This window comes from Kitasatospora sp. NPDC001132, assembly GCF_053598415.1.
The window spans coordinates 57,672-113,327 of record NZ_JBSFKF010000024.1 but is presented as its reverse complement, the minus strand read 5'-3'; the positions used below and the strand labels follow the sequence as shown (position 1 = coordinate 113,327).

At 72.5% G+C, this 55,656-nt stretch carries 48 protein-coding genes (1 of these 48 cut by a window edge); 33 read left to right on the top strand and 15 right to left on the bottom strand.

All coding sequences use genetic code 11. The features are described 5' to 3' along the window. Positions 1-1,765: the 3' portion of an amino acid transporter gene (locus ACWDBE_RS27610; protein ID WP_449793370.1), read on the top strand. 47 nt of this gene lie to the left of the window's left edge; the window shows 1,765 of its 1,812 coding nt (coding positions 48-1,812); its start codon lies off the left edge, out of view; the stop codon is at positions 1,763-1,765. Positions 1,766-1,959: 194 nt separating this feature from the next. Here ACWDBE_RS27610 and ACWDBE_RS27605 read toward each other — a convergent pair whose 3' ends face one another. Continuing rightward, entirely contained in the window at positions 1,960-2,571 is a 612-nt protein-coding gene (locus ACWDBE_RS27605; RefSeq protein ID WP_449809398.1) for a transglycosylase family protein, read from the bottom strand. A gap of 220 nt (positions 2,572-2,791) precedes the next feature. On the opposite strand from ACWDBE_RS27605, the gene ACWDBE_RS27600 reads away from it, so the two are divergent. From ACWDBE_RS27600 to ACWDBE_RS27580, 5 genes are all read left to right on the top strand, one after another. Further along, entirely contained in the window at positions 2,792-3,298 is a 507-nt protein-coding gene (locus ACWDBE_RS27600; protein ID WP_449809397.1) for a hypothetical protein, read from the top strand. Positions 3,299-3,307: 9 nt separating this feature from the next. Further along, positions 3,308-4,873: a purple acid phosphatase family protein gene (locus tag ACWDBE_RS27595; RefSeq protein WP_449809396.1), complete on the top strand. Its 1,566-nt coding sequence runs from the start codon at positions 3,308-3,310 to the stop codon at positions 4,871-4,873. A gap of 101 nt (positions 4,874-4,974) precedes the next feature. After that, the gene (locus ACWDBE_RS27590; protein ID WP_449809395.1) at positions 4,975-5,622 is read left to right on the top strand and encodes a lysophospholipid acyltransferase family protein; all 648 of its coding nucleotides are present in this window, start codon (positions 4,975-4,977) and stop codon (positions 5,620-5,622) included. Between the two features lie 34 nt (positions 5,623-5,656). Next, a complete protein-coding gene (locus ACWDBE_RS27585) occupies positions 5,657-6,481 on the top strand; it encodes a DUF5753 domain-containing protein (protein WP_449809394.1) in 825 nt (274 codons plus the stop codon). 12 nt (positions 6,482-6,493) lie between these two features. Beyond that, positions 6,494-6,691 carry a DUF397 domain-containing protein gene (locus ACWDBE_RS27580; protein WP_449809393.1) on the top strand — a complete coding sequence of 66 codons (198 nt, stop codon included), beginning with the start codon at positions 6,494-6,496 and terminating at the stop codon, positions 6,689-6,691. A 15-nt stretch (positions 6,692-6,706) separates the two neighbouring features. Here the strand turns inward: ACWDBE_RS27580 and ACWDBE_RS27575 are convergent, their stop codons facing one another. Beyond that, the gene (locus ACWDBE_RS27575) at positions 6,707-7,309 is read right to left on the bottom strand and encodes a TetR/AcrR family transcriptional regulator (protein ID WP_449809392.1); all 603 of its coding nucleotides are present in this window, start codon (positions 7,307-7,309) and stop codon (positions 6,707-6,709) included. 58 nt (positions 7,310-7,367) lie between these two features. On the opposite strand from ACWDBE_RS27575, the gene ACWDBE_RS27570 reads away from it, so the two are divergent. Beyond that, entirely contained in the window at positions 7,368-8,270 is a 903-nt protein-coding gene (locus ACWDBE_RS27570; protein ID WP_449809391.1) for an alpha/beta fold hydrolase, read from the top strand. A 72-nt stretch (positions 8,271-8,342) separates the two neighbouring features. On the opposite strand, the gene ACWDBE_RS27565 is transcribed toward ACWDBE_RS27570, so the two are convergent. Together ACWDBE_RS27565 and ACWDBE_RS27560 are read right to left on the bottom strand one after the other, a co-directional pair. Beyond that, positions 8,343-8,753, bottom strand: coding sequence for a peptidase inhibitor family I36 protein (locus ACWDBE_RS27565; protein WP_449809390.1), 411 nt, complete (start codon positions 8,751-8,753; stop codon positions 8,343-8,345). Positions 8,754-8,933: 180 nt separating this feature from the next. Beyond that, positions 8,934-9,146, bottom strand: a complete 213-nt coding sequence (locus tag ACWDBE_RS27560) for a hypothetical protein (RefSeq protein ID WP_449809389.1) — start codon at positions 9,144-9,146, stop codon at positions 8,934-8,936. A 44-nt stretch (positions 9,147-9,190) separates the two neighbouring features. On the opposite strand from ACWDBE_RS27560, the gene ACWDBE_RS27555 reads away from it, so the two are divergent. The 4 genes from ACWDBE_RS27555 (at position 9,191) to ACWDBE_RS27540 (ending at position 14,602) form a co-directional block, all read left to right on the top strand. Next, positions 9,191-9,628 (top strand): hypothetical protein, encoded by a 438-nt coding sequence (locus tag ACWDBE_RS27555; RefSeq protein WP_449793359.1) that lies wholly within the window; start codon positions 9,191-9,193, stop codon positions 9,626-9,628. Further along, positions 9,628-10,050, top strand: a complete 423-nt coding sequence (locus ACWDBE_RS27550; protein WP_449793360.1) for a cupredoxin domain-containing protein — start codon at positions 9,628-9,630, stop codon at positions 10,048-10,050. The genes ACWDBE_RS27555 and ACWDBE_RS27550 overlap by 1 nt, the downstream gene beginning before the upstream one ends. A gap of 49 nt (positions 10,051-10,099) precedes the next feature. Then, the gene (locus ACWDBE_RS27545) at positions 10,100-13,879 is read left to right on the top strand and encodes an HD domain-containing protein (protein ID WP_449809388.1); all 3,780 of its coding nucleotides are present in this window, start codon (positions 10,100-10,102) and stop codon (positions 13,877-13,879) included. A 93-nt stretch (positions 13,880-13,972) separates the two neighbouring features. Further along, positions 13,973-14,602, top strand: a complete 630-nt coding sequence (locus ACWDBE_RS27540) for a hypothetical protein (RefSeq protein ID WP_449809387.1) — start codon at positions 13,973-13,975, stop codon at positions 14,600-14,602. Here the strand turns inward: ACWDBE_RS27540 and ACWDBE_RS27535 are convergent. Then, on the bottom strand, positions 14,590-15,054 hold the full coding sequence (locus ACWDBE_RS27535; protein ID WP_402412806.1) for a hypothetical protein: 465 nt from the start codon (positions 15,052-15,054) through the stop codon (positions 14,590-14,592). The genes ACWDBE_RS27540 and ACWDBE_RS27535 overlap by 13 nt on opposite strands. Before the next feature lie 432 nt (positions 15,055-15,486). Here ACWDBE_RS27535 and ACWDBE_RS27530 point away from each other — a divergent pair, with 432 nt between their 5' ends. Then, positions 15,487-16,662 carry an alpha/beta hydrolase gene (locus ACWDBE_RS27530; protein ID WP_449809386.1) on the top strand — a complete coding sequence of 392 codons (1,176 nt, stop codon included), beginning with the start codon at positions 15,487-15,489 and terminating at the stop codon, positions 16,660-16,662. Positions 16,663-16,916: 254 nt separating this feature from the next. Here ACWDBE_RS27530 and ACWDBE_RS27525 read toward each other — a convergent pair whose 3' ends face one another. Further along, positions 16,917-17,402 carry a universal stress protein gene (locus ACWDBE_RS27525; RefSeq protein ID WP_449793365.1) on the bottom strand — a complete coding sequence of 162 codons (486 nt, stop codon included), beginning with the start codon at positions 17,400-17,402 and terminating at the stop codon, positions 16,917-16,919. A gap of 216 nt (positions 17,403-17,618) precedes the next feature. Beyond that, a complete protein-coding gene (kdpB, locus tag ACWDBE_RS27520) occupies positions 17,619-19,814 on the bottom strand; it encodes a potassium-transporting ATPase subunit KdpB (protein WP_449793366.1) in 2,196 nt (731 codons plus the stop codon). A 301-nt stretch (positions 19,815-20,115) separates the two neighbouring features. Here kdpB and ACWDBE_RS27515 point away from each other — a divergent pair, with 301 nt between their 5' ends. The 4 genes from ACWDBE_RS27515 to ACWDBE_RS27500 all read left to right on the top strand — a co-directional run bounded on the left by ACWDBE_RS27515 (position 20,116) and on the right by ACWDBE_RS27500 (position 24,342). After that, entirely contained in the window at positions 20,116-20,301 is a 186-nt protein-coding gene (locus tag ACWDBE_RS27515) for a hypothetical protein (RefSeq protein WP_449809385.1), read from the top strand. A 40-nt stretch (positions 20,302-20,341) separates the two neighbouring features. Further along, entirely contained in the window at positions 20,342-21,694 is a 1,353-nt protein-coding gene (gene lysA, locus ACWDBE_RS27510) for a diaminopimelate decarboxylase (RefSeq protein ID WP_449809384.1), read from the top strand. Positions 21,695-21,858: 164 nt separating this feature from the next. Next, positions 21,859-23,421, top strand: coding sequence for a phosphatidylinositol-specific phospholipase C domain-containing protein (locus tag ACWDBE_RS27505; RefSeq protein WP_449809383.1), 1,563 nt, complete (start codon positions 21,859-21,861; stop codon positions 23,419-23,421). 129 nt (positions 23,422-23,550) lie between these two features. Further along, a complete protein-coding gene (locus tag ACWDBE_RS27500; protein ID WP_449792989.1) occupies positions 23,551-24,342 on the top strand; it encodes a DUF2785 domain-containing protein in 792 nt (263 codons plus the stop codon). Between the two features lie 46 nt (positions 24,343-24,388). On the opposite strand, the gene ACWDBE_RS27495 is transcribed toward ACWDBE_RS27500, so the two are convergent. Next, complete coding sequence (locus ACWDBE_RS27495) at positions 24,389-25,180, bottom strand: class I SAM-dependent methyltransferase (protein ID WP_449809382.1); 792 nt, start codon at positions 25,178-25,180, stop codon at positions 24,389-24,391. A gap of 88 nt (positions 25,181-25,268) precedes the next feature. Next, complete coding sequence (locus ACWDBE_RS27490; RefSeq protein ID WP_449809381.1) at positions 25,269-26,183, bottom strand: aromatic prenyltransferase; 915 nt, start codon at positions 26,181-26,183, stop codon at positions 25,269-25,271. 360 nt (positions 26,184-26,543) lie between these two features. On the opposite strand from ACWDBE_RS27490, the gene ACWDBE_RS27485 reads away from it, so the two are divergent. From ACWDBE_RS27485 to ACWDBE_RS27455, 7 genes are all read left to right on the top strand, one after another. Beyond that, complete coding sequence (locus ACWDBE_RS27485) at positions 26,544-27,278, top strand: hypothetical protein (RefSeq protein ID WP_449809380.1); 735 nt, start codon at positions 26,544-26,546, stop codon at positions 27,276-27,278. A 75-nt stretch (positions 27,279-27,353) separates the two neighbouring features. After that, on the top strand, positions 27,354-28,580 hold the full coding sequence (locus tag ACWDBE_RS27480; RefSeq protein ID WP_449809379.1) for a radical SAM protein: 1,227 nt from the start codon (positions 27,354-27,356) through the stop codon (positions 28,578-28,580). A 295-nt stretch (positions 28,581-28,875) separates the two neighbouring features. Beyond that, positions 28,876-30,222 carry an extracellular solute-binding protein gene (locus ACWDBE_RS27475; RefSeq protein ID WP_449809378.1) on the top strand — a complete coding sequence of 449 codons (1,347 nt, stop codon included), beginning with the start codon at positions 28,876-28,878 and terminating at the stop codon, positions 30,220-30,222. Beyond that, the gene (locus ACWDBE_RS27470) at positions 30,219-31,166 is read left to right on the top strand and encodes a carbohydrate ABC transporter permease (RefSeq protein ID WP_449792983.1); all 948 of its coding nucleotides are present in this window, start codon (positions 30,219-30,221) and stop codon (positions 31,164-31,166) included. Before ACWDBE_RS27475 ends, ACWDBE_RS27470 begins: the two co-directional genes overlap by 4 nt. Continuing rightward, entirely contained in the window at positions 31,163-32,008 is an 846-nt protein-coding gene (locus ACWDBE_RS27465) for a carbohydrate ABC transporter permease (RefSeq protein ID WP_449792982.1), read from the top strand. Before ACWDBE_RS27470 ends, ACWDBE_RS27465 begins: the two co-directional genes overlap by 4 nt. 2 nt (positions 32,009-32,010) lie before the next feature. After that, positions 32,011-33,756 carry a glycoside hydrolase family 36 protein gene (locus ACWDBE_RS27460; protein WP_449792981.1) on the top strand — a complete coding sequence of 582 codons (1,746 nt, stop codon included), beginning with the start codon at positions 32,011-32,013 and terminating at the stop codon, positions 33,754-33,756. A gap of 98 nt (positions 33,757-33,854) precedes the next feature. After that, positions 33,855-34,952: a LacI family DNA-binding transcriptional regulator gene (locus tag ACWDBE_RS27455; RefSeq protein ID WP_449792980.1), complete on the top strand. Its 1,098-nt coding sequence runs from the start codon at positions 33,855-33,857 to the stop codon at positions 34,950-34,952. Positions 34,953-35,042: 90 nt separating this feature from the next. Here the strand turns inward: ACWDBE_RS27455 and ACWDBE_RS27450 are convergent, their stop codons facing one another. Next, positions 35,043-35,870, bottom strand: coding sequence for a DeoR/GlpR family DNA-binding transcription regulator (locus tag ACWDBE_RS27450; RefSeq protein ID WP_449809377.1), 828 nt, complete (start codon positions 35,868-35,870; stop codon positions 35,043-35,045). Positions 35,871-36,021: 151 nt separating this feature from the next. Here ACWDBE_RS27450 and galT point away from each other — a divergent pair, with 151 nt between their 5' ends. Both galT and galK read left to right on the top strand, forming a co-directional pair. Next, the gene (gene galT / locus ACWDBE_RS27445; RefSeq protein WP_449792978.1) at positions 36,022-37,134 is read left to right on the top strand and encodes a galactose-1-phosphate uridylyltransferase; all 1,113 of its coding nucleotides are present in this window, start codon (positions 36,022-36,024) and stop codon (positions 37,132-37,134) included. Continuing rightward, a complete protein-coding gene (gene galK, locus ACWDBE_RS27440) occupies positions 37,131-38,258 on the top strand; it encodes a galactokinase (protein ID WP_449792977.1) in 1,128 nt (375 codons plus the stop codon). Before galT ends, galK begins: the two co-directional genes overlap by 4 nt. Positions 38,259-38,291: 33 nt before the next feature. Here galK and ACWDBE_RS27435 read toward each other — a convergent pair whose 3' ends face one another. Beyond that, positions 38,292-38,954 carry an NADPH-dependent F420 reductase gene (locus ACWDBE_RS27435; RefSeq protein ID WP_449792976.1) on the bottom strand — a complete coding sequence of 221 codons (663 nt, stop codon included), beginning with the start codon at positions 38,952-38,954 and terminating at the stop codon, positions 38,292-38,294. Between the two features lie 155 nt (positions 38,955-39,109). On the opposite strand from ACWDBE_RS27435, the gene ACWDBE_RS27430 reads away from it, so the two are divergent. Continuing rightward, on the top strand, positions 39,110-39,880 hold the full coding sequence (locus ACWDBE_RS27430) for an SDR family NAD(P)-dependent oxidoreductase (protein WP_449809376.1): 771 nt from the start codon (positions 39,110-39,112) through the stop codon (positions 39,878-39,880). Positions 39,881-39,954: 74 nt separating this feature from the next. Continuing rightward, positions 39,955-40,794 carry a helix-turn-helix domain-containing protein gene (locus ACWDBE_RS27425; RefSeq protein WP_449792974.1) on the top strand — a complete coding sequence of 280 codons (840 nt, stop codon included), beginning with the start codon at positions 39,955-39,957 and terminating at the stop codon, positions 40,792-40,794. On the opposite strand, the gene ACWDBE_RS27420 is transcribed toward ACWDBE_RS27425, so the two are convergent. Beyond that, the gene (locus ACWDBE_RS27420; RefSeq protein WP_449809375.1) at positions 40,722-42,839 is read right to left on the bottom strand and encodes a tetratricopeptide repeat protein; all 2,118 of its coding nucleotides are present in this window, start codon (positions 42,837-42,839) and stop codon (positions 40,722-40,724) included. The genes ACWDBE_RS27425 and ACWDBE_RS27420 overlap by 73 nt on opposite strands. Before the next feature lie 84 nt (positions 42,840-42,923). Between ACWDBE_RS27420 and ACWDBE_RS27415 the strand changes: the two genes are divergently transcribed. Then, entirely contained in the window at positions 42,924-44,225 is a 1,302-nt protein-coding gene (locus ACWDBE_RS27415; RefSeq protein WP_449809374.1) for a cytochrome P450, read from the top strand. A 9-nt stretch (positions 44,226-44,234) separates the two neighbouring features. Here ACWDBE_RS27415 and ACWDBE_RS27410 read toward each other — a convergent pair whose 3' ends face one another. After that, complete coding sequence (locus ACWDBE_RS27410) at positions 44,235-45,380, bottom strand: PP2C family protein-serine/threonine phosphatase (protein WP_449792971.1); 1,146 nt, start codon at positions 45,378-45,380, stop codon at positions 44,235-44,237. Between the two features lie 296 nt (positions 45,381-45,676). Between ACWDBE_RS27410 and ACWDBE_RS27405 the strand changes: the two genes are divergently transcribed. Continuing rightward, complete coding sequence (locus ACWDBE_RS27405) at positions 45,677-46,273, top strand: hypothetical protein (RefSeq protein WP_449792970.1); 597 nt, start codon at positions 45,677-45,679, stop codon at positions 46,271-46,273. A gap of 55 nt (positions 46,274-46,328) precedes the next feature. On the opposite strand, the gene ACWDBE_RS27400 is transcribed toward ACWDBE_RS27405, so the two are convergent. After that, positions 46,329-47,237, bottom strand: coding sequence for a cyclase family protein (locus ACWDBE_RS27400; RefSeq protein WP_449792969.1), 909 nt, complete (start codon positions 47,235-47,237; stop codon positions 46,329-46,331). Positions 47,238-47,407: 170 nt separating this feature from the next. Between ACWDBE_RS27400 and ACWDBE_RS27395 the strand changes: the two genes are divergently transcribed. The 4 genes from ACWDBE_RS27395 to ACWDBE_RS27380 all read left to right on the top strand — a co-directional run bounded on the left by ACWDBE_RS27395 (position 47,408) and on the right by ACWDBE_RS27380 (position 54,145). Beyond that, positions 47,408-50,296: a SpoIIE family protein phosphatase gene (locus tag ACWDBE_RS27395; RefSeq protein WP_449792968.1), complete on the top strand. Its 2,889-nt coding sequence runs from the start codon at positions 47,408-47,410 to the stop codon at positions 50,294-50,296. 80 nt (positions 50,297-50,376) lie between these two features. Next, positions 50,377-51,939: a sugar ABC transporter ATP-binding protein gene (locus ACWDBE_RS27390; RefSeq protein WP_449792967.1), complete on the top strand. Its 1,563-nt coding sequence runs from the start codon at positions 50,377-50,379 to the stop codon at positions 51,937-51,939. Further along, positions 51,936-53,000 carry an ABC transporter permease gene (locus ACWDBE_RS27385; RefSeq protein ID WP_449809373.1) on the top strand — a complete coding sequence of 355 codons (1,065 nt, stop codon included), beginning with the start codon at positions 51,936-51,938 and terminating at the stop codon, positions 52,998-53,000. The genes ACWDBE_RS27390 and ACWDBE_RS27385 overlap by 4 nt, the downstream gene beginning before the upstream one ends. Next, entirely contained in the window at positions 52,997-54,145 is a 1,149-nt protein-coding gene (locus ACWDBE_RS27380; protein WP_449792965.1) for a substrate-binding domain-containing protein, read from the top strand. The genes ACWDBE_RS27385 and ACWDBE_RS27380 overlap by 4 nt, the downstream gene beginning before the upstream one ends. A gap of 31 nt (positions 54,146-54,176) precedes the next feature. Here the strand turns inward: ACWDBE_RS27380 and ACWDBE_RS27375 are convergent, their stop codons facing one another. After that, the gene (locus ACWDBE_RS27375) at positions 54,177-55,277 is read right to left on the bottom strand and encodes a PP2C family protein-serine/threonine phosphatase (protein WP_449792964.1); all 1,101 of its coding nucleotides are present in this window, start codon (positions 55,275-55,277) and stop codon (positions 54,177-54,179) included. Positions 55,278-55,656 lie beyond the last annotated feature (379 nt).

Here is a 55,656-nt window from a genome sequence, read left to right as displayed (position 1 = left end):
GGGCATCGCCGCCCTCGCCGCGGGCGTGCTGTCGCCGATCGCCACCATCGTGCTGGTGGTGGTCACCCTGCTGGGCGCGCTGCCGGTCTACCGGCGGGTGGCCAAGGAGAGCCCGCGCGGCGAGGGCTCGATCGCGATGCTGGAGCGGCTGCTGTCGTTCTGGAAGGGCAAGCTGTTCGTCCTCGCGCTGCTCGGCTTCGCGGCCACGGACTTCCTGATCACCATCACGCTGTCCGCCGCCGACGCGAGCGCGCACCTGGTGGAGAACCCGCACCTGACGGGCTTCCTCGGCGGCAAGCAGGTGCTGATCACGCTGGTCCTGGTGGCCCTGCTCGGCGCGGTCTTCCTCAAGGGCTTCAGCGAGGCGATCGGCCTGGCGGTGTTCCTGGTCGGGACGTACCTGGTGCTGAACGTGGTCGTGGTAGCCGTCGGCCTCTGGAAGATCATCGAGGCGCCGCACGTGGTCACCGACTGGACGGACGCGCTGACCGCCCAGCACGGCAACCCGATCGTCATGGTCGGCGTCGCCCTGGTGACCTTCCCGAAGCTGGCGCTCGGCCTGTCCGGCTTCGAGACGGGCGTCGCCGTGATGCCGCACATCCAGGGGGACCCGACCGACACCGAGGCCGACCCGGCCGGCCGGATCCGCGGCACCCGCAAGCTGCTGACCACCGCCGCCGTGATCATGAGCTGCTTCCTGATCACCACCAGCTTCATCACCACGCTGCTCATCCCGGCCGACCAGTTCAAGGCCGGCGGTGACGCCAACGGCCGCGCCCTGGCGTACCTGGCGCACGAGTACCTGGGCGGCGCCTTCGGCAGCGTCTACGACCTCTCCACCATCGCGATCCTCTGGTTCGCCGGCGCCTCCGCGATGGCGGGCATGCTCAACCTGCTGCCCCGCTACCTGCCGCGCTACGGCATGGCCCCGCACTGGGCCCGCGCGGTGCGGCCGATGGTGATCGTGCTGACCCTGATCGGCTTCCTGGTCACCTGGATCTTCGATGCGGACGTGGACGCCCAGGGCGGCGCGTACGCGACCGGCGTGCTGGTGCTGATCAGCTCGGCCGCCATCGCGGTGACCATCGCCGCGTACCGCAAGCGCGAGCGCGGCTGGACCATCGCCTTCGCGGTCATCGCGGCGATCTTCCTCTACACCACCGTGCTGAACGTGCTGGAGCGGCCGGACGGTCTGAAGATCGGCGCCTGCTTCATCGCCGGGATCATCCTGGTCTCGCTGCTCTCCCGGCTGCGCCGCGCCTTCGAGCTGCGCGTCACCAGCGTGGCCATGGACGACGTGGCGGAACGTTTCATCAGGGACTACGCGCACCGACCGCTGCGCCTGATCGCCAACGAGCCGAGCCACCGCGACATCGCCGAGTACCGCGACAAGATCCGCCAGATCCGCGCCGACAACGACATCCCCGGCGAGGACGACCTGGTCTTCGTCGAGGTGACCGTCCGCGACGCCTCCGACTTCGAGGCCGAGCTGACCGTGCGCGGCGAGGTGCTGCACGGCCGCTACCGGGTGCTCACCCTGGAGAGCTCCAGCATCCCGAACGCGCTCGCCGCGCTGGCGCTGAACATCCGGGACCGCACCGGGCAGCAGCCGCACCTCTACTTCGAGTGGACCGAGGGCAGCCCCTTCGCCCAGTTCCTGCGGTTCTTCCTGTTCGGACAGGGCGAGGTCGCGCCGGTCACCCGCGAGGTGCTGCGCGAGGCCGAGCCGGACCGCTCGCGCCGCCCGCGCGTCCACGTCGGCTGACTCCGTCCGGAGGCCAGTCGCACGCCGGCCCGTCCGCTCCGAGTGAGCGGGCGGGCCGGCGGCGTACCCCGGGGGCAACAGGGCGCCGCCCGCGCCGGGGCGGGCGCGGGCGGCGGGTCGGTGGGGTCAGGTGGTCGGGGGTCGGGTGGTCGGTGGGGTCGGGTAGGGATCGACGGATTCAGGCGGGGGTGGGGTCAGGAAGGGAGGTAGAGAACCATGCCGGGCTGGATGAGGTCCGGGTCCTCGCCGATGGTGTCGCGGTTGAGTTCGAAGAGCGCGGGCCAGCCGCCGGGGACGCCCAGGTTCTCGGCGAGTTCGCCGAGGGTGTCGTACCGGCGGACGGTCCAGGTGCCCTCCTCCGACACGGTCGAGGTCCGGGCGGACGCCGGGGGTGGCTTGACGGCCTCGCGGCCCTGGCCGCGGGGGGCGCGGGGGGCGCGGGCGCCGCAGACGGGCCAGGGGGAGAGGCCGCGGCGGTCGGCGAGGTGCTGGGCGACGGCGATCTGCTGCTCGCGGGTGGCGAGGTCGGCACGCGGTGCGTAGGCGAGGCCGCCGTTCGCCCGCCACGTGGGCTGGTCGAACTGGAGGCCGCCGTAGTAGCCGTTGCCGGTGTTGATGCGCCAGTTGCCGTTGCTCTCGCAGGACGCCACGCGGTCCCAGTCGTACGAGCCGCCGCCCGACCTCCCGGGGTCGGACCCGGTGTCGCGGCCCGGTGGCGCGGCGTGGGCCGCTGGGGCGGCGAGGGCCACGGAGAGGGCGCAGAGCGCGGTCGGGACGATACGGCGTAGACGGGCGTTGGGAGGCATGCGCGGCTCACAGACTCGGGGACAAGGACCGGCACCGTCCGCGGACGGCGCACTCCCACCCATGCACGCCGGACGGGGTGTTCTGGCGCCGACACGTCCGACAGGTCACCCGCACGGCCGCCCGGGACCACCCCGGCGGCCCGCGGCCGATCGGCCGTCACCCTCGCGGTCCGTCACCGACCCACAACGGCCCGGACGTTCTCGAAGAAGGATGCGATCGATGACGATCGATCAGGGCGCCGCGCGGGCCGAGTCGGGCGTGATCGGCGGCTCGGGGCCGTACGCGCTGCTGGGCCGCGTCACCGAGCCGCGGGTCACCCACGCGGAGGTGCCGGAGGTCTTCGCGGGGAACGTCGACCGGCTGCGCGCGGTGCTGTCCAAGGCGCTGGAGAGCCTGCCCGCCGAGCGGGGCCGCGTCTGCTCGCACGCCCTGGACGGAAGTCACCGCCGGCCTGCCGGGCGTCCGCTGAGGACTCCCCGACGCGGCGTCCCCCGGCCGGCCGCGACCGGTCTGCCGGCCGGGGGACGGCTGTTCGGGTTCCGGCGGCGTTCAGGTTCCGACGGCATGGAGGTGGGCGGAGGCGGTGGTCAGGTTCAGCCCGGCCGCCTTGGCCGGCGCTGCCCGCGCGTTCCCTCGCGTTTTCGTCAACTGACCTACGGCGAAAGGAAGTCGAAAGAACATTCGGCGACGGCGGACCTCTTGTCAAAGGTTAGGGAAGTTTCCTAACTTGATGTCATGTCCGAGACCGAGACCCCACGGCACTCCCGGCGTGACCTCCTCCGAGTCGGCGCGGCGGGCGGTGCGGCCCTCGCGACCGGCGGCCTCCTGTTGCCCGGTACCGCCCTCGCCGACCCCCGCCCGACCGCCCTCGCCGCCCCGACCGTCCCCGCACCCCGCGGCGAGCGGATCGCCGGGTCCGCCCTGCGGCCCTTCGGCCGACACCTCGCCTTCGGGGCCGACCCCTCCCAGCAGGTCGTCGTCTCCTGGCAGGTGCCGGACGCGGTGACCGCCCCCTTCGTCCGGCTCGGCGTCCAGCCGGGCGACTACGGCGCCCCGATCGCCGCCGAGGTCCGCACCCTGGTCAGCAAGCTCTCCTGGCAGCACCCGGTCGAGGATCAGCCCCTGGTCAAGCCCACCACCGTCACCCAGTTCTACCTGCACGCGCGGCTGGACCAGCTGATCCCGGACACCACCTACTACTACGTCGTGGGCCACCAGGGCCACGACCCGGCCGGCCAGGGCGCCCGGCTCGGCGACATGGCGAGCTTCCGCACCGCGCCCGCTCCCGGCCGCGGCGCCGGGTTCACCTTCACCGCCTTCGGCGACCAGGGCATCGGGTATAATGCGGCCGCCACCGGCAACCTGATCGCCGGCCTCGACCCCGCCTTCCACCTCCACATGGGCGACCTCTCGTACGCCAACGCCGGTGGCAGCGGCAAGACCGGCGACGCGTACGACGCCCGGCTGTGGGACTCCTTCTTCGTGCAGAACGACCCCGTCGCCTCCCGGACCCCGTGGATGCCGGCGATCGGCAACCACGAGATGGAGCCGTGGTACGGGGCCGACGGCTACGGGGGCATGCGCGCTCGGTTCACGACTCCCGACAACGCCTGGAGCCAGTCCACGGGCATCTACTCCTGGCGGTACCAGAACGTCGGCCTGATCAGCCTCGACGGCAACGACGTCTGCTACAACACCCCGGCCAACCTCGACTACACCAAGGGCAAGCAGAAGAAGTGGCTGGAGAGCCGGCTCACCGCGCTCCGCGCCGACACCGGCATCGACTTCATCGTCGTCTACCTGCACCAGTGCACCTACTCCACCTGCCACGACAACGGAGCCGAACTCGGCGCGCAGCAGGACTGGGCCCCCTTGTTCGACAAGTACCAGGTGGACCTGGTGCTCAGCGGCCACAACCACGTCTACGAGCGGACCGACCCCATCCGGGCCGGCAAGGCCACCCGCAAGGTCGCCTCTGGCGACACCGTCGACCCGGTGAAGGACGGCACCACCTACGTGGTCGCGGGCGGCGGTGGCGGCGGGCTCTACTCCTTCCCGGCGGCCGACACCTACCTCGGGCACGAGACCGCCAACGACAAGTCCGTCCCGATGGTGGTCTCCGACCGCAGCGGCCACAACCAGACCGTCAAGGTCACCTGGTCCAGGGTCCGCTACACCGGCTACTGCCTGGTCGCGGTCGACGTGACCCCCGCCGTCGCGGGCAGGCCCGCCCGGATGGACGTGCGCTCCCTCATGGAGGACGGCACGGCGGTGGACCGGGTCACCGTGCAGCGGAGCTGACCGCAGACCCGGACCGGTTGAGTACTCCTACTCAGGCGGCCGGCGGTGCCACCCGGCGAGCATGGAGACATCACCTCGCCGAAGTCCACGAAGGAACCGCCATGCTCAGCCGGATCGCCGGCACCCTGGTGCCCGTCCTCGGCCGTCTGTCCGTCACCTCCGAGGTGCCGGGCCCGATCGCCCCGGGCAGCATCGTCGCCGCCAACCACAGCTCGCTCGCCGACCCGGGCGTCGTGCTGGCCGCCCTGCGCCGGCTGGGCACCGAACCGGTCGTGATGGCGACCGCCGGGCTGTGGCGGGTGCCGGTGCTCGGCGCGGTGCTGCGGGCCGGCGGGCACATCCCCGTCCACCGCGGGACGGCCCGGGCGGCCACCGCCCTCGACCCGGCCGCCGAGGCGCTCGCGGCCGGCCGGGTCGTGCTGATCTACGGTGAGGGCGGCCTGCCGCGGCGCCGGGACTCCGGCGACACGGCACCGGGCGCCTTCCGCACCGGCCTGGCCCGGCTCGCGGCGGCCGGCGGCGCCCCGGTCGTGCCGCTTGGTCAGTGCGGCGCCCGCCGCCTCAGCTCCGGCGGCACCGCCAAACAGCTCGCCGGATTCGCCACCGCCCCCCTGCGCCGCCCCGCCCTGCACGTCCACCTCGGCACCCCGGTCCACCTGCCCGCCGACATCCCCGACGCCACGGCCGCCGCCCACCGCGCCGTCACCGCCGCCTGGCACACCGCCCAGCAGCGGTGCGGCCGGCGCTGATCCCGGCTCCGGGGCGCCAACTACGCTGGCGGGCATGGACTGGCTCGATCGGGTGGCGCGGCTGAGGCGCTGGACGAACAACGGTGTGCGGGCGCCGCACAAGCCACTGCTGCTGCTCTACTCGCCCCGCCGACCGCCGCCGCGACATTCGCCCCCCCGGCCCCCGGTGAGCGCCGATCGAGTGCGGGCCCTGGCGCGTCTCTATGGCTGCGCGGACGAGGCCCTGATCGAGGCGCTGACCCGCATGACCGGCGGGCGCACGCGGGGCTGGTGGGAGGAGTACCGCGAGATCCTTCCGGCTGGAGCTCTTGACCTGGCGGAAGTCGAGCATCATGCGCGATCGATGCGGATCGCCTCGGTGGTTCACATCCCTGGTCTCCTCCAGACTCCTGAGCATGCTCGCGCGCTCTTCCGGGATGTAGTTCCACCCCTGTCGCCGCCCGAGGTGGAACACCTTGTTTCTCATCGCATCAAGCGACAAGCGGTGCTTTATGGCGAGCAGCCGATGCCGCTGTCGGCGATAGTTCATGAGACCGCCTTGCGCATGGGCTTCGGTGGTCCGGAGGTCGCCCGTGATCAGCTGGATTATCTGCTGACCATGAGCGAGCATCCTCACATCGACCTGCGGTTGATCCCGTTCGGTACCGGCAGCTACCCCAGCTCCGGCGCCGGAATCGTGTACGTCCATGCCGAGGTCGCACGGTTGGACACTGTCCAGGTCGATGGGGATCGATTCGAGTTCATTGACGCCGAGCCGCAGCTGATCAAGTATCGAGCCGTGTTGGATCGGCTGGAGGCGACCGCACTCAAGCCCGAGGCGTCCCGCGACGTCATCCGCTGTATCGCCCGAAGCATGTGAGACGGGGAGACCGTGATCGTTCAGGCCTGGCAGAAGTCCTCATTCAGTGGCGACACCGCCAACTGTGTCTACGTCGCAGCGGCACCCGACGGCCGCGTCCGGATCCGCGAGAGCGATGAGCCCGATGTCATCATCACCACATCGCCTGACGGGCTCCACGCCTTCCTGGGCGGCGTCAAGGCAGGAGAGTTCGACCATCTGACGGCCTAGGTGGCGTCCTGTGCCTTATCGGTGGAAGACGCGGCCCAGGTGGTAGTGCAGTGCGCCGACGGCCTCCTCCGCCGTGCGCTGGTCGAGCAGGACGCTGAGGCCGAGGCCGGCGGAGACGGCCAGCAGCACCACGGCCTCCTGGCGGGGGTTCAGGCCGGGGACGGCGTCCCCGGCCTGTCGGGCGGCGGTGAGCTGGGCGGCCAGGAAGGCCTCCATCTCGTTCGGCGCGGCCAGGAACGGCTGCCCGCCGAGCGCCGGATCGGTGACGGAGAGCACCGCGTACTCGGTGTAGATCAGGTGGAACGCCCTGCTCTCCTCGTCGGTCGGCACCGCCTCCAGCAGCACCGCCTCGATGATGCCGCGCGGGTCGCCGTCCGCCCCGCTCTCGCGTGCGCGGCGCTGGACGCGCTCGCCCATGCGGGTCGCCAGGCGGGTCATGGCGGCGAGCAGCAGCTGTTCCTTGGTGGCGAAGTAGTACTGGACCAGCCGCACCGAGACGCCGGCCTCGACCGCCACCGACCGCATGGTGACGGCGTGCAGTCCGCTGCTCGCCGCTGAGCGGAGCAGGGCGTCGATGATGTGCGCCCGCCGTTCCTCGTGATCCACCAGCTTCGGCATCGGGTTCCTTCCGGATGTTTTTGTGGTACAACCATACCATCAATAAGGGAGGGCGATCATGACCAGGACCACCGTCGGACACTTCGTCAGCGAGTCGGCCCGGGCGAAGTTCCTTGCGGCCTACGACCGGGCGATGGAACTCTGGCCGAGTCCGCGCCAGGAGCTGGACGTCGAGACCGCTTACGGCAGCGTCCACGTCCACCGCTACGGCGCGGCGACCGGCGACCCGATCGTGCTGCTGCACGGCCACGCCGGGCACCCGTCCAACTGGTACCCGCAGATCGCCGCCCTCGGCGAGGACCACCCCGTCTACGCGATCGACACCCTGGACGACCCCGGCCGCAGCGTCCAGCGCGCCGTCGCGGCCGGACCGCCGGAGAACGCGGCCTGGTTGGGGGAGGTGCTGGCCGGCCTCGGGCTGCAGCGGGTGCACCTGGTCGGGGCCTCGTACGGTGGCTGGCTGGCGCTCAACCAGGCCGTCCACGCCCCCGAGCGGCTGGCCTCCGTCGTGCCGCTCGACCCGGGCGGGATCGAGAAGGTACCCGCGCGCTTCTACGTCCACCTCGTCGCCGGGCTGCTCGGCCTGCTCGCCCCGCGCCCGCTGCGTCCGGCGGTCGGCCGGCTGCTGGCGAACCCCGCGCTGAGCGCGCCGCGTGAGATGACGGCGCCGCTGATGCTCGCGCTGCGGAGCTACAAGCCGAGCGGCCGCCCGCCGGTCCGGACGTTCACGGACGAGGAGTTGGCGTCGATCCGGCTGCCGGTACTCGTCCTGCTGGGCAGGCGCAGTGCGCTGCTGCGGCCGCGCCGGGTGGTGGAGCGGGTCACCCGGCTGATTCCCGGTGTGCGGGCGGAGATCCTGGAGCGGGCCGGCCACGGGCTCAACCTGGAGCAGCCCGAGACGGTGAACGAGCGGCTGCTGGGCTTCATCGGCGGGGTCGGGGGGGAGCGGCGGGCCACGTAGCCGGGCGGCGCGCCAGGACCCTGAAGGGCCCGCACTCGGTGAGGGCCCTTCAGGGTCGCCTGGCGGTGCTTGTCAGCTGTACAGGTAGGAGTCGTTGTTCGTCGCGCCGTTGAGCGATCCCGCGTATCCCGCCACGAAGTACTGGTAGCCCCCGGTGATCAGCCCGACGGACACCGTGTGGCCGGTGTTGTTGACGATCGACGCGGCGTTCCCGTACATGTTCTGGCCGTAGCCGGAGCCGTTCGCGTAGCGGGCGAAGGTGTAGTTCCCCAGGTAGAGGGACTGGTTCGGCGAGAAGTTGTCAAACGAACCCCAGCCGGCGCCAGGCGAGTTGTAGTACAGGCAGACGCTGCCGTTGGGGCACGCCTCCGCCCCGCCCGGGCCCGCCGCGTGGGCGCTCCCGGTGGCCATGGCCACCGTGCCGGCCGTCAACGCCGCCACCGCCGCGATCTTGGCCGCGCGTTGTCCGAACGTGATGCGCATTCCGTACTCCCGTCCCAGTCGACAGTGCAGGAAGGCCGGGCAGGCCGGGTCCCTTGCGGACCATCGCCCCCGAGGCCTGGAACAGGCTGGCACGCCCGTCCCGTCCGCGCCACGGTTTCGTGCCGTTCCGGTTGTGGACAGATGCGGAGGCGCCGGTCCCGGTCCCGGTCCTGCGGGCGCTCAGGCCGCCGAGGGCAGCGCGGTGGCCGCCCTCGCCTCGCCGTGGCGCCGCAGGACCAGGCGGGCGACGGCCGGGTGGGCTGCCAGCGGGGTGCTGGTCCGGCTCGCCGTGGTGGTGGCGGCGCGGCGGGCGGCGGGGGCTGGGCCGTTGGTATGACGGTCAGGACGGCCCGGCGCGCGGGTGGTTCTCCGGGCGGTTAGCGTCGGCCGCAACACGTCCTCGGACCCCGGAGGCTGCAGTGCAACGGTGGATCATCATGACGGTACTCACCTCGGCTCTCACCGGCGTCACCGGCCTCACCGGCGCCGCCGTGCCCGCCTGGGCCGACGACGACCCGGTCGCCACCACCGTCACCCTCGGTGAGGCCAGGATCGACCCCAAGGCCGCCGGCCGGGTCCGGGTGGGGATCGGGTACGTCTGTGCGAACGCGGAGGAAGCCCGCTCGCTCACCGTCTCGGTGGAACAGAAGGACCCGGAGGACACCACCGTCACCGCCTTCGGCTCCAGCCGGACGGCGGAAGCGGACATCGTCTGCGACGGGACGCCGCAGACCCGGGAGGTCATCGTCCAGTCCAAGACCTACAACTGGCTCCCGGACGTCGACGCCATCCTGACCGCCACCGTCTCCGACCTCGGCGCCACCCCGCCCGCCGCCGCCGACGCCAAGCGGGTCACGCTGGTCACCGCTGAGTGATGCGGTCCCGCGTCCGGGCCGTCGCCCTGGCGCTGCTGCTCGCGGCCGGTGCCGTCCTGACCGGCTGCGTCAGCGCGCTGGTGGGGCCGGCGCCGGAGGAGACCAGCAGCCCCGCCGTCGTGTCGCCGTCCGTGGCGAACTCTCCGGCCGCCTCGCCCAGCCCGTCTATTGCCGCCGGGACGGTGGCGGCGCGCGACTTCTCCTTCGAACCGGCCGACTTCACCGCCGGCCCCGGCGCGGTGGTCACCGTGACCAACACCGGCACCACCGCCCACACCCTCACCGCCCAGGACGGCACCTTCGGCACCGGCCCCATCGCCCCGGGCGCCACCGCCACGGTGACGGCGCCCAGCCAGCCGGGCGCGTACGCGTACCTGTGCTCCTTCCACCACTTCATGCGCGGCATTCTGACCGTGTCCTGAGGGGCGATTGCCCTACGCTCGTGCCCTGCACCTGGGGAGGGCGCGAAGGATGGGCGACAGCACGTCGAACACGATGAGTGGCACGGTGCACGGGCTGGCCGTGCAGGCCGAGACCGTCAATTTCCTAGGGGGCCTGCCCCAGGCGGTGCCGGACACCGCCGACGACTGGGTGAAGCTCGTCGCGGGCTCGCGTGTCTGGAAGCATGTCCGGGAAGGCTGGGGTGTCGAGCCCTATCAGCGTGTCGCGCTGGAGGCCGTCGGCGAGTTGGCTCGGTTGCGGGACGAGACGGGGCTCGCCGAGGACCCGTGGCAGGACCCCGGGATCGCGGAGCGCTTCGCGCAGCGGATCGACTGGCTGCTGGGTCGCTTGGACCTTTACCCGGCCGAGGCCGCGCTGCTGGCAGTGCTGCCGTTCCTCTACCGCGTCCGTTCACTGCGCCTGGCGGCGGCACGGGTCTCCGTCGGCCCGACCGATCTTGCTCCTGCATCCGAGCCCGACGCAGACCGCGCGGCGTACGAGCAGTTCATCGAGTCCCACGACCTACTGGTGGGCCGCACCCGGACGCGCCCCGCCTCCGCGGCGCCCCTCGGCTGGTGGCTCTTCCACCGCTGGCTCGACCAGCACGAGGACCTCGTCGACCCCGAGGGTGTGCAGGAGATCCTCGGTCGACTCCCGGCTCTTGCTGACCTCGGCGAGACCTTCGCACTCAAGCGGGTCTGCGCCCTGCTGCACGGCCTGCGCCGGGGACCCGACGTCGGCAACCGTGACTACCTGGCAAGCCTCAGCGTGGATGACCACCTGAGGGCCCCGGGCGAGCAGCAGGTCCGGGAGCAACGGTTGGCCCTGCTGCTGGCGTTGGCATACGGGACCGCCATCGAGATGACTGCTCTGCCCGAGATCGTGGCCGAACACCTCGGTATCCCGGACGAGGTCGACCTCACCGCCCTGCGCCGGACCTTGGACGAGGCTGCGTGGGGTGGCTCGTACGACCTGCCGGTACTGCGTGCCGAGTGCCGCCACGAGGCGGTGGTCGAGGGCCTGCACGAGTACACGGCCCGGGCCGACGAACTCCTCCACGCCGTCCGCCGCGTCCTCACCGATCACCCGCTCCCGACCCGCCTCACCTCGGACGAAGCCGTCCCCGCCACTGGTGCGTTCGCCGGCTGGGCGCGGTTCCGCATGGACGAACGCCGGGTGCGCAGTCTGCTGATGGGCGTAGAGCTGTATCGAGACCGGGACTTGGCCGTTCGCGAGCTTTACCAGAATGCCCTCGACGCCTGCCGGTACCGCCGCGCCCGGACGGAGTACCTGGACCGCACGAATCCCATTGCCACCTTCACGTATGAAGGGCGCATCGAGTTCCGCCAAGGCGTGGACGAGGACGGCCGCGCCTACCTGGAGTGCCAGGACAACGGCGTCGGCATGGGCGAGGAGGAGTTACGAGGAGTCTTCTCCAACGCCGGTGCCCGTTTCGCGGAGCAGTTGGACTACAAGCTCGAACGGGCAGAGTGGCGAAAGGTCGTCCCGCCCGTCGAGCTGTATCCCAACAGCCGCTTCGGCATCGGCGTGCTGAGTTACTTCATGCTCGCCGACGAGATCAAGGTATCGACCTGCCGCATGGACACCTCGGGCCGGTTGGGCCCGCAGCTGGATGTTTCCATCTACGGCCCGAGCCACCTCTTCCGCATTGCCGAGCGGTCGGAACAGGGCCACGCGCCGGGCACCACCGTACGGCTGTACCTGCGGGACGACATCGAGATGGCAGAGTCCTGGTCGTGCGTGGAAGTCCTCGAACGCCTTCTGGCCGTGGCGGAGTTCTCCACGTCGGCGGTGCACGGCAGCCGGGAGGCGGCCTGGGAGTCCGGAGTTCTGAAGGCACGGGAGATGCCTCGGGACGAACCCTTCGGCTTCAGCGCCTGGGGCCGGATGACGCCCTGGAATGATGCTCCGGAGGGCACGCAGGTGACGTGGTGTGAGTACGGTGGCGCCTTGTTGGTTGACGGCCTGCTGGCTGAGCCGGACGTCGTTCGCGGAGTCATCTCGGCGGGCGGGTTGTCAGGGGTCGTAGTGAACCTCAGCGGAGAGTTCTCGCCAGCGAAGCTGTCCGTGGATCGCCGCCGCGTCATCAGCGACCTGTCAGAGTCGGTCCGGGGGCTGTTGGAGGCGGCAGTAGCCGATTTCGTGAGCGGCGACTCGGCTGTGCTGAGTATGGAGTGGATCCATCGGGTGACGGAGGGAAACTATCACCTCGCCGATCTGGTGGGCACCGAAGTCATTCGGCAGGGCCGCCAATTCGAATACCACGGTATTGAGTACGAGACCCGCCGTACGGGCTGCTTCCTGGCTGATGACGGAATTATCAAGTGGCTTGAGGACCGGGATGATTTCAACCCCAGGCACGTGGTGGGAAGCCCGCCCGACCACGTCCTGCTGTGGCGGCTGATGGCGCATGGGATGGAGCGATTGATTCCGGAGCTAGCCGAATTCTTTCCTAGGTCTTCCGTGTCTCGAAGGGTGCGCCCCGCCATGCCCTCCGACATTGCCGTGTTTGCGCCGGATGGGCCGCGAGGGGGGTGGTCCCTGATGCATCCGGACGACAGCTGGATCTCAGCGCTTTCGCGAAAGCTTGGTGTGTCGGCTGAGAGCGCTCGCGCCAGGGCAAATGAGCTCGGCGTGCGCCCGAGGCGTAGCGTTCGCCTTCGGCAGGAGCACGATCGATCGCCAGCGACTGTCAACGACCTCCTGGTCATTGCCGATCTGAACGGCATTTCCGCATCGGAAGCAGCAGATGCATGGGTTCGTCTGGGCCGGGATGCCACTCACGAGGTCGTGGATCTGGCGATTGCCGTCGATACCAACCCGCTATTCCTCTGGGAGCGGTCGGGGGAGGGAACCTTCTGGAGTGGTCCGCAGCCAGGAGGTGCGATTGCGCCGGGGCATCTGGCCAAAGCCAGTCGGGTCTTCGGGATGCCAATCGACCGGGTCTGTGCAGCGATCGCGGACCACGGCCTGGAGGCAGACCCAACGGGCCTGCCATCGCCCGTCTCGGACGAGACTCTGGCATTGCTGAGTTGGGGACTCAATGGTTCCAGCCCATGGCTGAGCCGATCGGAGGAGGTGCCGGCACGTCATCTATTGTGTGCACTCCGAGACCTGGGGGTTTCTGTGGAGTGGGCCGCGGAGACGCTCGGAGCCATGGGATTTCGCATGCAGCGTTTTCCGGAGGACGCATGTGTCGCGGATCTGGAGTTGCTGCTGGTGGACGGGGAGCCGCTGCGGGATGCGGCGGATCTGACCTTCGAACAGCTTTTTGGCATGATGGGTTCACGGGAATCCTCGCTACGTGAAGTGATCGAACGGTTCAAGGTCTACGGCGTGGAGATCGCGATTGTTCTGCCGGAGAAGCTCGCCCGGTTGGACGAGGAGCTGTTCTTGCTCGATGGTGCGATGGACTGGGAGTACCTGCGAGTGGCGGATCCAGTCCCGTTTGCCCGGTTGATCATGGCGGCTCGCACACTCCAGCGCCAGCCTGAAGATCTTGCCCGCCACCTCCGGACTCGCGGAATCGTCTCGTCCAGTGGCGAGTTGCCGGCCGGACTCACCGTGGACCAAGCGGTTGTCCTCCTCAATCGAGGTAGGTCTCGATCGATCGGACTGCTGTTGGTCGAGCATCTCGACCTGGCCGAGCTCTTGAGGCTGTCGCTGAAGACAGGGCACTCGATGGTGCAGATCACCCAGTGGTACCGCGAGTGGGGCATCGCCGTCCCCGAACCCGCCCAGCTGATCCGCGACGCCCTCGCCCGGGTCCCCATGGCCGACCCCTCCTGAGCACCGAATCCACCCGTGAACAGGGCTGCTGCAACGCGCCTCCTTGTTCTACAGTTCTGTAGAACTACAACGGGGCGACGATCGGGGACGAGCATGGACAGGCCGCTTCGGCTGCCGCAGCAGGATCGGGCGGACTTCGAGACGGAGCTCGGGCGGGCGTTGGCCGCGCCGCAGGTGCGGGCCGCGCTGCGGGAGTCGGGGGAGGACGCCCGGGGTGTGGAGCGGCTGCGGCGGGCGGCGCGGGAGAACGCGGAGTTCGTGCTGGCCGCGGCGGCGCCGGAGTACGAGCGGTACGCGGCGTTGCGGGCGGACGCTGACGCGGTGGCGCGGGTGCCGGTGGAGGTGCCGGCGCGGGAGCGGGCGTCGGGGTGGTGGGGGGTGTTGGGGGTGGTCGTGCCGATCATCGCGGGGACGGCGGCGGTGATCTTCCTGCTGCTGGGCTCGGTGCTGGGGCTGGTCGAGGACCTGGGGGTGCTGGCGCAGGCGCTGGTGGAGGCCGGGTGGGTGTCGGCCGGGGTGGCCGCGGTGAGTCTGCTGGTCGGCGGCCTGGGGCTGCTGGGGGCGGCCCGGTCGAGGGGGGCCGGGGCCGGGGCCGTGGAGGCGTCGGACGGGCCGGGGGAGTTGCCGCTGGCGCGGGAGGCCTGGCGGTCGGCGTTGGCCGAGCGCGGGCTGGTGCCGTACCTGGTGGCGCAGGCGGGTGCGGCGCCGGGTCAGCGGCGCTGATCGAGTCTCGCCGAGCGGGCGGCGTCGACCAGGAGTTGGGCGGCGTCCGGGGGGATGGCCAGGCGGCGGGCGATCCAGGGGGCCGGGCGGCCGGCCCGGGCGAGCATCCAGGCGGAGTACAGGTGGCCGAGCTGGGGCGCGTTCTCGGCGAGCAGCAGTGGGCGGACGGCCTCCATCGGGAAGCCCTCGAGAGCGCGGGCGCTGTACTCGCGGCCGTTGGGGCCGGGCGGGGGCAGCGGGAGCGGGCGGCGGAGGTCGAGCCAGCGGCTGAGCAGCACCGCGCCGACCACCAGCAGGCCGGTGCCGGAGGCGCCGATCAGGATGCCGCCGATGACGGGGCGGTCCTCCTCCTCGGCCATGCCGAGGGCGATCTCCTCCAGGACGAGCAGGCTGAGCGCGGTGAGCAGCACCGCGGCTTCGGCGGGGCGCGGGTGGGTCCGGGACGTCGTCATGCGGAACCTCTTCCTCGGCAGGGTGGCCGGGGGTTTCGGGCGGGCGCGGCGATTCACCTTCCGTACAACGGCGGTGGGCGGCCCGGGGCACGCGTCAAGGCTCAGGCGGTGAAATCGCGGATCGGAATTGACGATTCGTCAAGAAGCCGATGTGGGAGGCCTGTTGGCCGGTCGGCCGGTTCTCGGAGGCTGGTGCCGCACCTCCTTCCGGTCGGGCGCGCCTGGGCGGCGCGTTCGTCGACGGGGCGAGGGGCCCGACTGCGGGTGGGCTTCGGGTCAGCATAGCCCGGGCATGCCAACTTCGACAGGATTGTCGAAGTTGCGGAGCCGGCGCTCGCGGCGGCGTGTCCGGGGGTGCCTGACCGGCTACTTTGAGTACGGAGCTCCGTTTCCACGACCGGGAGTCCACAGTGGTAGGGGAGGTCGGGACCGATGGGACTCACCAGCCACAAGCTGCTGGCTCTGACGGCGCTGCTCGCGGTGTTCACCGTGCTCGGCACGCTGTGGGTCTGGCCCCGGCTGGCCGTGCGGAGCTGGCCCGCGATGTTCCTGCGGCTCGGCACCATCGTCGTCACCCAACTGGTCCTGCTGGTGACGCTGGGGCTCGCCGTCAACGACTACTTCGTCTTCTACGACAGCTGGTCCGACCTGCTGGGACGCGAACACGGCGCGGGCGTGGTCCAGCAGGCGGGTGGAGGCTCCGGAGCCGGTGCCAGCCCCGGAGCCGGAGCCGGAGCCGGAGCCGGGGTCGGTGCGGCTGGAGTGCAGGTGCTCGGCTCCGCGGAGATCACCGGCGTGGGGACGGTCAGTCGCGATCCGGCTCAGATCGGGCGGATCGACCGGGTGCGGCTGCCGGGTGCGACCACCGGGCTGAGCACCGAGGGCTACGTCTACCTGCCGCCGCAGTACTTCCAACCCGGCGGCGCGGAACGGCACTTCCCGGCCGCGCTGGTGCTGACCGGCTTCCCGGGCGACGCCACCAACCTGGTGACCAGGCTCCGCTACCCGGCCGTCGAACTCGGCCTGCTGCGCAAGGGGGCGATGGAGCCGACCGTCCTGGTGCTGATGCGGCCCTCGCCGACCATGCCCCGGGACAGCGAGTGCGAGGACATCCCGAACGGGCCGCAGGCGCAGAGCTACTTCACCACCGACGTGCCCGCCGACCTGCGGGCCTCCTACCGGGTGCTGGACGGCACCGACAGTCTGGGGATCGTCGGCGACTCGACCGGCGGCTACTGCGCGGTCAAACTGGGCATGGAGCACCCGCAGACCTTCTCGGCGGCGGTCTCGCTCTCCGGCTACTTCAAGGCGGCGGAGGACGCCACGACGGGCGACCTCTTCGCCGGCAGTCCGCAGCGCCGCGCCGAGGCCGACCTCGGCTGGCGCCTGGCCCACCTGCCGATGCCGCCCCTCGCGGTGCTGCTCGCGGACAGCAAGGCGGACGGCAGCACCTACGCCGACGCCAGCGCCTTCGCGGCGGCGGCCCGCGCGCCGCTCGTGGTCGCCCAGGAGACGGTCGACACCGGCGGCCACAACTTCACCACCTGGGGGCGGCTGCTCCCGCCCGCCCTCACCTGGCTGAGCGCCCATCTGCGTGGCCCCGCGTAGCGCCCCGTCCGTCAGTGTGTCGGAGCCGGCCGGGCCGGCGCGGGGGTTTCACGGGTTCCGTGCCGCTGGGCGGCCGGCGCGGTGGACGTCCTGCTGGTGGCGGGGCTGATCCGGTCCGGCCTCGGCGCCGTTCAGGCGGTGGCCATCGGGATCGGGCTCCTGCTCGTGCCCTGGCTGCTCACCAGGGACGTCCGCCGCTGAGCGGCTCCTGCGGTCCGAACGGCCCGACCCCGGCCCCCGTCGCCGAGGCCCCGTCAGCGGGCCAGCAGCGGGAGCGGTGCGCCGGTGCGGGCCGGGAGTTCGAGGCGGGTGAGCAGGGCCGAGGGCGAGACCTCGACCACCCGGCAGCCGGCCCGGTGGCGGCAGTGGCGGGCGACCGAGCCGTGCCGCAGGCGGTCCAGGCGGCGACGGGTGGCGGCGCCGAGCACGAGCAGGTCCTCCGGGCCGGTGACGGCGCCGACCAGGGCGGGGCCGGGTTCGGCGTTGACCACCAGCGGGTGGATGACCAGGTCGGACGGGTAGCCGCCGTAGGCCTGCTCGAAGGCGACGTCGAGGCGCCGGCGGGCGGCGTGCTCCAACTCGGAGCGCGGGCGCAGGCCGTCACGCTCGGTGGTGGCCCAGGCGGCCACGGGCACCAACACCGCCCGGTGCCGGGCCGCCTCGCCGACGGCGTGGTAGAGGGCGGCCAGACTGCTCAGTGATCCGCTCAGGCCGACGATCACTCGGGTGGTCCCGGTCATGGCCGTTCGCCTCCGTCTCTCCGGCGGCTCTCTCCATCGGGCTCCGCCGGTTCGGCACTCCTTGCTTCGGATGACTCCAGTGAACCCCGGAACGGACCCGTCCGTACCGCTGCTGACACCTCCATGACGCGGGCCGCGCACATCCTGACGGACTCCTGACAGGGGCGGCGGGGATCTCCCGGGCGGCGCGCCCCGCCCGGGGCCCCGGCCGGTCCGTCAGCCCAGCCCCGGCACGAACCGGATCAGCAGGTCGATCGCCTTGATGCCGAGGAACGGCAGCACCAGCCCGCCCAGCCCGTACACCCGCAGGTTGCGCCGCAGCAGGTCGGTCGCCGAGGCCGGCTGGTAGCGCACGCCGCGCAGGGCGAGCGGGATCAGGGCGATGATGATCAGCGCGTTGAAGATGATCGCGGAGGCGATGGCCGAGGTGGGGCTGTGCAGTTCCATGATGTTGAGGTGGTGCAGCCCGGGATAGGCGTTCGCGAACATCGCGGGGATGATGGCGAAGAACTTGGCCACGTCGTTGGTGATCGAGAAGGTGGTCAATGCTCCTCGGGTGATGAGGAGTTGCTTGCCCACTCGGACGATCTCGATCAGCTTCGCCGGGTTGGAGTCGAGGTCGACCATGTTGCCGGCCTCCTTGGCGGCCGGGGTGCCGGAGTTCATCGCGACGCCGACGTCGGCCTGGGCGAGCGCGGGGGCGTCATTGGTGCCGTCACCGGTCATCGCGACCATGTTCCCGGCGGCCTGTTCGCGGCGCAGGTGGGCGAGCTTGTCCTCCGGGGTGGCCTCGGCGAGGACGTCGTCCACCCCGGCCTCGGCGGCGATGGCGCGCGCGGTCAGCGGGTTGTCCCCGGTGACCATGACCGTACGGATGCCCATCCGCCGCAGTTCGGCGAAGCGTTCGGCGATGCCCTCCTTCACCACGTCCTTGAGCTCGACCACGCCCAACGCCCGTGCGCCGTGCCGGTCGTGGACCGCGACCAGCAGTGGGGTGCCGCCGGACTCGGAGATCCGGTCCACCAGCGGCTTGGCCTCCATCGGAAGCCGCCCACCGGAGTTCACCACCCAGCGGGCGACGGCGCCGGCCGCCCCCTTGCGGATCAGGCAGGTGGTGCCGTCCGGCCAGGAGAGGTCGACGCCGCTCATCCGGCTCTGCGCGGTGAACGGCACGGGCTGCTGCTCGCCCAGTTCGCCCGGGGCCCTCGGTGGCAGCCAGTAGTGACGGACCGTCAGTTCGACGAGTGACCGCCCCTCCGGCGTCTCGTCCGCGACGGAGGCCAACTGGGCGGCCTCGGCGAGCTGTTCGGTGGTCGCGCCGGGCAGCGGGTGCAGGGCGACGGCCCGGCGGTTGCCGTGGGTGATGGTGCCGGTCTTGTCGAGCAGCAGCACGTCCACGTCTCCGGCGGCCTCCACCGCCCGGCCGGACAGCGCGACCACGTTGCGCTGCACCAGCCGGTCCATGCCGGCGATGCCGATCGCCGAGAGCAGTGCACCGATGGTGGTCGGAATGAGCGCGACCATCAACGCCACCAGCACGACGGTGGTTTGGGGTGCGTGGGCGTAGATCGCCATCGGCTGGAGCGAGACGACGGACAGCAGGAAGACGATGGTCAGCGAGGCCAGCAGGATGTTGAGCGCGACCTCGTTCGGCGTCTTCTGCCGGTTCGCCCCCTCGACCAGGGAGATCATCCGGTCGACGAAGCTCTGCCCGGGGCGGGAGGTGACCCGGATGACGAGGTGGTCGGAGAGCACCCTGGTGCCGCCGGTGACACCGGTGCGGTCGCCGCCGGACTCCCGGACCACCGGTGCGGACTCCCCGGTGATCGCGGATTCGTCCACGGTCGCGATGCCCTCGACCACCTCGCCGTCCTGCGGGATCACCTCGCCGGCCGGGACGAGGACGATGTCGTGCGGGAGCAGCTGCGCGGCGGGGATGACCTCGTGGCGGTGGTCGCGGGTGCCGACCCGCCAGTGCGGCAGCCGCCGCGCGGTGGTGGCGGACTGGACGCGGCGCAGGGAGTCGGCCTGCGCCTTGCCGCGGCTCTCCGCGACGGCCTCGGCGAGGTTGGCGAACAGCACGGTCAGCCAGAGCCAGAAGGAGATCACCCAGGAGAAGACGCTCGGGTGGAGGACGGCGCTGATGGTGGTGAGCGCGGAGCCGGTCTCGACCACCAGCATCACCGGGTTGCGCGTCATGGTGCGCGGGTGGAGCTTGCGGACGGCGGCGGGCAGCGCCTCGGCGAGCTGACGGCGGGTGATCAGCCGGCGCCGCCCGCCCGGCGAGGTGGGCCGGTGGCTCGGTGGCGGCGTGGGCGCGGAGGCCGGGGAGGGCTCCGGGCGGCGGAACCAGTTCTGATCGGGCGAGGTGCCCGGGGTGGTGTCCGGGGTGCTGAGGGCCGAACGGCGCATCGTCTTGGGGCCTTCCGGGCCGCCCGGTTGACAGGGCGGCGGGTTTCGGGGGAGCGGCGGGAACGCCGGACAGCCCACCATCCGTCCGGCGGGGAACATGCCGGTCTTGACACGGGCTTGGCGGCGGAGCGGCAGTCCTTGACAGCTCCCTGACACCCCCGCCGGACCGCTGTCAGGAAGGCGTCAAGGACTGCGACCCCGCCGTACGCCCTGCGTCAAGGACGGGTGCGGTCGGTGTGCGGAGGGGCTCCACTGGAGGGGTACGGCCGCACGGGCCGCCGCCACCCGAAGGGACCTCGCCATGACCACCGCCGCCACCGCCGCCACCGCCGTCATCGACGTCGACGGGCCGCTGGAGCGGACGGTCCGCCCGGTTCCGGTCGCCTGGCGCCGGGACCGCCCCGAGCCGCCGGAACCGGCCCCGGTGGTCGACCGCGCTCGCACCCGCCCGGCGCACTGCCGGTTCGCCGCGCACTACGAGGACTGACGCCCGCAGGACCACCCCGCCACCCACAGGAGCAGCCGCCATGACCCAGCTCGTCGCCCCGCCCGTCCCCTCCGCTCCCACCGCCCCCGCCGACGCGCTCGGCGGCCCCTGGCCGGCCTCGGCGCGGCCCGGCCGGGGAGCCGAGCTGCTGGTCGGCGGTGTGGGACTGGCCGAGGCCGCCGAGCGGTTCGGCACCCCGCTGTACGTGCTGGACGAGGCCGAGGTCCGGGGGCGGGCCCGGGCCTACCGGCGGGCGCTGCCGCACGCCGAGGTGCTGTACGCGGCCAAGGCCTTCCTGTGCAGCGCGATGGCCGACTGGGTGGAGCAGGAGGGGCTGGGGCTGGACGTCTGCTCGTCGGGAGAGCTGTGGCTGGCGGTCTCGGCCGGCTTCCCGGCCCAGCGGATCCTGCTGCACGGCAACGCCAAGTCCCCGGAGGAGCTGCGGCTGGCCCGTCGGCTGCGGGTCGGGCGGATCGTGATCGACGGCCCGGCGGAGATCGCGCGGCTGGCGGCGCTGGTGGCCGCCGACACACCGCAGAGGGTGCTGGTCCGGGTGATGCCCGGGATCTCCGCCGGGCACCACCAGGCGGTGCGGACGGGCGTCGGCGGGCAGAAGTTCGGCTTCCCGGTGGAGGGCGGTGACGCGGCGGACGCCATCGCCCGGGTGCTCGACCAGCCCGGGCTCGAACTGGCGGGGCTGCACTGCCACTTGGGTTCGCAGATCACCTCGGTGGAGCCCTACCTGCTCGCGGTGGACGCGCTGGTGCGGCTGCTCTCCGAGGTGCGGGAGCGGCACGACGTGGAGCTGGCGGAGCTGGACCTGGGTGGCGGCCACGGCATCCGCTACCTGCCCGGGGACGCCGAGCTGGACCTCGCCGAGTTCGCGGTGCGGGTGACCGACCGGCTGGCGGTGCGCTGCGCCGAGGCCGGGCTGGACGTGCCCCGGCTGCTCGTCGAACCCGGCCGCGCCGTCGCCGGACCGGCCGCGGTGGCGGTCTACCGGGTGCTGTCCGTCAAGCACACCGCCGACGGCCGCTGCTTCGTCGCGGTGGACGGCGGCATGAGCGACAACCCGCGCCCGGCCCTGTACGGATCGCCGTACACGGTGCGGCTGGTCGGCCGCCGCTCGGAGGCGGGGGAGGGGAGGGTGGACGTGGTCGGACGCCACTGCGAGGCCGGCGACGTGCTCGTCCGGGACGCCGCGCTGCCCGCCGACCTGCGCCCGGGCGACCTGCTGGCCATGCCGGCGGCCGGGGCCTACCAGCTCTCCATGGCCTCCGGCTACAACCTGGTCGGCCGCCCGGCCGTGGTCGCGGTGAGGGACGGCCGGGCCCGTCTCCTGATCCGCCGGGAGACGGTCGAGGACTTCCGTCTGCGCGAGGTCGGCCGCTGAGGGGGTGGGGCGGGCCTGCGTGAGAAGTCGGCCGGGCCGACTTCTCACGCACTTCCCTGCACGTCCACGCACTCTCACGGAGGCCCGAAACTCCGTTGAACCGGTGTGACCCGGAAGGCCGTTGACGAAGATGATCACCTTCTCCGCCGTCCGACAGGATTTCCATGCGTCAGCCTTCCCCTCCCGATGCCCGTACCAGGCCCCGGCGGCGACTTCGCCGGCTGACCCACCTGGTGACGGCATGCGTCGCCGCGAGCGCGGCCCTGCTCGCGCCCGCCTCCGCCGAGGCGAGCGGGACGAGCAACAGCGACGCGTACAACAACCTCGGGTCGACGTCCCGGGCGGACTGGATGCGGAACCTCGCCGGTGACACCTGGCTGGCGTCACTGTCCCTGCCCGGCACCCACGACACCCTCGCCATCCACGGGGGCGACCCCGTCCGGACCCAGCAGGACTTCGGCGACAGCGCCAACACCCTGAGCACGCAGCTGGATCGCGGGATCCGCGCCATCGACATCCGGGTCCGCGTCACCGAGAACAAGTACTTCACCGTCCACCACGGGTCGTTCTACCAGAACGCCAACTTCGACGACGTCCTGGGCAAGGCGAGGGACTTCCTCGGACAGCACCCGAGCGAGACGATCGTGATGCGGCTGAGGGCCGAGTGCCCGCTCGGTGGCAGCGGCGGCACGTTCGAGTGCGACGACGATCCGAAGACGGTCACCAACGACAGGCGCAGGGAGATCTTCGCGGACTACGTGTCCCGGTATCCCGGCCTGTTCTACGCCCCGTCGGTGGTCAACGGCACCAAGGCCTACGTTCCCCGGCTCTCGGACGTCCGGGGGAAGCTCGTGCTGGGCAGCTTCGACGGCCTCGACAGCGACAGCTACGGGATCGGGACCTTCAACGACCACCAGGAGGACCACTTCGACGTGCCCGACGCCCGCAGGAAGTGGGAGTACGTCAAGGCGAACATCGACCGGGCGGTCGGCGACGGCAGCGGCCACATGTTCGTGACGTACACGTCGGCGTCCAACGCCCCCCTCCTGAACCCGCACGCGTACGCGGGCGGACACGTGACCTACGTGGGCGGCAAGGCGCCCGTCAACCTTCCGGGCGTCAACTTCCAGTTGATGAACTACCTCAACAACGGCGGGGGCAAGGGCCGCCTCGGCGTCGTCATGATGGACTTCCCCGGCTGGGCGCTGGTGGAGAACATCATCGCCCGCAACCAGGACCACGTCGTCAAGGGCGCCCACCAGGCCGTCTGGCTGGTCAACGCCGACAAGACCTACGTCGACAGCAAGTACCACCGGTGCATGGTCCGGGGGCCGGAGTTCGACAGTTCCGACTCCGGTGGTCTGGTCACCCAGCGCGCGTGCCAGTCGACGCCGCCCAGCAGCCACCAGTGGGGAGCCGAGAAGCCGCCGTACGACGGCCAGGGCTATTACTGGATCAAGGCCAACAACGGCAAGTGCCTGACCGTCCCCTACAACAACGGCACCCCGCCGGGGGCCGGGACCCAGTTGTTCTGGTGGGGCTGTGAGACCCGCTGGTCCTCGGGCAGCCAGTTGTGGAACGTCATCCCGACCCAGATCGAGGTCGGGGGCAAGCGCACGACGGCCTACAAGTTCATCAACCAGTGGACGGGCCTGTGCGTGTCGGTGGACCCGGCGACCGCGTCCACCGCGGGCGGCAAGGTGACCCAGGACGCCTGCCCGGCCTGACGCGCACTGCCCTCCGGGCCTCGGCTCCCTCCGGCCGGCGTGAGAAGTCGGCTCGTCCGACTTCTCACGCCGGCCGGTCGCGCATAAAAGCAGGTGAACGGGGTGGCGGCCCCCGATAGGGTCCGGCGGGTGACGAACTGGCGAGAGATCTACGAGAACGACTGCGTGCTGCCCGCGGGGCCCGGGTTGGACGAGCTGGTCGCGGAGCTGGCGGAGGCCTTGGGGGACCCGGACCCGGAGATCCGGGACGGCTATCCGTACGCGGTGCTGGCGGCCTGGATCGGGCGCGGGGTGATCGACGGCAAGCGGTGCCTGGCGCTCGGCGATCTGATGGTGGAACGTTTCGCCCATCCGCGGATCGAGGCCCGGACGTTCGCCCCGCTGGTCCTGGTGATGATCGTGAACCAGGGCCACCTCAGGCCCGAATGGATCGACGCGTTCGCCGCCTGGTACCGCTCGGAGGCCGACCTGCGCGGTCGTGACGAGACGCTCGGCTGGCTGCACGCCGTGGCGCACGGCGCGGACCTGCTCGGGGCCTGCGGTCGGCGGCCCGAGGTCGACCCCGAACCGCTGCTGGGGCTCGCCGCGGAGCGCCTGCTCGCGCCGACCGACTACCTGTTCGCCGAACGGGAGGACAACCGGCTCGCCAGGGCCCTCGCCCTCGTCCTCACCCGCCCCGACCTGACGCCGGAGCGGTCGACCGCCTGGCTGTCGACGGTGGGCGACGCATTCGTCGGGATGGAACGCGGGCCGATGCCGGTCTGGGCCTCCAACACGGTCCGCACCCTGCTCGCCCTGTACGCCCTGGCGGACCTCGGGGTGCCCACGGAGCGCGGGGGGAACCCCGTCCCGCTGGCTCACGCCGCCGCGGTCAAGGGCCGGCTGGCCGAGGTGCTGCGCCCGGTGTTCCCGTACGCCTGAGACCGCGAATGGCGGGCGGCGGGCGGCGTAAAGCGGCCGCGGCGGCCTACGAAGGGCGGCGCCCCCAGCAGGTGACCATCATCCAGGCGGTGTCGGTGAAGGCCGGGTCGTCCAGGTGGGCGACGGCCGCCGTGATCTGCTCGGCGGTCATGAGCCCGGTGGCGATGAGCCCGGGGGTGGCCTGGGCGAAGCACCGGCGCCAGAACGCGTCCTCCTTCTCGTCCGTGCCGCACACGGCGACGCGGATGGTCATGCCGATGTCGGTGAGGCCGGAACGGGCCATGGCCGGCGGGATGCGGCGGGCCCAGGAGTGGTCGGTGCCGTGGGTCCGGGCCAGCAACCGCTGGCAGGCCTCGAGCAGTTCGGCGAACCGCGGATGGGGGGAGGCGGCGGCCGGGAGGTAGGTGGGGTCCTCGACGACGAGCCAGCCCCCGGGCGCGAGCCAGCCGGCCATCCGGTCGAGGGCGAGCTGCGGGTCGGGGAGGTGGCCGAGCAGGGCCCGGGCGTGCACCAGGTCCTGGGAGCCCGCCGGGAAGTCGTCACGCGTCACGTCGTGCCGTGCGACCGTCAGGTTGGCCGGTGCGGGTGACGCGTCGAGGAGCGCGGTGTCGAGGTCGGTGGCCGTCACCCTGCCGTCGGGGCAGCGGGCGGCGAGCCAGCGGGCGATGGAACCGTGCCCGGCCCCGGCCTCGACGCAGTGCCAGTCCGCGGCGACACCGAGCCGTTCGAGGACGGCCGTGGTGGTCGGGTCGCAGAGCTCCTCCAGCAGACGCAGGCGCTCGAGTTCCCCCCGTGTGCCGTGGGCGAGGACGCCCTCCTGATAGGCCGGGGCGTTCATCCCTGTTCTCCGTTCGGGTGTCGGGCCGGCCGTGCCGGGGTGGAGGCGTGCACGATGCCCACGTCGAGCGGCTCGGGGTCGAGGGCGGTCACGGCTGCCTGCCCGGGTCGGTCATCGGGCTGTTCCACTCGCGCATCAGCGCGACCAGTCGGCCGCAGTAGCTGCGCTCCGCCTTCACGTAACCGCCGCCCCCCGCGCCGAAGGACCACGCGACGGCGTTCATCTCCTCCTCGTCGTGCGAGGGGGCGCCGCGGAAGAACGCGGCCAGCCGGTCGTTGACGCGCGGGAACCGCCCGGCGGGCAGCCGGAGGGCGTAGACGCCGACGCGCTCGATCTCTCCGGTGGCGATGCGGAGCGTCACCGAGAACGTGTGCCCGTCCGGGGCCGTGAAGGCCGCCATGTCCCGGAAGGTCGCCTCGTCCGGCACCCCGGCTCGGGAGAGGGCGAGCAGTCGCAGCGCGCCCTCGGGGGTGAGGCCCTCCCCGGTGCGGAAGTACAGGTTCGCCGTGTCGTGCTGGTAGTCGACGGCCACGTGCCGCACCGACGTCAGGCCCAGTTCGCGGAAGCGGTCGTGGTGCCGGAGGATCGTGTCCGGGATCCCGGGGGCGTCCAGGACCTCGCCCAGCGGCCGGATCCCGCCGAGGTACACCCAGGTCTTGACCAGGCCCCGGGCCGCGTCGAAGTCGCACAGCTCCGTCGAACCGTCGTAGAGGGAGCTCCAGGCCGAGATCAGGCCGGCCGTCGGGCTGTGGGGGTCGAGGAGTCCGGCGCGTGCCCCGAGGCCCACGGTGTCGACGGGAACGCGGTCGTAGAAGCGGTAGTTCAGCGCGCCGCCGGGCTTGTCGTTGGTGCGCCACAGGACGGCTCCCCGGTGGAAGCCCTCCTTGTACGCGTCCAGGACCCGGCGTGTCATGGGCGGGGAGTGGTCGACGCCCAGCAGGTCCGCGGTGGTCTCGAGGTCCCGGAGGAAGCGGGACGGAGAGAAGTCGCTAGCAGACACCATCAGGGCTGCCCCGTTCGTGCGTGGAGGAATTCGGCGGGTGATCGGACCGGTCCCATGGTGATCAAATCACCTTGTAGATCATTTCACCAGGGGCCCGCCGACCTGCCAGGGGCGCCGACCCTTCCGCCTGTGGCGGTGGTTCCCACAGCTCCCGAATGCTCACAAATGGCTGGATCGGAACGTTTCCGTCCGACCGTCAGCTGGTCCGGGTGAGATCCGTGGTGCGAACTCGACCGTGTGTGGCCGGTCGCTGTTAGGCTGCGCGCCTGAATACGAACTCTCCACGATGTAAAAGGACTTGGAAGAGAGGGTGAAGGGATCTCGCCCTCCACCACCGCCCGCCGACACCCGAGGATGCGCGTGAGACCCGAAGACGTCCCCCTGCTGTTCCAGGAGTTGGCCCGCGAGTTCGCGGACGCGACCGGCATGTCGGTGGCGGCGACCGGGTCGTTGGCCCGCGGCGACCACCGCACCGGACCGGGAGGCGAGGTCCTCTCCAACCTCGACCTGGTCCACGTCGTGGCCGAGGACGCGGACGTGCCGGACGTCCGTGCCCTGGTGGGGCGGAGGATGCGGCGGATCGCCGACACCTTCCGGATCGAGACGACCTCCGTCATCGCCAGGCTGCCGGCGTTCCGGCAGGCGGCCCACGCCCACTACCGGATCAGCATGCGGCGCGAGTGGTTCTGCGACGGTCTCGGGCTCGGTCCCGAGGCCTTCGACGGCCCCGGCCGCGAGGAGGACGACCTTCGCACGGCGCTCGCCTGGATGATGCAGCCCGTCCCCTACTACCTGTCGAAGGCGACGGCCGTGGACCCGACGACCAACCTCGCCAAGGCCCGTAGGGCCGCGACGCGGCTGGCCGACCGGTTCGACCTGGCGGTTGTGCACGACGGCCTCGACGACCTCCCGGGCACACTGCGCACCCTGATCGCCGAACACGGCGTCACCCCGTTGGAGTCCACGGCCCGTTACCTCGCGGCCCCCACCCACCCCGACATCGCGCAGCTCGTCCGCGACGCGGTCTTCGTCGAGAGCATGGGCCTGACCTCCGCCGACTCGATGGTCGTCCTGCTGCCGTCCGTCCCGAACTGACCAGCCCCTCCCGAGCTGACCCGTCCGTCCCGAACCGACCGTACCTCCCGAACTGACCCGTACCGGAGAACGCCCATGTCCACCCGGCAGCACGTGGAGATCCTGCCCCCGCACCCGCTGCGGGCCGGCTACGACCGGTCCCTGGCCCGCGGCTCGATCGCCGACGACTTCCAACGGCGCCTGGAGCCGGGCAACTTCAACCCCGGCTACCTGGGCGCCCTGACCGAGCGGGTCGAGCGGGCGCTGGGCGAGGATCCGGCGGACGAGACCATGCGGTGGCGCCTGGCGTTCCTGCTGCTCCAGAACGACGCCACCGCGGCCGCCGTCGAGCGGGCCGAGGCCCTGCTCGCCGGAGCCACCCTCCCGCAGGCCGTCCGCCTCGCCCACCTGGTGGCGGGCATCCGCGGCCGGGCCGACCTGCCGCGCACCGGCCGTCGCGTCCGGCGGGTCAACTGGTCGATCAACAACCGCTGTCCGATGTCCTGCCAGGGCTGCTACAACCCGTTCGCCGCGGAGCAGATCGACCTGGACCAGGCGGACCTGATCATCGGGAAGCTGGCCGCGCACGGCACCACCGACCTGGTCCTGGCCGGCGGGGACCCGCTGCTCTGGCCGCCGATCTTCGACGTGGTCGACCACGCCGTCGAGGCCGGCCTCAAGGTCGGCCTCGACACCACCGGCTACACCCTCACCGCCGGGAAGCTCGCCCGGCTGCGCGGGCTGTCCTCGCTGCGGCTGCCGCTGGACGCCGTCACCGCGGACGTGCAGCGCGCCTTCCGGCGCAGCCCGGACGGCAACCTCCTGCGGGCGCTGCTGGACTCCCTCGACCTCTGCGACGCCGAGGGCTTCGACCGGGTGCGGGTGCACACCGTGGCGAGCGCCGAGAACCTCCACCAGCTGCCGGAGCTCGCGGCCGAGGTGATGTCCCACCCGTCGGTGGCCCAGTGGGTGATCTTCCAGTGGTGGGGGCGACGGGCCTCGCCGGCCACGGTCCGCCGGCTCGGGGTGGCGGTCGAGGAGGTCCGCGAGGTCGTGGAGGCGATCCGCCGGGACCACCCCGACCGGGAGATCCACCTCGCGGAGAGCAGCCAGCGGGAGCTGCTGAACTGGATGATCCAGTCGAGTGGGCAGGTCGTCACCTTCGGGTCGGGCGCCGAGGAGGAGTTCATCCTGGGCAACCTGCTGACGGACGAGGTGGCGGAGATCCTGACCCACCCGATCCTGGACTTCGAGGCGATGTCCCGGGGGATCCCGGTCACCCCGGGGACCGTGTTCGGCCCGGCGGATACCGTGCGGGGCTGACGCTCCCGGCTGCCGGGCTGATAACGGAACGGTTGCGGAGCCCGCCATTCCCGTGCCCGGGGCTTGACGGCACGGGGAGGGCGGGCGTTTGCTGTGTCCGCTCGTTGGAACCTGTTTGGTTCTGGTTTGTTTTGCGTGTTTGAACGTTCAAAAAAGCCGACTACCTCGCGCGCCCCCGTCACGCCCCGCCACCCCCTCCGCACCACCTAGCCCCTCCGCACCACCTACCCCCTCCGCGCCCACCCACCCCCTTCGCACCACAGCCTTCCGGCGCCACCCCACCGAGAGGAATGCAATGTCACACCTTTCCCGCCGCGACCTTCTCCGCGCCTCCGGAGCCGGCCTGCTGGCCGTCGCCGCCGGCGGCACCCTCGCGGCCTGCGGCGGCGGCTCCGGCTCGGGAGGCGCCGCCGGCGGGGACGCCGACACCGGCACGATCACCGTCTGGTCCTGGGCCACCGCCGCCGACGCCCTGCGCGGGATCGTCCCGGCCTTCGAGAAGGACAACCCGGGGATCAAGGTCGACGTCCAGGACATCGGCGAGCCCGCCATCTGGGACAAGATCACCGTCGGCCTGGCGGCCGGCGGCCAGGGCCTCGGCGACGTCCTGCACATCGGCTGTGACTACCTGCCCGGCTACCAGGAGAAGTTCCCCGGCGGCCTGGCCGACCTCTCCGCGCTCGGCGCGGACGCCCACAAGGACAAGTTCGCCAAGGGCCTGTGGCCGGTCGTCAGCGGCAAGGACGGCCACGCCTACGCGCTGCCCTGGGAGGTCAACCCGCTCGGCTTCTTCTACCGCAAGGACTACTTCGACAAGGCGGGCCTCGACCCCGAGGCCCTCGCCACCTGGGACGACCTGATCGCCGTCGCGGACCGCTTCAAGGCCGCCAACCCCGGCATCGCCCTGATCGGCCTCAACAAGGCCGCCAACCCCACCCCCGACCTGGACTTCCTCCAGGCGCTGTTGCAGCTCCAGGGCGCCTTCTACTTCGACCTCCAGGGGAAGATCACCGTCGGCTCGGAGCCGGCCGTGCGCGCGATGACCATCATCAAGCGGCTGGACGAGGCCGGGCTGATCGGCGACACCCCCGGCGTCCAGAGCTGGCCGCCCGTGATGAAGACCGGCAAGCTCGCGGTGGCCGCGATGCCCGCCTGGGTCGCGCACTACCTGGAGAAGAAGTTCCCCGACCAGAGCGGCAACTGGCGCCTCACCAAGCCCCCGGCGGTCACCTCCGGCGGCAAGCGCACCGCCCTGGTCAACTCCACCCACCTGGCCGTCGCCGCCTCCAGTCCGCGCCGCCGGGCAGCCTGGAAGTTCGTCGAGTACGCCGTCACCCGCCCCGCCTCGGTGAATGCCATGTTCAACGCGGGCGGCGTCTTCCCCGCTCTCACCGAGGCCTACACCGACCCGCTGTACGCGGCGCCGAGCGCGTTCTACGGCGGCCAGCCGGTGCTCAGGACCTTTGCCGACCTCGCCACCGAGGGCGGCGACCCCACCAACTACTCCGGCGACTACGCCCGCGCCCTCAAGCTCGTCAGCGACGCCCAGACCAAGGTCCTGCTCAAGGGCGCCGACCCGGCCGCCGTCCTCCAGGACGCCGCCAAGCAGCTCGCCCAGCAGACGGGGCGCGGTATCGCATGAGTGCCGCCAGCCCGACCGCCTCCGGCCTCAACGGAAAGTCCGGACCGACCGCCTCCGGCCTCAACGGAAAGCCCAGGCCGAGTCGTTGGCGCCGCCGCGCGGTGCCGTACCTGCTGCTCGCCCCGGCCCTGATCACCTTCGCCGTGTTCAAGGTCTACCCGATCGTCGACTCGCTGCTGCTGTCCTTCACCACCGGTGCCGGCAGCGCCACCCGTAACGCCGGCCTCGCCAACTACCAGCGCCTGGTGGACGATCCGCTGTTCTGGACGGCCCTGCGCAACACCGGCGTGATCCTCGTCGTGCAGGTCCCGCTGATGCTCGGACTGGCCCTGCTGATGGCCGTCGGCATCAACTCCGCCCTGGTGCGCTGGCGTACGGTGTGGCGGCTCGGCGTCTTCATGCCCTCCGTCACCGGCCTGGTCGCCACCGGCGTGATGTTCGCCTACCTGCTCAAGGCCGACGACGGTGCGGTCAACTGGCTGCTGAACGCGGTCGGTCTGCCCTCCGTCGACTGGCTGGGCCAGCCCGTCTGGGCCCGGATGGCCGTCGTCGTCGTGCTCACCTGGCACTACACCGGCTACAACGCCGTCATCTACCTCGCCGGACTCCAGTCCATCCCAAGGGAGTTGTACGAGGCCGCGATGGTCGACGGCGCCGGCCCGATCCGCCGGTTCACCTCGATCACCGTCCCCGCGCTGCGCCCGGTGCTGCTGTTCACCGTCGTGCTCTCCACCATCGGCACGCTCCAGCTCTTCGACGAGCCGTACGTGCTGACCGGCGGCGGGCCTGACAACGCCACCCTGACCGTCTCCATGTACCTGTACCAGAACGGCTTCCGGTTCTTCGACTTCGGCTACGCCTCAGCCATCGCCTACGCGCTCACCCTGCTGGTGTCGGTGCTCGGTGCCGTCCAGATGCGCCTGATGGGAGAGCGCGAGAAGTGACCCCCAAGACCGTGAACCCCCTCAAGAAGCTGCGCGGCTGGCCGCTGACCTTCCTCCTCGCCGGCGTCACCGGGCTGTCGATCGCCCCCTTCTACTGGCTGGTGGTCTCCTCCACCCGCAAGGACACCGAGGTCTTCGACTGGCCGCCCAAGCTGCTGCCCGGCGGAAGCCTCGGCGAGAACCTGAGCCACCTGGAGCAGAAGATCGGCCTGCTCCGGGTGGTCGGGAACTCCCTGCTGGTGGCGGGAGTCCAGACGATCGGCGCGCTGGTCGTGGCGCTGCTCGCGGGCTACGCCTTCGCCAAGTTCCGCTTCCGCGGACGCACCCTGCTGTTCGCGCTGCTGCTCTCCACCCTCGTGGTGCCCGAACAGGTGCTGCTGGTACCGCTGTTCAAGATGATGATGAACTTCGGCCTGCTGGACACCTACCAGGCGCTGATCCTGCCGGGCCTGTGCGTGCCGTTCGCCATCTTCCTGATGCGGCAGTCACTGAGCAGCCTGCCGGACGAACTCCTGGACGCCGCCCGGGTCGACGGCGCGGGCGAGCTGCGGGTGCTGTTCAGCGTGGTGGTGCCGGTCATGCGGCCGGTGCTGGCGGCCCTGTCGATCTTCCTCTTCCTGGGCTCCTGGAACCAGTTCGTCTGGCCGCTGATCGCCCTGCGCAGCCCCGAGATGCACACCCTGCCGGTCGCCCTGGCGACGCTGCACGGCAACAAGTCCAACACCGACTACGGCGCGATCCTCTCCGGCACCGCGCTGTCCACCCTGCCGATGATGGTCCTCTTCCTGGTCCTCCAGCGGCAGTTCATCTCCGGCCTGCTGGCCGGCGCCACGAAGGGCTGAGCATGACCGAGACGAACGACGCCGCGGCCGAGGTCTGGGAGCCGCACGCCCCCACCGCCGCCGGGACCCCGCGACCGCTGGACGCCGAAGGGCTGGACCTGCGGGTGAGCGGCACGGGCACGGTGCGCAGGATCGCCGACGGGGTGGTGGAGGTCAGCGCCGAGGGCAAGGGCGAGGTGCGGATCGAGTGGCGGGTGCCCTGCGTCGACGCCACCGCCCTCTGGACCCCCGAGCCGCGCGGCACCGGCTGGCTGCCCGCCGCCTGGAGCGCCCCGCGCCGCACCTCGCTGGCCAACGGCGCGCCGATCGCCGCGCTGGTCGGCACCGGGGACGTCGCCCTCTGCGCCTTCGCCGCCTGGCGCCCGGACGTGCTGGCCGGGGCCGGCGTGGTCGAGGAGACCGGGGAGTTCCGGTTCTGGGCCCAGGCCGCCGACCGGCTCACCGTCCGGATCGACACCTCGCGCCGCCACTTCGGCCGCGCCCTGGCCGACCTCGCCGCCTGGTGGGGCGAGGGCCGCACCGCCGACATCCCGGAGGCCGCCCGCCGCCCCGCGTACTCCACCTGGTACTCGATGCACCAGGACATCACGCCCGAGGGCGTCGAGACCCAGGCCGCGCTCGGCAAGGAGCTCGGCCTGGACGTGATCATCGTGGACGACGGCTGGATGACCGCCGACCGCACCCGCGGCTACGCCCACTGCGGCGACTGGGAGCCGGTCTCGCTGCCCGACACCGCCGACCACGTCCGGCGGGTGCACGACCTCGGCGTGCGCTACATGCTCTGGTACGCGCTGCCGTTCATCGGCAAGGACAGTGCCGCGTACCGGGAGATCGGCCACCTCGCGCTGGCCGACGTCGCCCACATGGGCGCGATCGTCGCCGACCCGCGCCACCCCGAGGTCCGGGCCTTCCTCACCGACCGGCTCGCCCGGGCCGTCGAGGAGTGGGGCATGGACGGCCTCAAGGTGGACTTCGTCGACTGGTTCGCCCGTGCCGCCGAGAGCGCCGACGCCCCGCCGGCCCGCCCCGGAGCGGACTGCGCGAGCGTCGAGGAGGGCGTGGAACGGCTGCTCGCCGCGATCCGCGGCCGGATCACCGCCGCGAACCCGGAGGCGATGGTCGAGCACCGCCAGCCGTACGTCAGCCCCGGCCTGTGGCCGTACGCCACCATGATCCGCGCCACCGACTGCCCGCTCAGCCCGCAGGAGAACCGGCAGCGGACCATCGACGTGCGGCTGGCCGCCGGGCCCGTCCCGGTCCACGCCGACATGCTGATGTGGCACTCCGGCGAGCCGGCCGAGCAGGTCGCCTGCCACCTGATCAACGTGCTGTTCTCGGTGCCGCAGGTCTCCGTGGACCTCGCCGCGCAGAGCGAGGGCCAGCGCGAGGCGATCGCCTTCTGGCTGGGCGTCTTCCGCGAGCACACCGCCACCCTCCAGCTCGGCGAACTGCTCCCGGCCCGCCCGGACCTCGGCTACCCGATGGTCACCGCGCGCGGCACCGACACCGTCGCCGTGGCCCGGTACGCCGCGCTGCCGGTGGACGCCTCCGGCGACGACTGGCGCACCCTGCTGGTGGCCAACGCCGACGCCGACCCGGACGTCCGGCTCACCGGCGGCCGCGGGCAGGTGGCGGTGACGGTGCGGGACGCGCAGGGGCGTATCGTCCGGCAGGGCGAGGTCGAGCTGGACCGGGCGGACACGATCCCCGTGCCGCGCGGCGGGCTGCTGACCCTGCGCCGGGCCTGACGCCGTGTCGGGCCCGCCTCCGCGCCGAGCCCGAGCCGTGGGGCTCGGGCGGGGCACCGGCGCCCGTCCCGAGTCCCCGACCACCCCTGGAGAACCGCATGCCCGACGGACCGCACCGGCAGCGCCGCGGCGCCACCACGATCGAGGAGGTGGCCCGGGCGGCCGGGGTCTCCCGGCAGACCGTCTCCAACACGCTCAACGCGCCGCACCGGGTCCGCCCGGAGACGCTGGAGCGGGTGAACACGGCGATCCGCGAACTCGGCTACCAGCCCGACCAGTCGGCGCGCTCGCTGCGCAGCGGCGCCCGGCGCACCATCGGCTACCTCGCCCCGGTGGACGACCCGCTCGACCCCAACCCGCTGATGGCCGGCTTCCTGGAGGCCCTGGTCGACGCGGCAGGGGCGGCCGGGCAGCGGGTGCTGCTGTTCCGCCCCGGGCAGGGCACGGCCGACCCGGTGGCCGCGATCGACGAACTGGTCGCGGCCCGCCAGGTGGACGGGCTGGTGCTGGCCGACGTGCTGCGCGAGGACGTCCGGATCGCCCATGTGGCCCGGCTCGGCGTCCCGTTCGTCAGCTTCGGACGGACCGGGCCCGCGCAGCCGCAGTGCTGGGTGGACATCGACAACGAGGCGGCGATGGCCGACGTGGTGCGGCACCTCGCGGCGCTCGGCCACCGCCGGATCGGCTACCTCGGCGCCGCCGAGGAACTGCCCTGGATGGCGGCGCGGCGGGCCGGCTTCCTGGCCGAGGCGCACCGGCTGGGCCTGTCCGCGGTGGCGACGGGTGCCGCCGAGGCGGGTGTCTCCGGGACGGCCGCGGGCTCGGCGGTGGCCTCCGTACGGGCGCTGCTGCGCGGGCCCGACCGGCCCACCGCCTTCGCGGCCGGCGACGACCTGCTGGCGCTGGACGTCTACGAAGCCGTCCGGGCGGAGGGGTTGGTGGTCGGGCCCGGCGGGGTGGCGGTCACCGGCTTCCACGACACGCCGCTCTGCCGGCACCTCCACCCGGCGCTGACCTCGGTCCGGCTGCCGCTGCGGGCGATCGCCACCGCGATGGTCGGCCGGCTGCTGGACCGGGTGCGCGGGGAGGCGGCGCCGGCCGAGGGGCTGGAGCTGCCCACCGAGCTGGTGGTGCGGGGGAGTTCGGGCCGGTCTGGCGGGGCGGAACCGTCCGGCTGGTCGGGCTGGTTCGGTTAGCGGTCCGGTTCGGTTGGCCGGTCGGGCCCGGTTGGCCGGTCCAGTCCGGTCCGGTCCGGTGCGGTCCGGTTGGGTCCGGTGCGGTTTCGGTCAGCTGGGCCGGTCCGTGCGCTCGGCCGTCGCCGCCACGATCAGCTCGCCGACCAGTCCGGCGGCGGCCGCCCGCTGCTCGGCGGGCAGGGCGTCGTCGGTGACCAGGACGTCCAGCTGGTCCAGGTCGGCGAAGGAGGCCAGGCCGACCGCGTTCCACTTGGTGTGGTCGGCCACCGCGACCACCCGGCGGGCCGAGCGCAGGAAGGTGCGGTTGGTCTCCGCCTCGGCCAGGTTCGGGGTGGTCAGTCCGGCCTCGGGCGAGAGGCCGTGGCAGCCCAGGATCAGCAGGTTGACGTGCAGGGAGCGGATCGCCTGGTCGGCCACCGGCCCGACCAGGGCGTCCGAGGGGGTCCGCACCCCGCCGGTGCGGATCACCGTGGCGGTGGCCGGGGTCCCGTCCTCGGCGGGCTGCTCCAGCAGCTCGGCGATCCGCAGCGAGTTGGTCACCACGGTGAGGCCCTCGACGGCGCGCAGGCGCCGGGCGACCGCGAAGGTGGTCGTCCCGCCGGTCAGCCCGACCGCCGAAGCCGGGGGGACCAGCGCGGCTGCGGCCCGGGCGATCGCGTCCTTGGCGGGCAGCTCCCAGTGCGCCTTGGCCTCGAACCCGGGTTCGCCCGTGGCCGGCGCCTCGACCCGGACGGCGCCGCCGTGCACCTTGTGCACCAGGCCGCGGCGGGCCAGCGCGTCCAGGTCGCGGCGCACGGTCATGTCGGAGACCCCGAGGTCGCGGACCAGTTCGGTGACCCGGACCCCGCCGCGCGCGCGGATCTGCTCCAGGATCAGCACGCGGCGCTGTCCGGCGAGCGGTTGGGCGCTGTCAGCCATCGGGGCCTCCTTCGTCCACTGCCGATGAGTGGTACTGGTGGATAATGTTTGAGATTGTAACTTTCTGTTGATTCTCTATCGATCCCAGGGATCCTCATCGATCCCGGTCGATCCCACGATTCCAATGGCTTCACTCGGAGGAAGAAGGGCCATGCCCGGGACGTCCTTGACCCAGCCCACCACCGTCAGGACCGTGACCACCCTCGCGGACGGTCGGCAGCTGATCTACTACGACAGCGGCGCCGCCGACCCCCGGGGCGCGGTGGACGAACGGCCGCTCGACCCGCAGGTCCCCGGCTCCGAGGTCCGGCTTGACCCGGCCACCGGCGACTGGGTCACCATCGCGGCCCACCGCCAGGCGCGCACCTACCAGCCGCCGGCCGAGGAGTGCCCGCTCTGCCCGTCCCGGGACGGGCGGCTCAGCGAGATCCCGGCCGGGGACTACCAGGTGGCCGTCTTCGAGAACCGCTTCCCCTCGCTGGCCGGCGAGCCCGCGGAGCCCGTCCGGGCGGCCGAGGGCCTGTGGACCAGCGGTCCGGGCACCGGACGCTGCGAGGTTGTCTGCTTCACCGCCGACCACGACGCCTCCTTCGCCGACCTCACCCCCGAACGCGCCCGGTTGGTCCTGGACGCCTGGACCGACCGCACCGCCGAACTCTCCGCCCTGCCCGGCGTGCGGCAGGTCTACTGCTTCGAGAACCGGGGCGCCGAGATCGGCGTCACCCTCGCCCACCCGCACGGCCAGATCTACGCCCTGCCCTTCACCACCCCGCGCACCGCCCGGATGGCCGCCCGTGCCGCCGAACACCGCGCCGGAACCGGCCGCAACCTCTTCGAGGACCTGCTCGCCGCCGAACGCTCCCACGGCGAGCGCGTCGTGCTCGCCGGAGCGCACTGGACGGCCTTCGTCCCCTTCGCCGCCCGCTGGCCGTACGAGGTCCACCTGTACCCACATCGCAGGGTGCCCGACCTGACCGCCCTGGACGCCGACCAGCGGGACGAATTCCCCTCGCTCTACCTGGAGTTGCTGCGCCGCTTCGACCGGCTCTTCGGTGCCGGCCGCACCCCGTACATCTCCGCCTGGCACCAGGCCCCCGCCGGGCGGCGGGACGAACTCGCCCTGCACCTGGAGCTGTTCACCATCCGCCGCACCGCCGACAAGCTCAAGTACCTGGCCGGGGTGGAATCCGGCATGGACGCCTTCGTCAACGACGTCACCCCCGAGGACGCGGCCCGCCGACTGCGGGAGGTCGCTGGAGCATGAGCACCTTCACGGAGCTGTACGGCCGACCCGCCGAGGGGGAGTGGGCCGCCCCCGGCCGGGTCAACCTGATCGGCGAACACACCGACTACAACCTGGGGTTCGTCCTCCCGATCGCCCTGCCGCAGACCGTCCGCGCCCAGGCCGCCCGCCGGGAGGACGGGCTGCTGCGGCTCTGGTCCGCCCAGGGCGGTGAACTCGTCACGCTCCCGGTCGACGACCTCGCCCCCGGCTCGGTGCCCGGCTGGGCAGGCTACCCGGCCGGGGTGGTGTGGGCGCTGCGCGAGGCCGGGCACCCGGTCGGCGGGGCGGACCTCCGGCTGGACAGCGACGTGCCCAGCGGCGCCGGGCTCTCCTCCTCGGCCGCCCTGGAGTGCGTCGTCGCCGCCGCCTGCAACGACCTGTACGGGCTGGGGATCCCGGCCACGGAGCTGGCGGTGCTGGCCCAGCGCGCCGAGAACGCCTTCGTCGGCGTGCCCTGCGGGATCATGGACCAGATGGCCTCGCTGTGCTGCCGCCCCGGAGCCGCACTGTTCCTGGACAGCCGAGACCTGACGATGCATCATGTCCCGGTCGACCTCGCGGGCGCCGGCCTCGCCCTGCTGGTCCTGGACACCCGGGTGAAGCACGACCTCGGCGACGGCGCCTACGCCGCGCTGCGGGCCGGCTGCGAACGGGCGGCCGCCCTGCTCGGGCTGCCCGCGCTGCGCTCGCTCCAGCCGTCCGCACTGGCCGACGCGCTCACCCGACTGCCCTCGGAACTGGTTCCGCTGGTACGGCACGTGGTCACCGAGAACGCCCGGGTGGAGGCCGCCGTCGCCCGCCTGGACGCCGGCGACCTCGCCGCGCTCGGCCCGATCCTCACCGCCGGGCACGCCTCGCTGCGTGACGACTACCGGGTCTCCTGCCCGGAGACCGACCTCGCCGTCGAGGCCGCCCTGGCCGCCGGCGCCCACGGCGCGAGGATGACCGGCGGCGGCTTCGGCGGCTCGGTCATCGCCCTGGTGGACGCGGCCGCGGCGGAGCGCGTCGCCGCAGAGGTCACCGCGGCGTTCCGCGACGCCGGGTACGCCGAGCCACGCACCCTCACGGCCGTCCCGGCGGAGGGGGCGCGCCGGGTCGGCTGAGCCACGCCCGGTGGGCGGGCCGGTTCGGCGGAGTCAGGCCCGGTGGGCGGCCGGGCGCTCCGGGGAGGCCTCCGCGAGCGCCCGGGTGACGGCGTCGACGCCCGCGCGCAGCCCGTACACCGGGGTGGCCGGCTGCTGCCGCCAGGACTCGTCGATCCCGCCCGCGTCCACGGTGTCGAAGCCCAACTCGTCGACCAGCGCCCGGACCACCCGCTTGGCCGCCTCGTCGTCCGAGGCGACCGGCACGGCGAGCCGCTCGGGATCGCCCGCCGGGCGCGCGCGCTCCAACAGGTCCTGGGCGTAGGTGCCGTTGAACACCTTCACCACCCGGTGCCCGAGGTGCTGCTCCGTCCAGCGGCTCTCGGTCAGCCCGCCGTCCTCGATCGCGTCGATCCGGCCGTCGCGCTCCTTCGGGTAGTAGTTGCCGGTGTCGATCACCGCGACGCCCTCGGCCGCGCCGTCCAGCAGCCCGGCGGGCAGGTCCGGCACGTTCTTCAGCGGCACCGTCACCACCACGACCTGGGCGCCCCGCGCGGCCTCGGAGACCGTCACCGCCTTCGCCCCGGTCTCCTCGACCAGCGCCTTGAGCGTCTCCGGGCCACGCGAGTTGGCCACCGAGACCTCGTGCCCCAGCGCCGTCAGCCGCCGCGTCAGGTTGCCGCCGATGTTGCCCGCGCCGATAATGCCGATCTTCATGGGAAGTCCTTCTCCGCGAGTGCTGTTTGGGACGTTCGCCTTGGCCCAACCACCCGGAGAGCGCCCCGGATTCCCGATCGGCAGGGTGGTTTTCCTGGACCCACGGTCGAGGCGGGCCTGGTGCCACCCCGGGGCCCGTCGCGAGGGTGGACGCCATGAACAGCACTCCGTCCCACTCCACCGTCCTCGTCACCGGCGGCACCAGCGGCATGGGCTTCGCCACCGCCCGCCGCCTCCTCGCCGCCGGCGCCAGGGTCGTCATCACCGGCCGTGACGACACCCGGCTCGCCCGCGCCGCGGCGCGGCTCGACGCCGGCGACCGCCTGCTCACCGTCCGCGCCGACGCCTCCGTCCCCGCGGACCTCGCCCGGCTGGCCGACACCGTGCGGGAGCGCTACGGCCGGCTCGACGGCGTGTTCGCCAATGCGGGCGTGGCCGGCTTCCAGCCGGTCGACGAGGTGACGGAGGCCGAGTTCGACCGGATGGTCGCCACCAACCTCAAGGGCGTCTTCTTCACCGTCCAGCACGCCCTGCCGCTGCTGGACGCCGCCGGCGGCGGATCCGTCGTCCTGAACGCCTCCTGGACCCCGCACCGCGGCCTGCCCGGCGCCGCCGTCTACGCCGCCACCAAGGCCGCCGTGCTCAGCCTCGCCCGCACCCTCGGCAGCGAACTCGCCGGGCGCGGCATCCGGGTCAACTCGGTCAGCCCCGGCTACATCGTCACCGAGATGTTCCACGCCGCCGTCCCGGACCCGGCCGACCACGAGCCGATCCGCGGCCAGGTCCCGCTCGGGCGGCTGGGCACCGCCGACGACATCACCGAGACGGTCGCCTTCCTGCTCTCCGACCGCTCCTCGTACATCACCGGGCAGGACATCGTGATCGACGGCGGCCTCGTCCCGGCCTTCCCGTCGCTGACCGGCTGACCGCCCCGGTGCCGTCGTGCCTGGTCCTGACAGGGCCAGGCACGACGGCACCCGTCCGGGTGAGAATCCATGACGTGAACCCGAGCAGCGCCCTGAGCGAATTCCTCCGCACCCGTCGCGCCGGCCTGCGGCCCGAGGACGTCGACCTCCCCGACTACGGCGGCCGCCGCCGCGTCGCCGGACTGCGCCGCGAGGAACTCGCCCACCTCGCCGGGGTCAGCGTCGACTACTACACCCGCCTCGAACAGGGCCGCGTCGGCAACCCGTCCGACGCCGTCCTCGACGCCGTCGCCCGCGCCCTGCGCCTGGCCCCCGACGAGTCCGGCCACCTCCACCGCCTCGCCCGTCCCACGGCCCGGCCCCGCCGCCGCCCCGCCGTCCGCCAGCAGCCGCGCCCCTCGTTGCTGCACCTGCTGCGGCAGCTCCACGACACCCCGGCCGTGGTGATGGGTCACCGGATGGACGTCCTGGCCTGGAACCCCGCCGCCGTCGCTCTGTTCGGCGACTACGGCGCCCTGCCCGTCGAGGACCGCAACATCGCCCGCATCACCTTCCTCGACCCGGCCTCCCGCGAGCTCTACGCCGACTGGGCCGCCTGCGCCCGGGAGAACGTCGCCTTCCTCCACCTGGAGGCCGGCCGCCGCCCCCACGACCCGCTGCTCGCCGAACTGATCGGCCGACTCTGCCTGGGCAGCGAGGAGTTCCAGCGGATGTGGGCCGAACACCCGGTCGCCGACAAGACCTCGGGCCGCAAGTCCTTCCGCCACCCGTTCGCGGGGACCATGGACCTCGCCTACGACACCCTCCGGCCGGCCGACGACCCGGGCCAGGCGCTCGTCACCTACACGGCGGACCCGGGCTCGGCCTCGGACGACGGGCTGCGGCTGCTGCTGTCCTGGGCGGCGTCGGGCTGAGGTTCCGGGGTCAGATCACGCAGGTTGCCCATGGCCAGTACGGTGTCCGGATGGTCCGGTCCGAGGACCCGGTCCAGATCCGCCACGGCCTGGCGGAGCAGCTCCACTGCCTGGTCCCGGAGTCCGACCTCCCAGTACATGACGGCGAGGTTGTTGCGGGTCATGAGGACGGCGGGGTGGTCGTCGCCGAGGACGCGCCGGCGGTCCGCGAGGACCTGTTCCATGAGGTCGACGGCCTCGTTGACGCGTCCGGTCTCCGACCTGGTGACGGCGAGGTTGTGGCGGGCCATGAGGGTGTCGGGGTGGTCGTCGCCGAGGACGCGCCGGCGGTCCGCGAGGACCTGTTCCATGAGGTCGACGGCGTCGTCGATGCGTCCGGCGGTTCGGTAGGTGACGGCGAGGTTGTTGCGGGTCATGAGGACGGCGGGGTGGTCGTCGCCGAGGACACGTCGGCGGTCCGCGAGGACCTCCTCCTGGACCCGCAGGGCGTCGTCGGTGTACCCGGCGTCCGCGTAGCCGCTGGCGAGGTTGTTGCGGGAGGTGAGGGTGTCCGGGTGGTCGGTGCCGAGGACCCGCTCACTCACGGCGGCAAGGACGCTCCAGTACTCAACGCTACTGGTGTACAGGCCTGCCTCGATGAGGCTGATTCCGAAGCTGAACAGCAGCTGGTGAATTCCCGTCAACGGCTGAACCAGGTCGGCGCCACTGTGCCCGGCGAGGACGTCGGTGTTGGCCCGGAGCGTCGCGGCCAAGTCCGGCGCAGTGTAATCCGCACTCGGCCACAGTTCGACGAGGGCATCGGCAGCCGCGAGGCCGGCTTCCGGCGTATCAGGACTGATGTCCAGAGCGGCACGCGCCGTGAGCGCGTGCAGCGTCACCTCCCGGTCGGCGGTCTCGGTGAGCGTGATGAGGCTGTAGTTGTGCAGCAAGGCGAGCGCGTCCAGCGCGTCGTCGGCCGTGACCGGCCCGCCGCGAACCCTGCCGAGGTGCTCCAGCACCGCCTCCGTGCCCCACAGCTCCTGCGGATGCCCGGCCGGGTCGAGCAGCGCCGCCAACCCGAGGACCGGCCCCGCGAGCCCGACCGGCTCCTCCTCCTGCGCCTCGTCGAGGGCCAGCAGGAGCGCCGCCGTCACCGGGCCCCGGTAGCCGTCCGCGCCGGAGCGGGCGGGCAGGACGGCGTCCAGGCTGCGGGTGCGGTCGCGGAACAGCTCCAGGTAACGGCCGCAGCCGCGCCGGGTGTTGACCATGTAGGCGGCCGCGTGGGCCAACGCCAGCGGTAGGTGCCCCAGCTCCTCGGCGAGCTCGCCCGCGTGCTCGTCCAGGAACCGGGCGCACTTCGCCCGCTCCAGTCGCTCGCTCAGATAGGCAAGGGACTCGGCTTCGGAGTACGTGCTGACGTCGACGAGCCGACGGTCGCCACCCGTACTCGCGGCGCCCCGGTGCCGGGTGGTCGCGATGACCCGGCCCCGCCCGCCCCGGCTGGTGACCGGCCACAGCTCCTCGGGGGTGTGCTCGGTGGTGTTGTCGAGGACGACCAGCCAGCTGCGGTCGGTGGTGGCCAGCCAGGACAGGAAGCGCTCCGCGTCCTGCTCCGCCGCCTCCCCACTCGCACCGGGAGCCTGAACCGCCACGGCGGCCCGCGCGTACAGGTCGGTCACGGCGGACGGCTCCGCGGCGTCGGCCCACAGCACCAGATCGGTGCCCGCCTCGACGGCCTCCCGCGCGTAGTGCGCCGCGAGCTGCGACTTCCCGACACCGCCACCGCCCGCCAGCACCTGGCTGAGCACGACCGTCCCGAACTCCCCGCGCGCCTCATCGATCGCCTGCCGCAGCTCCGCCCGCGGCTGGAAGGCGGTCGCCTTCGGCGGGATCCGCCCGACCACCACCGGCCACAGCACCTCGGCACCCGCCGGCACCGCGTACTGGTGGACGGTCATCTCCCCGGCCTGGAAGGCACTGCCATGCACGGTGGCACTGCCGTCGATCCCGTTCCTGACCTGCCGGCCCTGCACCTGCTCGCCCCCACCAACGACCCGCGTGTTCAACGGACACCATTATGGAAGGCGAAGCCCTGCCGGATCTTCCGCCGTCCATGACATCGCGGCAGACCTGCCGTACCGTCCCTCCACGTGACCCTCGACCAGGCGTACGTGAACCAGCTCTTCCTCCCGGAGACCTACGCCCACGGCGTTCCGTACGGGCTCCTGCGGGAGCTCCGCGAGTCCGCGCCGGTGTGGTGGGTCGAGGAGCCCCCGGTCGGCGGGTGGACCGGTGGGCCGGGGTACTGGGCGGTGCTGCGGCACGCGGACGTGAAGCACGTGCTGCGCAGTCCCGGGCTGTTCTCCTCGCACCTGGGCGCCACCCAGATCCGCGACCCCGACTCGCCGGCGGATCTGGAGTTCGCCCGGGCGATGTTGCTCAACCAGGATCCTCCGGTCCACGCCCGGCTGCGTCGGATCGTCGCCGCGGCGTTCACCCCGCGTGCGCTGGCGGAGTTGGCGGAAGCGGTCGACGGCCGGGTGCGGGAGCTGGTGGAGGAGGTGCGGCCGGATGGTCGGGCGGACTTCGTCCGGCTCGCCGCGGACCTGCCGGTGTGGACGCTGGCCCGGGTGAAGGGCGTGCCGGAGCAGGACCGGGGGCTGCTGCTGGACTGGGCGAACCGGGTGATCGGCTACCAGGACCCCGACTACGCCCACTCCAGCACCGTCGAGCCGGCCGCGCTCACCGACCTCGGCCGGGCCGCCCTGGCCCACCGCCCCACCACCTGGACCACGCCGGACGGCCGCCCGGTCAACCCCCGGTCCCGCGCCGCGCTGGCGGACATGTTCGCGTACGCCCACGGCCTGGCCCGGCGGCCCGACCCGGGCGGACTGCTCTCCCGGACGCTCGACGCGGGCCTGACGGCCGAGGAGTTCGAGACGATGTTCTTCCTCTTCGCGGTCGCCGGTAACGAGACCCTGCGCAACGGCCTGCCCGGCGGGCTGTACTCCCTGCTGTCCCACGCCGAGCAGTACCGCCTGCTGTGTCGACGGCCGGACCTGATCGCTCCGGCAGTGGATGAGCTGCTTCGGTTCTGGCCGCCGGTTGTCGAATTCCGACGTACCGCAACCAGGGACGTGGTGCTGGCCGGGAAGGAGATTCGCGGTGGCGACAAGGTGGTTGTGTATCACGCCTCCGCCAACCGGGATGAATCGGTCTTCCCCGACCCGGACCGCCTGGACATCACCCGCACGCCGAACGACCATGTCAGCTTCGGGTTCGGAGCACACTTCTGCGTGGGAGCACGGCTCGCCAGGATCCAGATGTCGGCCCTGATCGGCCGGGTCGTCGCCGAGCTGCCCGGTCTGGAGCTTGCCTCGGACGCGCCGCCGAAACGGCTGGTCTCCAACTTCCAGAACGGCTTGAAGGAGCTGCGCATCCGCTGGAGGTAGGCAGGCGCCTCACGGGTTCCGGCCGGACTCGGCGAGGCGGGCGGCGGCGGGTTCGGCGCGCCGGATGGCGATGGCGGCGGCGTCGTCGTCGAGGCGGTGGCCGACGTGAGCGAGGAGGTCGCGGCGGATGTGGTTGACGAGTGCCTCGGGGGAGCATCTGGTCCAGTGGGCGGCGCGATCGGCGAGCGGGTAGAACTCGCCGGTGTCGTCGCGTGCCTCGGTGACCCCGTCGGTGTACAGCAGCAGGGTGTCGCCTCTTTCGAACGGGAAGGTGTCGTTCGGGTAGCTCCCGTCGCCGAGGTCGTTCACGCCGAGGGGTGGAGCGGCCGGCACGGAGTCGACGGGCAGTGCGCGGCCGTCGCGCAGCAGGAGGGGCGGCGGGTGTCCGCAGTTGGTCATGTGGGCGACGGGCTCGTCGTCGGGCAGGTCGAGGAGAATCGCGGTGATGAAGTGCTCGACGATGTCGCCGCCCTCCTGGGCGAAGTCGGTGAGGTAGCGCCCCACGTTGTGGTCGAGCGTGGACGCCAGGTCCGCCAGGGTGTCGTGCTGCGCGGCGATGAGGCGGAAGGCGCTGACCAGCAGGGCCGACTCGCCGACGGCGGCCAGGCCCTTGCCCCGGACGTCTCCGATGATCATGCGGGTTCTGCCCGCAGTGCGGGTGGCGGTGTAGAGGTCGCCGCCGATCTGTGCCTCCTTCTCGGCGGCGAGGTACATCGTGGCGATCTGAAGCGGCCCGATCTGTTCGGGCAGCGGGCGCAGCAGGGCGCGCTGGGCGGCCTCGGCGACCGACTGGGCGCGGGCGAGCTGTCCGGCCCGGTGTTCGCGGATGGCGGTGAACATGACGATCAGGACGCACAGGACGGTCAGCGCGACGATCTGCGCGATGTGGTTGCTGGTGGTGAAGCCGCCGTGGAGGAAGGCGATGAGGACCTGAGCGGCGATGGCCAGGGCTGAGACGAGGGCGGTCGCGCGGGAGCCGGCGAACGAGGGGGTGAGGGCAGGGGCGATCACCAGGAGCGGGCCGAGGTGGATGGTGGTGGGGGAGTGGAGATCGACCACGGTGATCACCGAGATGAGGGCGAGCGGGATCAGCAGCAGCGCCCAGCTCTGGTGCCAGCGCTGCTGGAGGCGGGCCGCGCGTGCTCGGACTTCCATGTCCCCACTGTGCTCCTGGGCGTCGGCGAGCGCAGCGTGTCGCACCATGCGGGGTGACCGACGTGCTGGCGGTAGCCGCTCCGGTGCAGTCCCGGGTCGCTCCGCTGCACCGGACTTCGGCGGCGTGGAGTGGTGAACCCGATGTCACCGGTATGCGAGACGTGCCGCATGTTCACCTGGCTGGGCTCACGGTGTCACACCTCGGACATGTCCGAAATGACGGTCACCAACGCTGTCGTTACGTTCATCGCGGGTCGGTCACCCGGCCGACGTCCGTGAGGCAGAGAGACAGTGACATGCGCACGCGCACATTGGCCGTGGCCGCCGCCGGAGTAGGCGCGGCAGCCCTGGCAACCACCGGCATCACCTACGCCCTGACCACCGGATCCACCCCGGCGTCCCCGTCTGTCCGGCAGGTGGCTCAGCCTGCCCAACCAGCCGCCCCGGCGCCCCCGGCCGTCCAGCCGGCGGCCGAGCCCGACAAGCAGGCCGCCCCGGCCGCGGCCGCCTCGGGCGGCGACAGCGAAAGCGGGGAGCGGCACGAGGGCGAGGGCGGCGACCGCCATGACGGCGGACGCGGCCACGGCCATGAGGAAGCGGGAAGGATCTACTTCAACGAACGCACGTACTCCGCCGACGCGGAGGGATGCATCACCGCCGCCAGCGGACTGGGCTCCAGTAGCTTCAGCATTTTCAACGACAGTCGGAAGGTCGTCGAGGTCTACCGCGGCTTCTCCTGTGACAACGGCGGTCCGGTCGCCACCGTGGGCCCCTACGGCGCCACCAATGGCGTCGTGACCCGTACCGACCACGGGGGCGTGTACGGGGGCCTGCTCGGTGGCGGCGGCGCGGTGGGCAGCTTCCGGGTGATCGGCGACCGCGACGAGTGGTGACGACGCCGCCCGGAGCGCGGCCGGCTCCCGGCCCCGCCGGGAAGACCGCGAGTGCTCAGAGGACCGCGAGCGGATTGACCGGGGAGCCGGTGCCGCGGGGGATGTTCAGGGGCGCGGCGACGAAGAGGAACTCCCATCGTGAGGTGCGCGCGCACGCCTCGGCCAGTGGTTCCAGGTCCAGGTTGTCGATCAGCGGCAGGCCCAGGGCGGTGATGGCCAGCACGTGGACCGGCGAGTGGACGCCGGCGACGGGGCTGGGGCGTACGTCGCTGTCGCCGTCGCTGCCCAGTGCCGAGGCCTGTGACTCGCTCGGCACGCGCATCGCGCCGGGATGCAGGCCCGCGCTGAGGTCGTCAGGGTCCCACGCGCCCAGCCGCCGCCGTCGGGCGAGGTGGCCCGTGCGGACCAGGAGGATGTCCTGGGGGCGGAGCGGGCTGCCCTGATCCTCGGCGCAGGCCAACAGCTCCGGGCCGCCGATCGGCTCTCCCGGCTCCAGCCAGGCACGGCCACGCAGGCGCGGCACGTCCAGCAGGACTCCTCGTCCCACCAGTCCGGGCAGCAGGTCGGTCACCGCGCCGTAGGCCGCACCTTGCGAGGAGAACACCTCCCGCGCCCGCACTCCCGCGAAGAGCAGTCCGCCGTACGCGATGTGGCAGAGCGCGTCCAGGTGCGTCTGCGCCTTGCCGTGGTAGTCGGAGGCGATGAAGTCCCGGTGGACGGTCGGCTCGGGGGCCGTGACGTCCGCCAGTTCGGTCATCTGGTGCAGTGCCGGCCTGCGGTTGTCGGGCCCCGGCACGCTGTCCCACGGCCGCCCCATGGCGACGACCTCACCCGTGCGCACGAGTCCGGCGGCCGCCACCCGCCGCCGCCCTTCGACCGGCCCGGGGAGACGGTCGCGGCGCAGCTGCCGGAACAGCGCGTCGAACTCGTCGCGGGTCATCGCCGACCCGTCGGCACTGGTCATGGCGCTCCTCAACCCGTCCCCCGCTCTGCCGATGATGCGGCGACGGCCGCGATACCGCCACCGTGCTCGGGGAGCGTGGGCGGTCCGGGGAAAAACACCGCGTAACGGGCAAAGTCCTAATATTGCAGTGAAGGGTGCAGGTCCGTGGGAATGCGAGCGCTGTGGCGGTCATGACGGCTTCGGACGAGGCGGGGATCGGCCCCGTGCGGGCCCGTGAGCGGTTCATGCTCGGTGAACCGGTCGAGGGTGGCGTGCGGAACCTGATCCTGAGCTCCTGGCAACGCTGCCAGTCGATGGCGATCTCCCCGGACGGGTGCGAGCTCCCGTACCGGCCGGACATCGACCTGGACGGCCGGCTGGTCCACGCGGCCAGGCCCGTGCTGGACCGGCTGGCATCCAGGTTCGCCGGCAGCCGGGTGAACGTGGCCCTGACCGACGGGGACGGGGCGGTGCTGCAGCGCCGTTTCGGCGAAGCGTCCATGAGCAGGCAGTTGCCCGCTATCCAGAGCGTCCCGGGTTTCGTGTTCGCCGAGCGGTACGGCGGGACCAACGGCATCGGGCTGGCGCTCACGGAACGGCGGCTCATTCACATCTCCGGCGCCGAGCACTTCGCCGAGCGCGGCCAGTCGAACGCCTGTACGGCGATTCCCGTCCGCGACCCCCTCAGCGGACGGATCGAGGGTGTCCTCTGCTTCGCCTATCCGCCCGCCTACGCGGACCCGCAGATGGGGGACCTGATCCGCAGGGCCGCCATCGCCATCGAGCGGCGCCTGCTGGCGCAGACCTCGGCGCGAGAGCGTGCCCTGCTGCGCGCGTACCTCGACTCCAGGCGCCGCGCCCAGGCCGACCAGGCGGCCGGGGACGGGCGCGTGGTCGGGATGGGCGAGCTGCCCCGGAGCGGGCTGGACCGGCACGACCGGATGCTGCTCGAACAGATGGCCACCGAGCTGATCTCCGCGGCCCGCCGCACCGCGGTCGAGGTGATCCTCTCCCAGGGCCGGCGGGCCACCCTGCTGAGCCGTCCGGTGACCAGCCCGTCCGGGGTGGAGGGCTTCGTCATCGAGGCGATCCTGTACGGCGACTCGCAGCCCCGGCTCGTCGCCCTCGACCAGACCGCCCAGACCGCCCAGGCCGCCCAGGCCGCCCAGGTCGGTCGGCCGGTCGGCCTCCCGGCGCCCGCGACGACCACCGCCGTCCCACCGCTCCGGACCTCCACGGGGGCGGCGGACCTCGGGGCCGAGACGCCGTCCGCCCCCGCACGCGACGCAGCCACCGGCCTGCTGCTGCTGGGTGAGCCGGGCGTGGGACAGTACGCCGTCGCGGCCCGCCGCCGCCTGGAGCTGCTGTCCGAGGCCAGCGCCCGCATCGGCACCACCCTGAACGTGACCCGCACCGCCTGGGAACTCGCCGAGATGGCCGTCCCGCGACTGGCCGACTACGTCACCATCGACCTGCCGGAGACCGTCCTGCGCGGCGAGGAGCCCACCGACGCCGCCAACGAGCTGCACCGCACGGTGGTCCACGGCATCCGCACCGACTGTCCCTTCCGCCCGGTCGGCGAACGGATCGACCTCAGCCCCACCACGCCCCACCGCCGCTGCCTGGCCGACGGGCAGGCGGTGCTGGAACCCGATCTGCGCACGGCCGCCGGCTGGGCCTCGCAGGACCCCGAGCGGGCCGACCGCCTCCTCGCGCACGACGTCCACTCCCTCATCGCCGTCCCGCTGCTGGCCCGCGGCGTCCTGCTGGGCATCGCCGGCTTCTACCGCGCCCGGAACCCCGCCCCCTACGGGGACGACGACCGTTCGCTGGCCCAGGAGCTGGCCAGCCGCGCCGCCATCTGCATCGACAACGCCCGCCGCTACACCCGCGAACACGCCATGGTCCTGGCCCTGCAGCACAGCCTGCTCCCGCGCGGCCTGCCCGAGCAGAGCGCCATCGAGGTCGCCCACCGCTATCTGCCCGCCGAGTCCGGGGTGCGCGGGGACTGGTTCGACGTCATCCCCCTCTCCGGTGCCCGGGTCGCCCTGGTCGTCGGCGATGTCGTCGGCCACGGGTTGCACGCCGCCGCCACCATGGGCCGCCTGCGCACCGCCGTGCACAACTTCGCCGAACTGGACCTCCCGCCCGACGAGCTCCTCACCCACCTGGACAACCTCGTGGGGCGCCTGGACCGGGACGAGGACGGCGTGGAGCCCGCCGCCGGCCACGACGGCATCGTCGGCGCGTCCTGCGTGTACGCCGTCTACGACCCGACCTCGCAGCGCTGCACGCTGGCCCGCGCCGGTCACCCGCCACCCGCGGTGGTCCACCCGGACGGCACGGTCACCCTCCCCGACCTCCCCGCCGGGCCCCCGCTGGGCCTGGGCGGACTGCCGTTCGAAACCGCCGAGCTGCACCTGCCCGAAGGCAGCCGGCTGGTCCTCTACTCCGACGGACTCCTCGAAGACCACCGCCGCGACCCCGACGCGGCCCTCGACCGCCTGCGCACCGCCCTGGCCCACCCGAACCGCTCGCCCGAGGACACCTGTCGCACCGTCATGGAGGCCGTGGTACCCGAGCACCCGGCCGACGACGTCACGCTGCTCGTCGCCCGCACCCACGCCCTCGACCCCGGCCGGATCGCCACCTGGGACCTGCCCGCGGACCCGTCCCGCGTCGCCGACGTCCGCGCCGCCGCCGCCCGCCGCCTGGACGACTGGGGGCTGGACGAGGTCGCCTTCGTCACCGAACTGCTGCTCAGCGAGCTGGTCACCAACGCCATCCGGTACGGCACCGAGCCGATCCAGGTCCGTCTGATCCACGACCGCGCCCTGATCTGCGAGGTCTCCGACGGCAGCAGCACCGCCCCCCACCTGCGCCACGCGGCGACCACCGACGAGGGCGGCCGCGGCCTGTTCCTCGTCGCCCAGCTCGCCCAGGCCTGGGGCACCCGCTACACGGCCAGGGGCAAGGTCATCTGGGCCGAATGCGGCCTGGAGGCGTCCGACGGCGGCCCCGACCTCTTCGAGAGCCACATCTTCGAGAACCACTTCGCCGACATTCCCGAAATCGAATGACCCGCCCCTGCGGACACCAACGGCCACCGTGGCGTGTCAACCCCTCGGCGGCCGGGCCGAGCTGGTAGGAACGGTGGTCCATGCACGACACCCCCGACCCCCTGGCGGGCCCACCCGCGGGCCGCGACCCACTCGTCCGCATCCGCGGTCTCGGCAAGCGGTTCGGCGGGACTTCCGCGCTGGCCGGGATCGACCTCGACATCCATCGCGGCAGCGTCCTGGCCCTGCTCGGTCCGAACGGCGCCGGCAAGTCCACCCTGATCAAGACGCTCGCCGGGATCCACCACGCGGACCAGGGCGAGGTGACGGTGGCCGGGCACCCGCTCGGCACCGAGGCCGCTGCTCGCAGCATGGCCTTCATCCACCAGGATCTCGGTCTCGTCGAGTGGATGACGGTCGCCGAGAACATCGCCTTGGTCGCCGGCTACCCGCGCCGTCACGGGCTGGTCTCCTGGCGGCGGACCCGGGAGCGCTGCGCCGACGCCCTCGCCCTGATCGCCGGGCACCTCGACGCCGACGCGCGAATCGCCGACCTCGCCCCCGCCGAGCGCTCGCTGGTCGCGATCGCCCGCGCGCTGGCGACGCGGGCGGAGCTCATCGTCCTGGACGAGCCGACCGCCAGCCTCCCCGCCGCGGACTGCACCCGGCTCTTCGCCGTCCTGCGCACCCTGCGCGACCGGGGGCACGGCATCGTCCACGTCACCCACCGGCTCGACGAGGTCTACCAGGTCGCCGACACCTTCGCCGTCCTGCGCGACGGCCGCCTGATCAGCTCCGGCCCGCTCGCCGGCCACAGCCGCCGGCGCCTGGTCCACGACATCGTGGGCCGCGAACCGGTCAGCCACCGGGCCGCCCCGGTCGCCCCCGCCGAGGGCCCGGTGGTGCTGAGCCTCGACGCGGTGCGGACCCCGAACGCCGGGCCGGTCAGCCTCAGGCTGCGCGCCGGCGAAATCCTCGGCATGGTGGGCCTCACCGGCGCCGGCCACTTCGACCTGGGCCGCGCCCTCGCCGGAGCCCGTCGGATCGTCAGTGGGCGGGCCCTGCTCGACGGCCGACCGTACACCCCGCACACGGTGGCCGATGCCGTCGACTCCGGCGTCGGCCTGGTCGGCGGAAACCGTCAGGAGGAGGGCTGCGCCGCCGAACTGACGGTCCGCGAGAACTTCCTGGCGAACCCCCGGGCGGGCGGCCGGTCGGCGCTGCACTGGATCGGTCCCCGGCGCGAGCGGGCCCAGGCCGCCGCCCTGATCGAGCGGTTCTCGGTGCACCCCCGCGACAGCGAGGCGCCGATCGCCACGTTGTCCGGCGGGAACCAGCAGAAGGTCATGGTCGGCCGGTGGCTCCGGGTCCACCGGCGGCTGTTGATCCTCGAAGAACCGACCGCAAGCGTCGACGTCGGCGCCAAGGCCGAGCTCTACCGCCTGCTCGACCAGGCGCGGGCCGACGGCCTCGCGGTCCTGCTCATCTCCACCGACTTCGAGGAGGTCGCCACCGTGTGCCACCGGGCCCTGGTCTTCGTCCGCGGGACCGTGACCGCCGAGCTGACCGGTGCGGGCCTCACCGTCACCGAACTCACCTCTGCGGCCTCGGCCATGCCTCCCGTCACCGGCGGTGACGGCGAGGGGCATGCGACAGGCCGATGAACGCGCCCCCCTTCCGGCGGTTCCCGCCGGGCCGCCGGCGCGGGCACCTGATCGGCGGCTACGGCCTGCCGACCCTCGCCGCCCTGCTGTTCCTGGTCTTCTCCGTCGCGCTGCCGAACACCTTCCCCACCCTCGACAACGTCTCCTCGATCCTGTCCAACCAGTCGGTCCCCGCCATCCTCGCGCTCGGTGCGACGATCCCCATCGCCACCGGCAGATTCGACCTGTCCATCGGCTACGGCCTCGGCCTCGCGCACGTCGCGGTGCTGTGGCTCATCGTCGACGGCGACTGGCCCTGGCCGCTCGCCTGCCTGGCCGTGATCCTGGGCGGAGCGGCCTTCGGGGCCCTCAACGGTGTCATCGTCGAGTTCGGGCGGATCGACTCCTTCATCGCCACGCTCGGCACCGGCAGCATCCTGTACGCCTTCACCGGCTGGATCACCGGTGGCGCCCGGGTCCTCCCCGGCGCGGGCGGCCTGCCGGTCGCCTTCACCGACCTCTACGACTCCACGTTCCTCGGACTGCCGGTGTCCGCCTCCTACGTGCTCGCGCTCGCGGCCGCCCTGTGGACGGTGCAGGAGCGGCTGCCGCTGGGCCGGTACCTGTACGTCATCGGCTCCAACCCGCGCGCCGCCGAACTCGTCGGAATCCCCGTCCGCCGCTACAGCGTCCATGCCTTCGCCGGATCGGGCCTGGTCGTCGGCTTCGCGGGGGTCCTGCTCGCCGCGCAGCAGCAGATCGGCAACCCGAGCGTCGGCCTGGAGTACCTGTTGCCCGCGTTCGTCGGCGCGCTGCTCGGCTCCACCGCGATCAAACCCGGACGCGCCAACAGCCTGGGCACCGTGGTCGCCGTCGCCGTCCTCGCCATCGGACTGGCCGGAATCGGGCAGCTCGGCGCCGACTTCTGGGCCGTGCCGCTGTTCAACGGCGCGACGCTGCTCCTCGCCGTCGGCCTGGCCGGCTACTCCGCACGCCGCCGGCTGCGCGCCGGTGGCGCCGGGCCCCACGATCCGCTCACGCCGCCGTCGACGGACGTGGCATCCTCCCGGGAGACACCATGAAGCGCGGTGCCGCGACTGTGCTGGCAGCAGTCGTGCTGGCAGCGGCCGGCGCCGCCCTGGCCGGCTGCCAGCGCGGCCTGTCGACCGGGGCCGGGGGCCCCGTCGCAGGGCCGTCGGGGGTCGGCTGCCCGGCCACCCTGGCCCGGGCGAAGGCGGACGTCCAGCAGGCCGAGCAGGCCACCACCGCCTGGAACGGCCCCACCAGCGGCCCCGGGGCCGTCCCCGGCAAGTCCATCGTCTACGTCGCCCAGACCATGACCAACCCCGGCGTGGCGGGCGTCGCCAGGGGTGTCACGGAGGCCGCGACGGTCATGGGCTGGAGCGTGCGGGTGATCGACGGGCAGGGCACGCCCGCCGGAATCCAGGCGGCGCTCGGCCAGGCGGTGAACCTCGGGCCCTCGGGCATCGTCATCGGGGGTTTCGACCCGGGCCTGACCTCGCGACAGGTCGCGCAGGCCGGAACGGCACACATCCCGCTCATCGGCTGGCACGCGGTCGCGGCTCCCGGGCCGAGCACGAACCCGCCGCTCTTCAGCAACATCACCACCAACGTCGGGGATGTCGCACGGCTCAGCGCGGACTGGGTCATCGCGGAGTCCAACGGCGACGCCGGAGCCGTCGTCTTCACCGACGACTCCGTTCCGTTCGCCAGGACCAAGTCCCAACTGATCAAGGACGAACTCGCCACCTGCCCCGGCGTGAGACTGCTGGCCTCCGAGAACATCCCCATCCCGGACGCGACCAGCCGCACTCCCCAGGAGGTCTCCGCCCTCCTCGCCCGTTTCCAGGGCCAGTGGACGCACTCCGTCGCCATCAACGACCTGTACTTCGCCGACGCCGCGCCCGCCCTGCGCGCGGCCGGCAGACCGGGCGACGCGGCCCCGTACAACATCGGCGCGGGCGACGGCGACCCCTCGGCCTTCCAGCGCATCGACAGCAGACAGTTCCAGGCCGCCACCGTCCCCGAACCCCTCGCCGCACAGGGCTGGCAGATCGTCGACGAGTTCAACCGCGCCTTCTCCGACCAGCCCGCCAGCGGCTACGTCGCCCCGGTCCACATCGCCACGGCCGCCAACAGCGGCGGAGCAACCTCCTGGGACCCGTCGGGCTACCGTGAGGCGTACCGGACGATCTGGGGCAGGTAGCGAGGGGCGGTGCCCGACGGAGCCCCTGTGATCAGTCCGCGTCAGCGCCGTCGTCGGGGAGCCGGTGGCCGAGAAGCACGGCGATGTCGTCGTCGAGGGCGGCACCGCTGTATGCGAGCAGATCCTCGTGCAGACGGTTCAGGAGCTCGCGTGGCGGCAGGGCGGTCCAGTTGCGGACACGCTGGGTGAGCGGGTAGAAGGCTCCGGTCCGGTCGCGAGTCTCAGTCACGCCGTCGGTGTACAGCAGCAGCCGGTCGCCCGGACGGAAGGGCTCCACGTCGACGTGGTAGTCGCCGCCGAGCAGCACGCCGAGGTTGAGAGGCGGCGACGGATCCCGCGGGGCCAGTTCGCTGACGCTATCCCGGTTGATGAGCAGCGGCGGGGGGTGACCGCAGTTGACGATGCGGACCACGGGCTCGTCGCCGGGAATCTCGGCGAGCACGGTGGTGATGAAGCGTTCCTCGCTTCCGGGGAGCTGGTCGGCCCGGCGGCTCATGCTCCGCTCCAGTCGACGCGCCACCGCGGGCAGATCGGGCTCGTCGTAGGCGGCCTCGCGGAAGGCGGCCAGCATCGCCGCGGCCGTCTCCACTGCGAGCAGGCCCTTGCCCCGGACATCGCCGATCAGCAGGCGCACACCGTGCGCGGTGCTCATCGCCTCGAAGAGGTCGCCGCCGATCTGGGCCTCCGCAGCTGCCGACACGTACAGGGTTTCGATGCTGACGCGGCCCAGGCGGTGGGGAACCGGACGCAGCAGCACGCGCTGCGCCGTCTCGGCCACCGAGCGCACGGTGGCCAGGGTGCGTTCCCTGCGCATTCGGTGGGCGGCCAGAAGGACGCCCAGCGCCCCGACCAGTGCCGTGGAGAAGTAGGTGGCCACGTAGTGGCGCTCCCACAGATAACCCACGGCGCGGCCCGCACAGCACGGAGTGCCCGCCAGCACGCCTTCGAAGACCAAGGCGAAGACGGTGATGGCGCCGACGAAGGCGGGACCGTGGGCGAAAGCGGCGATGACGGGCAGGGCGATGAGCAGAAAGCTCACCGGCCACTGCACGGGAGTGATCGGTTCCAGCGCCAGGATGACCGCGACGTAGATGGCGGGCAGCCAGCGGATCCAGGCCGGCGGGGCGGGCACCTGGGGCTCCGTCCCGTCCGGCTCCGTCGCACGGTGCCGAGCGGCCCCGCCGAAGCCCGGGAGCCTCACCGCGCGCTCCGGTGACGGTGCGCCCGGTCGAACGAGGAACCGCGGGGAACCGGCCGGACACGGGCGGGCGAAGCGGACCGCCGCGCCCCCACGAACGGCGGATCCGTCAGCGTGCCGGGGAGCGTCCGCCCGGACGGCGGCGGGAGTCCGACGGCCGCGGGGGGCACCGCGGTGCCCAGCGGTGTGACCCCGAACTCCCGGTGGCGGGCGTCATCCGGTTCGTGATCCGCCTGTGCATGCATACGTCCATCATCACGACATACCAGCCACTGCCGCCCGCCGACGGAGCCGGGCACGCGACCGCACGGCG

What these genes read in the sequence shown, in the direction of transcription:
- ACWDBE_RS27550 (WP_449793360.1), top strand. Translation starts at nt 9,628, where the DNA reads ATGCGGTCCCGCGTCCGGGCCGTCGCCCTGGCGCTGCTGCTCGCGGCC.
- ACWDBE_RS27545 (WP_449809388.1), top strand. Translation starts at nt 10,100, where the DNA reads ATGGGCGACAGCACGTCGAACACGATGAGTGGCACGGTGCACGGGCTG.
- ACWDBE_RS27480 (WP_449809379.1), top strand. Translation starts at nt 27,354, where the DNA reads ATGTCCACCCGGCAGCACGTGGAGATCCTGCCCCCGCACCCGCTGCGG.
- ACWDBE_RS27600 (WP_449809397.1), top strand. Translation starts at nt 2,792, where the DNA reads ATGACGATCGATCAGGGCGCCGCGCGGGCCGAGTCGGGCGTGATCGGC.
- ACWDBE_RS27525 (WP_449793365.1), bottom strand. Translation starts at nt 17,402, where the DNA reads ATGACCGGGACCACCCGAGTGATCGTCGGCCTGAGCGGATCACTGAGC.
- ACWDBE_RS27400 (WP_449792969.1), bottom strand. Translation starts at nt 47,237, where the DNA reads ATGACCAGTGCCGACGGGTCGGCGATGACCCGCGACGAGTTCGACGCG.
- ACWDBE_RS27460 (WP_449792981.1), top strand. Translation starts at nt 32,011, where the DNA reads ATGACCGAGACGAACGACGCCGCGGCCGAGGTCTGGGAGCCGCACGCC.
- ACWDBE_RS27515 (WP_449809385.1), top strand. Translation starts at nt 20,116, where the DNA reads ATGACCACCGCCGCCACCGCCGCCACCGCCGTCATCGACGTCGACGGG.
- ACWDBE_RS27535 (WP_402412806.1), bottom strand. Translation starts at nt 15,054, where the DNA reads ATGACGACGTCCCGGACCCACCCGCGCCCCGCCGAAGCCGCGGTGCTG.
- ACWDBE_RS27570 (WP_449809391.1), top strand. Translation starts at nt 7,368, where the DNA reads ATGACCAGGACCACCGTCGGACACTTCGTCAGCGAGTCGGCCCGGGCG.
- ACWDBE_RS27475 (WP_449809378.1), top strand. Translation starts at nt 28,876, where the DNA reads ATGTCACACCTTTCCCGCCGCGACCTTCTCCGCGCCTCCGGAGCCGGC.
- ACWDBE_RS27405 (WP_449792970.1), top strand. Translation starts at nt 45,677, where the DNA reads ATGCGCACGCGCACATTGGCCGTGGCCGCCGCCGGAGTAGGCGCGGCA.
- galT (WP_449792978.1), top strand. Translation starts at nt 36,022, where the DNA reads ATGCCCGGGACGTCCTTGACCCAGCCCACCACCGTCAGGACCGTGACC.
- ACWDBE_RS27455 (WP_449792980.1), top strand. Translation starts at nt 33,855, where the DNA reads ATGCCCGACGGACCGCACCGGCAGCGCCGCGGCGCCACCACGATCGAG.
- ACWDBE_RS27555 (WP_449793359.1), top strand. Translation starts at nt 9,191, where the DNA reads ATGACGGTACTCACCTCGGCTCTCACCGGCGTCACCGGCCTCACCGGC.
- ACWDBE_RS27530 (WP_449809386.1), top strand. Translation starts at nt 15,487, where the DNA reads ATGGGACTCACCAGCCACAAGCTGCTGGCTCTGACGGCGCTGCTCGCG.
- ACWDBE_RS27495 (WP_449809382.1), bottom strand. Translation starts at nt 25,180, where the DNA reads ATGAACGCCCCGGCCTATCAGGAGGGCGTCCTCGCCCACGGCACACGG.
- ACWDBE_RS27490 (WP_449809381.1), bottom strand. Translation starts at nt 26,183, where the DNA reads ATGGTGTCTGCTAGCGACTTCTCTCCGTCCCGCTTCCTCCGGGACCTC.
- ACWDBE_RS27575 (WP_449809392.1), bottom strand. Translation starts at nt 7,309, where the DNA reads ATGCCGAAGCTGGTGGATCACGAGGAACGGCGGGCGCACATCATCGAC.
- ACWDBE_RS27540 (WP_449809387.1), top strand. Translation starts at nt 13,973, where the DNA reads ATGGACAGGCCGCTTCGGCTGCCGCAGCAGGATCGGGCGGACTTCGAG.
- galK (WP_449792977.1), top strand. Translation starts at nt 37,131, where the DNA reads ATGAGCACCTTCACGGAGCTGTACGGCCGACCCGCCGAGGGGGAGTGG.
- ACWDBE_RS27435 (WP_449792976.1), bottom strand. Translation starts at nt 38,954, where the DNA reads ATGAAGATCGGCATTATCGGCGCGGGCAACATCGGCGGCAACCTGACG.
- ACWDBE_RS27505 (WP_449809383.1), top strand. Translation starts at nt 21,859, where the DNA reads ATGCGTCAGCCTTCCCCTCCCGATGCCCGTACCAGGCCCCGGCGGCGA.
- ACWDBE_RS27565 (WP_449809390.1), bottom strand. Translation starts at nt 8,753, where the DNA reads ATGCGCATCACGTTCGGACAACGCGCGGCCAAGATCGCGGCGGTGGCG.
- ACWDBE_RS27390 (WP_449792967.1), top strand. Translation starts at nt 50,377, where the DNA reads ATGCACGACACCCCCGACCCCCTGGCGGGCCCACCCGCGGGCCGCGAC.
- ACWDBE_RS27385 (WP_449809373.1), top strand. Translation starts at nt 51,936, where the DNA reads ATGAACGCGCCCCCCTTCCGGCGGTTCCCGCCGGGCCGCCGGCGCGGG.
- ACWDBE_RS27395 (WP_449792968.1), top strand. Translation starts at nt 47,408, where the DNA reads ATGACGGCTTCGGACGAGGCGGGGATCGGCCCCGTGCGGGCCCGTGAG.
- ACWDBE_RS27430 (WP_449809376.1), top strand. Translation starts at nt 39,110, where the DNA reads ATGAACAGCACTCCGTCCCACTCCACCGTCCTCGTCACCGGCGGCACC.
- ACWDBE_RS27450 (WP_449809377.1), bottom strand. Translation starts at nt 35,870, where the DNA reads ATGGCTGACAGCGCCCAACCGCTCGCCGGACAGCGCCGCGTGCTGATC.
- lysA (WP_449809384.1), top strand. Translation starts at nt 20,342, where the DNA reads ATGACCCAGCTCGTCGCCCCGCCCGTCCCCTCCGCTCCCACCGCCCCC.
- ACWDBE_RS27585 (WP_449809394.1), top strand. Translation starts at nt 5,657, where the DNA reads ATGGACTGGCTCGATCGGGTGGCGCGGCTGAGGCGCTGGACGAACAAC.
- ACWDBE_RS27595 (WP_449809396.1), top strand. Translation starts at nt 3,308, where the DNA reads ATGTCCGAGACCGAGACCCCACGGCACTCCCGGCGTGACCTCCTCCGA.
- ACWDBE_RS27380 (WP_449792965.1), top strand. Translation starts at nt 52,997, where the DNA reads ATGAAGCGCGGTGCCGCGACTGTGCTGGCAGCAGTCGTGCTGGCAGCG.
- ACWDBE_RS27605 (WP_449809398.1), bottom strand. Translation starts at nt 2,571, where the DNA reads ATGCCTCCCAACGCCCGTCTACGCCGTATCGTCCCGACCGCGCTCTGC.
- kdpB (WP_449793366.1), bottom strand. Translation starts at nt 19,814, where the DNA reads ATGCGCCGTTCGGCCCTCAGCACCCCGGACACCACCCCGGGCACCTCG.
- ACWDBE_RS27590 (WP_449809395.1), top strand. Translation starts at nt 4,975, where the DNA reads ATGCTCAGCCGGATCGCCGGCACCCTGGTGCCCGTCCTCGGCCGTCTG.
- ACWDBE_RS27470 (WP_449792983.1), top strand. Translation starts at nt 30,219, where the DNA reads ATGAGTGCCGCCAGCCCGACCGCCTCCGGCCTCAACGGAAAGTCCGGA.
- ACWDBE_RS27410 (WP_449792971.1), bottom strand. Translation starts at nt 45,380, where the DNA reads ATGGAAGTCCGAGCACGCGCGGCCCGCCTCCAGCAGCGCTGGCACCAG.